Here is a 44,953-nt window from a genome sequence, read left to right as displayed (position 1 = left end):
ATGTCCTCACCGGCGAGGTTGTCGTCCTTCTCGCGCAGCAGCTTCTTGTCACGCGCGTAACGGTTCACCAGACCCGTCAGCGCCGCACGGAAGCCTTCCTCGTGCGTACCGCCCTCATGCGTGTGGATCGTGTTCGCGAAGGAGTACACACCCTCCGTGTACTGCGAGTTCCACTGCATCGCGATCTCGACCGAGAGCATCCGCTCCTTGTCCTCGGCCTCGACGTCGATGACCGTCGGGTGGATCAGCTCACCCTTGCGCGAGTTCAGGTACTTCACGAAGTCGACGATGCCGCCCTCGTAGTAGTACTTGACCGTCCGAGCCTGGGGCTCCTCGACCTCCTCGGCCGAGTCCGCGCCCATCGTCGCCTTCGCCGACTCGCGCTCGTCCGTGAGCGTCAGGGTCAGGCCCTTGTTGAGGAAGGCCATCTCCTGGAAGCGACGCGACAGCGTCTCGAAGGAGTACTCGGTCGTCTCGAAGATGTCCCCGTCGGCCCAGAAGGTGACCGAGGTGCCCGTCTGACCGGTCTCCTCGTTCTTCGCCAGGGCGGCGGTCGGAGCACCGAGCTTGTAGTCCTGCGTCCAGCGGTAACCGTCACGCCGGACCTCGACCGAGACCTTCGTCGACAGCGCGTTCACCACCGACACACCCACACCGTGCAGACCGCCGGAGACGGCGTAACCGCCACCGCCGAACTTTCCGCCCGCGTGCAGGACGGTCAGCACGACCTCGACGGCCGGCTTCCCCTCCGACGGCACGATGTCGACCGGGATGCCACGGCCGTTGTCGACGACCTTGACACCGCCGTCGGCGAGGATCGTCACGTCGATCGTGTCCGCGTGCCCGGCCAGCGCCTCGTCGACGGAGTTGTCGACCACCTCGTAGACGAGGTGGTGCAGACCGCGCTCACCCGTCGATCCGATGTACATGCCGGGCCGCTTGCGGACCGCGTCCAGACCCTCCAGGACCTGGATGTTGCTGCCGGTGTACGAAGACTCACCGGCTTCACCGGCTGTGGACTCGTTCTTCTCGTTGGGGTTGCCCGAATCGGCCACGAAGCGCCCTTTCTGGCACAGCACAGGCCGTACTCCGGGCCAGCAGGCATGCAAGCAGGAGCGGCTGCGTCGATCTGCGTTGTCAGCGTTTGTCAGCGAGATCCCGCCCGAAGGCGGGATTGGCTTCAGTCTACCGGTACCACGGACATGAATGGGGGTTTGCGGGTACCTGAGTCCGCATGTGCCGCCCTGAACCTCCACTCTCCGACTCCCCATATCCGGGCAGGGGCTCAAAGAGGCTCACACGGGCATCCAGCGCTTCGGCCTGTCAACCTCCCACTACCGTGAGGGACGCCACCCGCGGCACCGCCCGATCCGGGCTCGCCAACACCACCGGACTCCCCGGCTCCCTCCAGCCCGCCGAGGGCAAATCCAGGCACCCCCGAACATCCAGCCCCGCCCGCACATCCAGCCCCGCCGGCGTTTGAGGCGCGGGGTCCGGGGCGGAGCCCCGATCTTCGAGCCGCACGCAACCCAGCCGGCCAGGGGCAAGATCCAGCCCCGCCGGCGTTTGAGGCGCGAGGTCTGGGGCGGAGCCCCAGGTCCCGGCGCAGCCGGGCTTCCCCGCCGGGGGGCTACCCGTACGTGTCCCCTGGCCCCTTGCTACCCGGCGCCCGCCACGGCCCGTACCCCTTCGGCCGCCCACCCCCAGGCCCCCGCACGACGATCATCCGCACCGTCCCCTGCCCCAGTTCCGAGTTCAACCGCGCCACCAGCTGCGGCGCCAACAGCTTCAGCTGCGCCGCCCACGCCGAGGAATCGCACCGCACGACCAGCTCACGGTCCTCGTACCGCTCCGGTTCACAGTGCGCCGCGATCTCCGGGCCGACGATCTCCGGCCAGCGCTCCATCACGCCCGCCACCGCCATCGGCATCTCCCACCCGCGCTCCGTGCGCAGCCGGTCCAGCGCCGCCATCAACGGCATCGGATCCCGACCGTCCGCACGAGCCCCCGAGCGCAGCCCCGGACCCTGCTGCCGCTTCTTCCCGCCCGCCGCGTTCCCCCGCGCCCGCGCCTGCTCCCGCGCGGCGGCCAGCGCCTGCCGCGCCAGATCCACCCCGGAGGGCTCCGGCACCCTGCGCGGCTGCCCGCCCTTGCCCTGGTCGCCGTCCTGACCGCTCACAGCACCGCTCACAGCCGGGTCACCTCACCACCGGACACCCCGAACCGCGCCCCCACCAGCACACCCGGGACGTCATCGTCCACCGCCGCCGTCACCAGCACCTGCTCGCCCCCGGCCACCAGCTCCGCCAGCCGCTCCCGGCGCCGCGCGTCCAGCTCCGCGAACACGTCGTCCAGGATCAGCACCGGCTCCGCGCCCTCCGAGCGCAGCAGCTCGTACGAAGCCAGCCGCAGCGCCAGCGCGTACGACCACGACTCCCCGTGGCTCGCGTACCCCTTCGCCGGCAGCTCCCCCAGCCGCAGCAGCACGTCGTCCCGGTGCGGCCCCACCAGGGTCACCCCGCGCTCGATCTCCTGCTTGCGCACCTCGCCCAGCGCCGCCAGCAGCACCTCGTAGATCGCCTCACGGGTCCGCGCCGCACCACTGTCCACCGCCTCGCCCGCGGAGGACTTGTACGCCAACCCCAGCGGGCCACCACCGGGCGCGAGCTGCTCGTACGCCTTGTCCGCCAGCGGCAGCAGCGTCCCGATCAGATCCAGCCGCTGCGCCAGCAGCTCCGCACCCGCCCGCGCCAGATGCTGGTCCCACACATCGAGCGTGGACAGGTCCATCGACCGGCCACCGTGCCGGCGCGCCATCGCCGCCGACTTCAGCAGCGTGTTGCGCTGCTTGAGCACCCGCTCGTAGTCCGACCGGACACCCGCCATCCGCGGCGACCGCGCCGTCACGAGTTCGTCCAGGAACCGGCGGCGCTCCCCCGGATCACCCTTCACCAGCGCCAGGTCCTCCGGCGCGAACAGCACCGTCCGTACGATCCCCAGCACGTCCCGCGGCCTGACCTGCGAGGACCTGTTGATCCGGGCCCGGTTCGCCCGGCCCGGATTCAGCTCCAGCTCCACCAGCTGCTGCCGCTCGCCCTGGGTGACGGCGGCACGCACGATCGCCCGGTCCGCCCCCATCCGCACGAGCGGGGCGTCCGAGGAGACCCGGTGGCTGCCCAGCGTCGCCAGGTAGCCGATCGCCTCGACGAGGTTCGTCTTGCCCTGGCCGTTGGGACCCACGAAAGCCGTGACGCCCGGGTCGAGGGGAACCTCGGCCCGGGCGTACGAGCGGAAGTCGGCCAACGAGAGATGCGAAACATGCATACGGCGCCGACCTCCCCCGGCTTCCTGCTGCTCTGCTCTGTGGTGCTGTGGTGGAGCTACTTCTTCTCGACCGCGTGGCCGCCGAACTGGTTGCGCAGCGCGGCGATCATCTTCATCTGCGGGGAGTCGTCCTGCCGCGACGCGAACCTCGCGAACAGCGAGGCCGTGATCGCCGGCAGCGGCACGGCGTTGTCGATCGCCGCCTCCACCGTCCAGCGTCCCTCACCCGAGTCCTGCGCGAAGCCGCGGAGCTGCTCCAGGTGCTCGTCCTCGTCGAGGGCGTTCACGGCCAGGTCCAGCAGCCAGGAACGGATGACCGTCCCCTCCTGCCACGAGCGGAAGACCTCGCGGACGTCGGTGACCGAGTCCACCTTCTCGAGCAGCTCCCAGCCCTCGGCGTAGGCCTGCATCATGGCGTACTCGATGCCGTTGTGGACCATCTTCGCGAAGTGGCCCGCACCCACCTTGCCGGCGTGCACGGCGCCGAACTCGCCCTCGGGCTTGAGGGCGTCGAACACCGGCTGGACCACGGCGACGTGCTCCTTGTCGCCGCCGTACATCAGCGCGTAGCCGTTCTCCAGGCCCCACACACCACCGGAGACACCGCAGTCGACGAAGCCGATCCCCTTGGCCGCGAGCTCGGCGGCGTGCTTCTCGTCGTCGGTCCAGCGCGAGTTCCCGCCGTCGACCACGATGTCGCCCGGCGACAGCAGCTCGGCGAGCTCGTCGACGGTGGACTGGGTCGCCCCGCCTGCCGGGACCATGACCCACACCACGCGGGGGGCCTGCAGGCTGTCCACAAGTTCCCGCAGGCTGTGGACATCGGCGAGGTCCGGGTTGCGGTCGTATCCGATGACGGTGTGGCCTGCGCGGCGGATGCGCTCGCGCATGTTGCCGCCCATCTTGCCGAGACCGACGAGACCAAGCTCCATCAGGTGGTTCCTTAAGCGTTGTGGCCGTTTTTGCCGGGACCCCGCGGTTTCCCGGCGGGCGTCCCAGGCCCCGAGCCTACGCCCGCGGGCGCTGCCCGGCCCCACGGGGCGCGCACGGCCCCAAAAGGTCGGAAGAACGCGGTCAGGCCCGGTTTCGCGGTCCGCGAAACCGGGCCTGACCTGCGAAGAATCAGCCGGAGAGGCGTACGGGCATGATCAGGTACTTGTACGCCTCGTCGGCCTCGGCGTCGACCGCCGGGCGGCCGCTGAGCAGCGCCGGCTTGGTGGACGTGGTGAAGCTCAGCTGCGCGGCGGGCGAGTCGATCGCGCTCAGGCCGTCCAGCAGGAAGGTCGGGTTGAAGGCGATCGAGATGTCGTCGCCCTCCAGCTTGGCGTCCACGCGCTCCACAGCCTGTGCGTCGTCGCTGGAACCGGCTTCCAGGATCAGCACGCCCTGCTCGAAGCTCAGGCGGACCGGGGTGTTGCGCTCGGCGACGAGGGCCACGCGCTTGACGGCCTCGACGAACGGGGCGGTCTCGATCACGGCGATGGAGTTGAACTCCGTCGGGAACAGCGTGCGGTACTTCGGCAGGTCGCCTTCGAGGAGGCGGGTGGTGGTGCGGCGACCGGCGCCTTCGAAACCGATGAGGCCCTCGCCGGCGCCCGAGCCCGACAGCGCCAGGGTGACGGTGTCACCGCTGGTCAGGGACTTGGCGGTGTCGAGGAGCGTCTTCGCGGGCACCAGGGCCACGGCGGAGGCGTCCGGGTTCTCCGGCTTCCACAGGAACTCGCGGACCGCGAAGCGGTAGCGGTCGGTCGAGGCCAGGGTGACGCGGTCGCCCTCGATCTCGATGCGCACACCGGTCAGCACGGGCAGCGTGTCGTCACGGCCGGCGGCGATGGCGACCTGGGCGGCGGCGGAGGCGAAGACCTCACCGGGCACGGTGCCGGTCGCGGTCGGCATCTGGGGCAGCGCCGGGTATTCCTCCACAGGCAGGGTGTGGAGTGTGAATCGAGAGGAGCCGCAGACCACGGTCGCCCGTACACCGTCTGTGGAAATCTCCACCGGCCGGTTGGGGAGGGCGCGGCAGATGTCGGCGAGCAGCCGGCCCGAGACCAGGACGGTGCCGTCCTCCTCGACGTCGGCCTCGACGGAGACCCGGGCCGAGACCTCGTAGTCGAAGCCGGAGAGGGACAGGGTGCCCTCCTCGGCCTTCAGCAGCAGGCCCGCGAGAACGGGCACCGGCGGCCGGGCCGGGAGGCTACGAGCGGCCCACGCCACTGCCTCCGCGAGTACGTCGCGCTCCACCCGGATCTTCACCGGAACCGCCTCCTGCTGTTGCTCGCTCGTCTGCCGGCCTTCGTCGTCGGCTCGTCGATGCCTCGACCGATGCCGGGGACCAGTCTGACGTACGGCGCCGACAGTCGTTGCTGCCGGCGGTCAAGTCGGGAGCGAGGTGTCGGGGAGGGCTCCCCACCGAGTTGTGCACAGGACCTGCTTGAAAACCGAAACCGGGCTAACTCTCTATGGGGGTAGTAGTAGGGCCTGTGGAAACGGTGGATAACACCGTCCTCGCAGGTCAGCCCTCGTTTTTTATCCCCACACCCTGTGGGTGGCACCGGTGGACAACACGGTGTCTCTGTGGAGAACGAAAACTTCTGCACAGGCTGTCCCCAGGGACCCCCGACTACTCCACAGGTGTGTCCCCAGCTTTCCCCCGGTACTCCACAACCCAAACGTCCACCTCGGTGTGACGGCTTTCACTCCGGGCGGTGAGAGGGGGTGGCGCGTTGCCGAACAGTGGACAACGGTGTGGAGAAGACATCGGATCCTGTGCACAGGATCCGCAATCCTGTGGGCCGCCGGTGGACAACACCGTGGACAGTCCTGTGGACAAAATCCTTGTCCACAGCCTGTGGATGATGCTTGCGCACAATTCCACAGGGTTCTGACCTGCCCTGATGAGGCCTCAATCGGCACCCCTGTGGACAGATTGTGGGTGATGGAACCCGTCCCCAGGGTGTGGACGGAAGAAAGTCACCGAATCTGTGGATGAGTTGCCCTCCAGGGGGCGTATTCGAACAGACCAGGGGCGCGCGGACGAAGAAGGGCGCCCCCGATGTGGTCCGGGAGCGCCCTCTTGATGCGTTTGGAACGGCTCGGCTCAGGCGTTCTTGATGCGGTTGGTGAGCTCGGTGACCTGGTTGTAGATGGAGCGGCGCTCCGCCATCAGGGCGCGGATCTTGCGGTCCGCGTGCATGACGGTGGTGTGGTCGCGGCCGCCGAACTGTGCCCCGATCTTGGGCAGTGAGAGGTCGGTGAGCTCCCGGCACAGGTACATGGCGATCTGCCGGGCGGTGACCAGGACCCGGCTGCGCGAGGAACCGCACAGGTCGTCCACGGTCAGCCCGAAGTAGTCGGCGGTGGCCGCCATGATGTCGGTGGCGGTGATCTCGGGCGCGCTGTCCTCGCCGCCCGGGATCAGGTTCTTCAGGACGTCCTCGGTCAGGCCCAGGTCGACCGGCTGCCGGTTCAGGCTGGCGAAGGCCGTGACCCGGATCAACGCCCCCTCCAGCTCGCGGATGTTGCGCGAGATGCGGGAGGCGATGAACTCCAGTACCTCCGGCGGGGCGTTGAGCTGTTCCTGTACGGCCTTCTTGCGCAGGATCGCGATGCGGGTCTCCAGCTCGGGCGGCTGGACGTCGGTGATCAGGCCCCACTCGAAGCGGTTGCGGAGCCGGTCCTCCAGGGTGACGAGCTGCTTGGGCGGCCGGTCGGAGGAGAGGACGATCTGCTTGTTGGCGTTGTGGAGCGTGTTGAAGGTGTGGAAGAACTCCTCCTGCGTCGACTCCTTGCTCGCGAGGAACTGGATGTCGTCGACGAGCAGGATGTCCATCTCGCGGTAACGCTTGCGGAAGGCGTCGCCCTTGCCGTCGCGGATGGAGTTGATGAACTCGTTGGTGAACTCCTCCGAGCTCACGTAGCGCACGCGGGTGCCCGGGTAGAGGCTCCGCGCGTAGTGCCCGATGGCGTGCAGCAGGTGCGTCTTGCCGAGGCCCGACTCCCCGTAGATGAAGAGGGGGTTGTACGCCTTCGCGGGCGCCTCGGCGACGGCGACCGCGGCGGCGTGCGCGAAGCGGTTGGAGGCGCCGATGACGAAGGTGTCGAACAGGTACTTGGGGTTCAGCCGGGCGGTCGGCTCGAGCGGGCCCGAGGTGGAGCCGCCGGACGGAGCGGGCGGCGCCGCGGGGCGGCCGGGGGCCTGGCGCGGAGCGGGCTGCTCGTACTGCTGTTGCTCGTACTGCTGCTGCTCGTACGACGGCTGCTCGTACTTCTGGGGCTCGTACTTCTGCGACTCGTACTTCGACTGCTCGTACGGGGACTGCTCGTACTGCTGTTGCTGCGGTTCGTAGGAGCCCTGGTCGTACGCGGGCGGTTCGGGCTGCTGGAGGTAGCCCGGCTGCGGGGTGGCGTACGGGTCGCGCTCGGGGAAGCCGCCGAGGCGCGGCTGCTGCCAGCCGTAGTCGTCCTGCTGGCCGCCGCGGGGCCAGGCGCCGGGCTCGGGGCGCGGCTGCTGGTACTCGGGGTACGCGGGGCGGGCGGTCGGGAGCTGGTCGTCACCGTTGCCGGGGCCGCCGCCGGGGCGCTGGCCGCCGTAGGGCTCGTACGGGCCGGGCTGCTGGGCGGGCGGGGCGGAGGGCGCGGGCTCGCCGGCGGAGTCGTCCACGGTGATGGCGATCCGGATGGGGCGGCCGCACTCGCGGCTGAGCGCGTCGCTGATCAGTGGGGCGAGGCGGCCTTCGAGTACGCGCTTTCCCCATTCGTTGGGGACGGCGAGGAGTGCGGTGTCGGCGACGAGTGCCAGGGGCTGGCACCGTTCCACCCACTGCTTGTCCTTGGGTTCGATGCCCGGCTGTCCCTCCCCGAGGAGCTTCTCGAGCACCCTTGGCCACACTGCGGCAAGATCGGCAGGTACGTCAGCCACAGAGCACGCTCTCTCACAGGGGTCCCACGAATGTGTGGTTCTTTGGGACGGTCGGGACAAAAAATCCGGGATCAGGCAACGGTAGTCAGGCCTACGGGTACGGTTCAAGTCGTTGTCCACAGCCTGTGCACAGTGTGGGGCCTCGTCGGCTCGGTTTGACCGGATGGCGTAGCCGCGCGTACCGTAACGAGGTCGAGTTGTCGATGGCTGCTGCCGCCTGCCTACCGATGGGCGAAGGTCACTGATTGTGATCATTTAGCGGTGCCACTCGGGCGAACACGCGAGTTTCCTCGTGGGCGCACGGTGACAGCCAGGCGATGTCCCGCCACAACGATTCATTCTCTGGAGCCCCCGAGTGAGCAAGCGCACCTTCCAGCCGAACAACCGCCGTCGTGCCAAGACCCACGGCTTCCGTCTCCGGATGCGTACCCGTGCCGGTCGCGCGATCCTGGCGAACCGTCGCAGCAAGGGCCGCGCCGCCCTTTCCGCGTAAATACGCGGAAGCGGTGACGTCGTGCTGTCTCCCGAGAATCGGCTGAGGCGGCGCGAGGACTTCGCGAGCGCGGTACGTCGAGGGCGTCGGGCTGGTCGCCCGCTCCTCGTCGTCCACCTACGTACAAGCGGTGCAACGGACCCGCACGAGCCGGGGGAGATCGATCCCTCGACGCGTGCGGGTTTCGTCGTCAGCAAGGCTGTCGGCAATGCCGTCATACGTAACCGGGTGAAGCGCCGTCTGCGCCATCTGGTCCGCGAGCGGCTGTCTCAGCTGCCCGCCGGTAGCCTGGTGGTGGTACGAGCATTGCCCGGAGCGGGTGATGCCGGCCCTGACGAACTCGCCCGGGACCTGGACGCCGCTCTGGTGCGGCTTCTGGGAGGCGTGGCTCGATGAAGTACCCGCTGCTCGCTTTGATCAAGCTGTACCAGTGGACGATCAGTCCGCTGCTCGGGCCGGTGTGCCGTTACTACCCCTCGTGCTCGCACTACGGGTACACGGCCATCGACCGGCATGGTGCGGTGAAGGGGACGGTTCTGACCGCCTGGCGGATCCTGCGGTGCAATCCGTGGTCCCCGGGTGGTGTGGATCACGTCCCACCTCGTAAACGCCCGCGTTGGCACGAGCAGCTGCGCAGTGCGTTGCGTAGATCTCGCAATGCTCAAGGAGCCTGATTAGTGGACACGATTGCCAGTCTGTTCAGCTTTATCACCACACCCGTTTCGTGGATCATCGTCCAGTTCCACAAGCTGTACGGGGCGATCTTCGGTGCGGACAGTGGGTGGGCCTGGGGCCTGTCCATCGTGTCCCTGGTGATCTTGATCCGTATCTGTCTGATCCCGCTCTTCGTGAAGCAGATCAAGGCGACGCGGGGCATGCAGGCGCTCCAGCCGAAGATGAAGGTGATCCAGGAGCGCTACAAGAACGACAAGCAGCGTCAGTCCGAAGAGATGATGAAGCTGTACAAGGAGACGGGTACCAACCCGCTCGCCTCGTGCCTTCCCATCCTGGCGCAGTCCCCGTTCTTCTTCGCGCTCTACCACGTGCTCGCGAGCATCGCCAACGGCAAGACCATCGGCGTCATCAACGAGTCGCTGCTGGAGAGTGCCCGTCAGGCGCACATCTTCGGAGCGCCGCTGGCGGCCAAGTTCACGGACAGCGCCGAGAAGGTCGCGAGCCTGAACGCCTCGATCACCGATGTGCGCATCGTGACCGCCATCATGATCGTCCTGATGTCGCTGTCGCAGTTCTACACCCAGCGTCAGCTGATGCAGAAGAACGTCGACCTGTCGGTCAAGACGCCGTTCATGCAGCAGCAGAAGATGCTGATGTACATCTTCCCGGTGATCTTCGCGGTCATGGGTATCAACTTCCCGGTCGGTGTCCTCGTCTACTGGCTGACCACGAACCTGTGGACCATGGGTCAGCAGATGTACGTGATCAACCAGAACCCGACGCCGGGCAGCAAGGCGCAGGACCAGTATCTGACCCGTCTGCTGAAGAGCATCAGCTCGCACGGTGTCGTCAAGGGCCGCAGCAAGAAGAAGATCGTCGCGGACATCGTCGCCAAGGGCCCGGACCGCAACGACAACGAGCGCAAGTTCATCACGGCCCTGACCAAGCAGGGGATGGCCGCCCAGGCGGACGGCTCCGTGATCAAGAGTTCCGAGGCCACGGCGGATTCGGACGCGGCGAGCGGCGGTGTCGCGAAGCGGCAGCAGCCGAAGCGGCAGTCGAAGTCGCAGCGTCAGTCGCCCACCAAGCCCTCTCCCAAGAAGTAAGAAGGAGTCCCTCCCGTGACGGAAGGCACCACCACCGCCGCTGAGGGTGGCGACACCCTGACCCGCCTCGAGCAGGAGGGTGAGATCGCGGCCGACTACCTTGAGGGTCTGCTGGACATCGCCGACCTGGACGGTGACATCGACATGGACGTCGAGGCCGACCGGGCCGCGGTGTCGATCGTCAGTGACTCCGCCGGCCGCGACCTGCAGAAGCTCGTGGGCCGTGACGGTGAGGTTCTGGAGGCTCTGCAGGAGCTGACTCGCCTTGCCGTGCACCGGGAGACCGGGGACCGGAGCCGGCTGATGCTGGACATCGCCGGGTTCCGTGCGAAGAAGCGCGAGGAGCTGGCGGCGCTGGGCGCCAAGGCGGCTGCGGACGTGAAGGCGTCCGGTGAGCCGCTGAAGCTCGCTCCGATGACGCCGTTCGAGCGGAAGGTCGTCCACGATGCCGTGGCGGCCGCGGGTCTGCGCAGCGAGTCCGAGGGTGAGGAGCCGCAGCGCTTCGTCGTTGTGCTTCCGGCCTGATCGGTAGTGAGAGTGTTCGGCCCCGTCTGTGTCGCAGGCGGGGCCGATGTTTGTCAGCCTGGCATGTGAGAAACCATGCGGTACGGAAGGACGGTCCCCGTGACGGAGGCAGCTGAGCTTCCCCCGGCGCCTGAAGAGGCGCGTGCGGTGTTCGGTGAATTTTTCCCGGAAGCTGTGCGGTATGCGGAGCTGCTGGCGGACGCGGGAGTCAAGCGGGGCCTGATCGGGCCGCGTGAGGTGCCGCGGCTGTGGGAGCGGCACCTGCTGAACTGCGCTGTGCTGTCGGAGGTGGTGCCTCAGGGCGTCACCGTGTGCGACGTGGGTTCGGGGGCGGGTCTGCCCGGTATCCCGCTGGCTCTGGTGCGCCGGGATCTGAAGATCACGCTGCTCGAGCCGCTGCTGCGTCGGACGACCTTCCTCCAGGAGGCGGTGGAGCTGCTGGGCCTGGACCATGTCACGGTGGTGCGCGGGCGGGCCGAGGAGGTTCTCGGCAAGCTGCAGCCGGTGCACGTGGTGACGGCTCGTGCGGTGGCCCCACTGGACCGGTTGGCCGGCTGGGGTGTGCCCCTGCTGCGTCCGTACGGGGAGATGCTGGCACTGAAGGGTGATACCGCCGAGGAGGAGCTGGTGAGCGCGAAGACCGCGCTGACTAAGCTCGGTGTGGTGAAGACCTCGGTGCTTCATGTGGGTGAGGGTGTGGTGGATCCCTTGTCCACGGTGGTGCGGGTCGAGGTCGGGGAGAGCCCCGGCGGGGTGAGGTTTGCGGCCAAGCGGGCTAAGGCGGCTCGGGTGAGTCGTACGCGTCGGCGCCGCTGATCGCTTGGTTTGTGGGGTCCTGGGCGGTGATTTCGGCTGCGTTGGGCCCTATAGGTATGGATTTCGGAGTGTCGTAGCGGCCTGAAGACTCCGTCCGGGCATCGTGTTTCACGTGAAACGTCGCTCTCTGCTGCACGGAATCATCAGCCGCGGTCGTGCGGCTGCGTCCCCCCGCCACAAGAAGGACGCGAGGGGGACGGAGTTGTCCACATCGGTGGATTCATCCACAGGAGTAAGGGCCCCGCTGGTTCGCGACCCGGGTGACATGGCAGGCTCTGTTCATCGCGAGCCTGATGTCGAGGAGAGTGACACCGTGCGGTCCGACGCCAACCTCGCGGGGCCGATGGCCGATCCGGTCCCCGGTCCCCGCTCTGAATCGCCGGGCGAGGATGTTTCACGTGAAACATTGCCTCCGCCCCTTGTAGACAACGACACCCCGATCGGCCGAGCCGCCCAGCTGGCGGTCGAGGCGCTGGGGCGTGCCGGTGAGGGGCTTCCCCGGCCGGAGCAGACCCGGGTCATCGTGGTGGCCAACCAGAAGGGCGGCGTGGGCAAGACCACGACGACCGTGAACCTGGCGGCCTCGCTGGCCCTGCACGGGGCGCGGGTGCTGGTGGTCGACCTCGATCCGCAGGGCAATGCCTCCACGGCGTTGGGTATCGACCATCACGCGGACGTGCCGTCGATCTATGACGTGCTCGTGGACAGCCGGCCCCTGCTGGAGGTCGTGCAGCCGGTGGTGGACGTGGAGGGCCTCTTCTGTGCTCCGGCCACGATCGACCTGGCGGGTGCGGAGATCGAGCTGGTGTCGCTGGTCGCGCGGGAGAGCCGGCTGCAGCGGGCTCTCCAGGCGTACGAGCAGCCGCTGGACTACATCCTGATCGACTGCCCGCCTTCGCTGGGGCTGCTGACGGTGAACGCGCTGGTGGCCGGCGCGGAGGTGCTGATCCCGATCCAGTGTGAGTACTACGCGCTGGAGGGGCTGGGGCAGCTGCTGCGGAACGTGGATCTGGTGCGGGCGCATCTGAACCCGACTCTGCACGTGTCGACGATCCTGCTGACGATGTACGACGGCAGGACCAGGTTGGCTTCGCAGGTGGCGGAGGAGGTTCGCACGCACTTCGGCAAGGAGGTGCTGCGGACGAGCATCCCGCGGTCTGTGCGTATCTCGGAGGCGCCGAGCTACGGGCAGACGGTGCTCACCTATGATCCGGGTTCCAGTGGTTCCCTCTCCTATCTGGAGGCGGCGCGGGAGATCGCGTATCGCGGGGTCGGAATGCAGTACGACGCCCAGCAAGCCCATCTGGGCGCGGGCATGAACAGCACGCAGAGTGCGGCGGAGGGGATCCAGTGAGCGAGCGACGTAGAGGCCTGGGCCGGGGGCTCGGTGCGCTGATCCCCGCGGCTCCGCAGGAGCAGACGCCGCCGGTGATCGGTGCCGGGTCGACTTCTCCGTCGGCGGTGCCGGTGCTGACTTCGGATCGGGGGGTCGCGGCGGCGAAGCTGGCTTCGCTGGCGCAGGCCGATGTTTCACGTGAAACATTCGTCGCTGCCACGCCGGTGATCGAGCCGGCGGCTGCGCCCGAGGCGAATGTGGTGGCGGGAGCGATGTTCGCGGAGCTTCCGATGGACGCGATCACGCCGAATCCGCGGCAGCCTCGTGAGGTGTTCGACGAGGATGCGCTGGCCGAGCTGGTGACCTCCATCCAGGAGGTGGGTCTGCTTCAGCCAGTGGTGGTGCGGCAGTCGACGCCGGGTCGCTACGAGCTGATCATGGGTGAGCGGCGCTGGCGGGCGTGCCGCGAGGCCGGGTTGGCGAGCATTCCGGCGATCATTCGGGCGACGGACGATGAGAAGCTGCTGCTGGACGCGCTGCTGGAGAACCTGCACCGGGCTCAGCTGAACCCGTTGGAGGAGGCGGCCGCGTACGACCAGCTGCTGCAGGACTTCAACTGCACGCACGACCAGCTGGCGGACCGGATCGGGCGTTCGCGTCCTCAGGTGTCGAACACGCTGCGGCTGCTCAAGCTGTCGCCGTCGGTGCAGCGCCGGGTGGCGGCGGGTGTGTTGTCGGCCGGGCACGCGCGGGCGCTGCTGTCGGTGGAGGATTCCGAGGAGCAGGACCGGCTGGCGCACCGGATCGTGGCCGAGGGGCTGTCCGTGCGTGCGGTCGAGGAGATCGTGACGCTGATGGCATCGGAGCCTTCGAGCACGGTGAAGCCGAAGGGTCCGCGTGCGGGTGCCCGGGTTTCGCCGGCGCTGAATGAGCTGGCGACGCGTCTGTCGGACCGGTTCGAGACGCGGGTGAAGGTGGACCTGGGTCAGAAGAAGGGAAAGATCACCGTCGAGTTCGCGTCGATGGAGGATCTGGAGCGGATTCTGGGGACGTTGGCGCCGGGCGAGGGCCGGGTGCTGGAGCAGGGTCTTTCCGGGGAGCAGTAACCGCACTTTTCTCTTGCTGCCCCCTGCTTCTTCGAGATGTCCGCACTCGAAGAAGCAGGGGGCAGTGCTTACGATGTGGTCATGGGTCGTCGGCTGGTACCGCTCACGCTGGACAACCTCCAGGATCTGCCCAGGCGTTGCAGGAGCTGCGTGTTCTGGGAGCTGGATCCCGTCACCGGTGAGGCCGCCGTGAAGGCGGGCACCCCGGAGCTGGAGAAGGAGGCGTGGATCTCCGCCGTCCTGCTGGACTGGGGTTCCTGCGGCCGGGTGGTCTACGTGGACGAGGTCCCGGTGGGGTTCGTGCTGTACGCGCCGCCCGCCTATGTACCGAGAGCGGCCTCTTTTCCGACGAGCCCGGTGTCCCCGGACGCGGTGCAGCTGATCACGGCCTGGATCATGCCGGGGTATCAGGGGCAGGGCCTGGGGCGGGTGATGGTTCAGACGGTCGCGAAGGATCTGCTGCGGCGGGGCTTCAAGGCGATCGAGGCGTTCGGCGACGCGAGGTGGGAACGGCCCGCCTGCCTGCTCCCGGCTGACCATCTGCTGTCGGTGGGCTTCAAGACCGTTCGTCCGCACCCCTCTCATCCCCGGCTGCGGCTGGAACTGCGCACGACGTTGTCCTGGAAGGAAGACGTCGAAATGGCGTTGGACCGCCTGTTGGGCGGGGCCAGGGCGCGGAAGGAACCGGCGCTGCGCCCGCTGTGAGCCTCGGGTACGAGAACGGGGCCGCCCCTGGAGGGGCGGCCCCGTTTCACGTGAAACATGGATGCCGTCAGGCGGTCTTGACCTCGACGAAGTCGGAGAGGTCACGCAGGATGGCGGCCTTCGGCTTGGCGCCGACGATGGTCTTGGCGACCTCGCCGCCCTGGTAGACGTTCAGCGTCGGGATGGACATGACGCCGTACTTGGCGGCGGTGGCCGGGTTCTCGTCGATGTTGAGCTTGACGATCTCGATCTGGTCGCCGTACTCGGCGGCGATCGCCTCCAGGGACGGCGCGATCTGGCGGCACGGACCGCACCAGGCGGCCCAGAAGTCCACCAGTACGGGCTTGTCGCTCCTGAGGACCTCGGCGTCGAAGTCAGCGTCGGTCACGTTCTTGAGGGTGCCGGCCACAGCGGCCTCCTTCTTCTTCCTGCGGGGTGTGGGGTGGGGCTGTTGAGAGGTCAGACGGTCGCGTGGGCCTTCTCGGTGTCCGCGAGGGCGGCGAGGAAGCGCTCGGCGTCGAGGGCGGCGGAGCAGCCGGTGCCCGCGGCGGTGATGGCCTGACGGTAGGTGTGGTCCACGACGTCGCCGGCGCCGAAGACGCCCGTGACGTTGGTCCGGGTGGACGGCGCGTCGACCTTGAGGTAGCCCTCTTCGTCGAGCTCCAGCTGGTCCTTGAACAGCTCGGTGCGCGGGTCGTGGCCGACGGCGATGAAGAGGCCGGTCACGGGAAGCTCGTTGGTCTCACCGGTCTTGGTGTTGCGCAGGGTGAGGCCGGAGAGCTTCTGCTCGCCGTGGATCTCGGCGACCTCGCTGTCCCAGGCGAACTTGATCTTCGGGTCGGCGAAGGCGCGGTCCTGCATGGCCTTCGAGGCGCGCAGGCTGTCGCGGCGGTGGACGATCGTGACGGACTTGGCGAACCGGGAGAGGAAGGTCGCTTCCTCGATGGCGGTGTCGCCGCCGCCGACGACGGCGATGTCGTGGTCCTTGAAGAAGAACCCGTCACAGGTGGCGCACCAGGAGACGCCGCGGCCGGAGAGGGCGTCCTCGTTCGGCAGGCCGAGCTTGCGGTGCTGGGAGCCGGTGGTGACGATGACGGCCTTGGCGCGGTGCACGGTGCCGGCGGTGTCGGTGACGGTCTTGATGTCACCGGTGAGGTCCACGGCGACGACGTCGTCCGGGACCAGCTCGGCGCCGAAGCGCTCGGCCTGGCCGCGCATGTTGTCCATGAGGTCCGGGCCCATGATCCCGTCCTGGAAGCCGGGGAAGTTCTCCACCTCGGTGGTGTTCATCAGCGCGCCACCGGCGGTGACGGCGCCTTCGAAGACCAGCGGCTTGAGCGAAGCGCGTGCGGTGTACAGGGCGGCGGTGTAACCGGCCGGCCCGGAGCCGATGATGATCACGTTTCGTACGTCGCTCACGGGTTTCTTCCTCGTCTCTGCGGACTGCCTGCTGCCTACCGGGGGCCGGTGCGGACTCTCACCCCACCCAACGGATCCTACGGCGCATGCATTCCCTACCTGTCCACCGCCGACCTGAATGGGTCAGCTTCGGGGGTAGGTGTCCGTCAGCAGGAGCTTTCCGGTGGCCGAACCGCTGGTCTCGCAGGCGGTGTCGACGAGGTAGGCGTCGACGTTCGCGGGGTCGCCCGGGTGCGGCAGGACGAGGAGGTAGACCGGGGTGCCCTGGTAGCTGCCGCGTTCGGCGGCGAGCGGGGTGTCGGGGCGGCCGGTGGCGTGTTGGACGCAGGCGGGCACGGGGGGAGGCGCCTGCCGGTCGCCGGGGGCGACCCCTGCGGCGGGAGGGGTGTTCTCCAGCCCGTAGGTGTTGTTCTGCTCCCCCGGGGCGGTCTTGGCGCCCTGCTCCGGCAGGAGGAGGAGGCGGTGGACGCTGTCCTGGAGGCCCTGTGCCGTGTACGTGCCGGCGGAGGCCCCGGTGTCGGAGCTGGAGGTGCCGGTGCGGGCGGCGGTGTCCTGGGGCGGGTGGCTGGAGATCTCGCCGAAGAGGAAGATCCCGAGGGCGCAGGCCGCGGCGGAGGCCAGTCCCGTGAGTACGGCGATCCGGCGGCGGGCGCGGCGCCGCCCGGGGCCGGTTGGGCCGGTCGGGTGACCGGAGGGTCGGTGGGCGCCGGATGTTTCACGTGAAACATCGGAGTCGGTGGCGCGGGGACGGGGTTGCGGTGTGGCGTCGCTGCCCGTGTCGTCGCTGCCCGTGTCGTGGCTGTGCTCGTCGTCGACCTGGGGCGTGGTGGCGTTGAGGAGTGCCTCTGCGGCGAGGGCGGCGTCGATGCGGCCTGCGATGTCGACGGGCATCCGGCTTGGTCCGGGAAGGGTGCCGAGGAGGGCGCGGATCTCGTCGAGGGAGGCGCGGACGTCGGCGCACAGCGCGCAGTCGTCGAGGTGGCTGCGGACTTCGGCGGTGCGGGACGGGGAGAGGAGTCCTTCGGTGAGGTCGGAGATCTCCGAGACGTCCGGGTGCCGGATCGTGCCGGTCGTGCCGGTTGTGGGGCTCACGGTCGTCCACCTCCGCCCTTCACTGGGTCTGCGTCTGGGTTGGGATGCCGGGGTTCTGTCGCTGGTGGGACGGCAGTCCCCGGCGTCCGGTTCCTTCCCCGCTCGGCGGCGGTGTTATCCCCGGCATTCGTGCGCAGATGAGTGAGCATCGGGACGAGTTTCGCGCGGCCGCGTGCGCACCGGCTCTTCACGGTGCCGGTGGGCACGTCGAGGAGGCCGGCGGCTTCGGCGACGGAGTATCCCTGCATGTCGACGAGGACGAGTGCGGCCCGTTGTTCGGCCGGGAGGGTGCTGAGAGCGGCCAGGAGCTGGCGGTGGAGGTCCTGGCGCTCCGCGGGGGCCTCGGCGGACTCGTGGGGCTCCAGGAGGCGCTCCAGGCGGTCCGTGTCGTCGAGGGGCGCGGTTCTGCGGGAGGCGGCCTTGCGGGCGCGGTCGAGGCAGGCGTTGACGGTGATGCGGTGGAGCCAGGTGGTGACGGCGGACTCGCCGCGGAAGGTGTGGGCGGCCCGATAGGCGGAGACCAGGGCGTCCTGTACGGCGTCGGCGGCTTCCTCGCGGTCGCCGAGGGTGCGCAGGGCCACGGCCCACAGCCGGTCCCGGTGCCTGCGGACGAGCTCTCCGAAGGCGTCGGGATCTCCCGCGGCGTGCAGCGCCAGGAGTTCCTGGTCGCTGCTGCCGCCGGGTGTCGTGTCCTGCAACGGTGAGACCCTCCCCGGTTGTGCGGTCAGCCCGAGAACTTCACGTCCGTGACGGCCTGCTTGTAGCCCGGGTCGCTGAAGTCGTCGAGTGGGGCGTGGGGCATGGCGGTGATCCACAGGAGCACGTACCGCGTCTTGACCGGCTTGTCGGCGGTCAGCTGAAGGGCGGTCTCCGAGGTGGTGGCCCCGGCGATCTTCTTCATGGAGGCGACGGAGCCCTTGGGGGTTTTGGAGTCGGCGGCGTACAAGGTGAGCGTGGTGTGGTTGCCGGCGTACTTCAGCCCTATCGAGGCCGCGCTGACCTCGTGCTCGGCGCCGAGATCGTAGACGATGCCGACGCCGTCCTTGATCGTCAGCTCGGGGCCTTCGAAGAAGCTCTTGGTGCGCCAGTACGTGGCGGCGTCCCCGTCGTACGTGTTGGAGACGCCGTCGGAGTTCTGTGCCTTGCCGTCGGGGAAGTACTCCTGGGCTCCGTTGATCTTGAGCTCGACGGGGTCCTTCTTCTCCGGGGTGCCGTCGGCGCCGGGCGACTTGTGGCCGGTGTCGCCGCTGCCCTGGTTGCCGCGGTCCAGGAGGGTGTCCGCGAGCTGCCAGCTGCCCAGGCCGAGGGCGGCGATGAGCAGTGCGGCGACGCCCCACTTCAGGGCGCGGCCGGTACGGCTCTGCAGCGGCGGCGGCGGAGGTGCGACGGCCAGGCTCTGCGCGGTGGCGACGCCCGTGGGCCCGGGCCGGCCGTAGTTGCCCTGCTGGTAGGTGGTGTGCTGGTACTCAAGCGGGGCGGAGAAGGCGGGCTCCGGGGGCCGGATGCGGGGCATCGCGGCGACGGCCTTGGCCAGCTCCTCGGGGGTGGTGCAGGCGGGTTCCTGACGGGAGGCCGTGGCCCCGTCGTTGGCGAGTGCGCGCATGGCGAGCTCGCCCAGACCCCGGTGGACACCGGCGCGGACCTGGTCGGGGGCGATCAGGCCGACGCCCTTGGGCAGGCCGGTGAGGCCGTAGGCGTCGTTCTCGTACGGCCAGCGCTGGGTGAGGGCGGCGTACAGGAGGGCACCGATGGCCTCGGTGTCGGCACGCTGCGGGGTCTCGCTGGTGATGCCGCGCAGGGCGGCGTTCACGGCGAGGCCGCGGATGCGGTACTGGCCGGAGGAGGTGCGCAGTATCGCGCTGGGCGTCAGGCGCAGGTGGGCGAGGCCCTCGCGGTGCGCGGCGGTCATGGCCTGGGAGATCTGGTGGACGAGCTGGTAGGCCTCGTGGGGTTCCAGGGGGCCCGCGGCGAGGATCGCGGTGAGTTCGGTCGCGTCGGGGAGCCACTCGTGGACGACGTAGACGAGGTCGTTCTCCTCCACGGCGTCGAGGACCTGGACGAACCGGGGGTCGCCGAGCAGTGCGGAGGAGCGGGCGGCGGCCAGGACGGATCGGGCCCGGGGGTGGTCGGCGGGAAGCAGGTGGACCCCCACGGCCCGGCGCAGCTTCTCGTCCATCGCACGCCAGCTGCTGAATCCGTCCACACGGGTGACGCACTCTTCGAGGCGGTAGCGCCTGGCGAGCTTGTGGCCGCTGTGGAGTTCCGGTGCGGCCGCGGGGGCCGCGTTGGTGCGTTCGCCGTCCTTTTCGGGCATGGGTCCGTCCGCGGCTTGTCCGTTCTGGGTGTCCACCCCGTCGGCCGTGGCCTGTGCCGCCTGAGCGGCGAGCGGCTCGTCGCCGCTGTTGTCGGCCACGTCGACGGCAGCCGTGCTACGTTCCGCCACCGTCGTTCCCGCCTCCCCATCCGTTGCGCGCTGTCGGCCAGTCTGCGAAGCCAAGCCAATTGTGCCCACAGTCCGACGCTATGCACGACACGCGAAGGGGGGTGACGGTTGTGCGCATCAGCGCCCCAAACGCCCGCGGACCATTCCGACCATCGCGTTGAGTTCTTCGATCCGCATCCGCTTGGCGGCGAGGAGGAAGACGGCGGCCAGCGCGATCCCGCCTGCGGTGAGGGCTGCGGCGGAGCCGCCGACCCCACTGCCGAGCGCCCGGGTGACCCCGTAGGCGACGGCTCCGGCCACTGCGGCGGCGGGGACACAGGCGCCGGTCAGGCGGGCGTACGTGCGGGCGACGTGGGCGCCGTCGAGGTCGCCGCCGAGGCGGGTCTTCAGGCGGCGCCAGGCGACACCGACGCCCACGGCGTAGCCGAGGCCGTAGGCGGCGGCCATGCCGACGACGGCCCAGCGCGAGGGGAGCACGAAGAAGGAGGCCGTGGAGCCCGCCGCGTTGACGGCGGCGACGATGACGGTGTTGTAGAAGGGCGTCCGGGTGTCCTCGTAGGCGTAGAAGCCGCGCAGGACGACGTACTGGACGGAGTAGGGGATCAGCCCGAGACCGAAGGCCATCAGGACGTAGCCGATGTTCTGGGCGCCGGCGCCCGAGCCCGCGTAGAGCAGGGTGGCCATGGGAACGCCGAGGGCGAGGAACGCGAAGGCGCAGGGGACGATCGCCACGGCCGAGGTGCGCAGCCCGTAGGAGATGTCGTCGCGGACAGCGGCGGCGTCCCCGTCGTGGGCGGAGCGGGAGATGCGGGGCAGGACGGCCGTCATGACGGAGACGGTGATGATCGCCTGCGGCATCTGCCACAGCAGGAGCGCGTAGTTGTAGGCGGTGATGCCGGTGCCGGGGTGGCCCTGCTTCTCGGCGACGGATCCGGCCCAGGTGGCGAGCTGGGTGACGACCACGAGGCCGATCTGGTTGGCGAGGACGAAGAAGAACGTCCACTTGGCCAGACGGGCGGCCTTGCCGAGGCCGTGGCCCTTCCAGTCGAAGCGCAGCCGCGGGGAGAAGCCGGCGTCGCGCAGGTAGGGAAGCATCGCGAGGGCTTGGACGGTGAGGCCCAGCAGGGTGCCCAGGCCCAGCAGGCGGACGCCCTCGGGGGTGACGGTGGCGGCGTTGACGCCGGAGGTGGTGAAGCCTCCGAAGGCCCAGATGAACGCGCCGAAGGTGGCGATGACGACGATGTTGTTGAGGACCGGGGTCCACATCATGGCGCCGAAGCGGCCGCGGGCGTTGAGGATCTGACCGAGGACCACGTGGACGCCCATGAAGAACATGGTGGGCAGGCAGTAGCGGGCGAAGGCGACCGCGACGTCCATCTGTTGGGGGTCGGAGGCGATCTTCGGCGACATCATCGTGATGAACACGGGTGCGGCCAGGACGCAGATGGTGGTGATGGCGGCCAGCAGGACCACGACGAGGGTCAGCAGCCGGTTGGCGTAGGCCTCTCCTCCGTCGCTGTCGTTCTTCATGGCCCGGACCAGCTGCGGGATGAAGACGGCGTTGAGGGCTCCGCCGCCGACCAGCACGTAGATCATCGTGGGCAGGGTGTTGGCGATCTGGTACGTGTCGTTGAAGGTGCCGACGCCGATGGCACCGGCGATGACCAGGGTCCGCAGGAAGCCGGTGATGCGCGAGACGATCGTGCCGGCGGCCATGAGCGCGCTGGACCTGAGGAGTCCGGCGGCCCGGCCGGCGGGCTTGGCGGGCGCCGGGGCGGCGACGGGCGCGTCCTCGGCCGGCGTGCGGGGGGCCGCCTCCTGGTCGCGGTAGAGGTGCGCGAAGGCGTCGGGCTCGGGCTGCTCGTCCGCGGCCTTCGTCACGAGGGAGTCCACGCCGACGAACTGGGTGGTGGTGGCGCGGTCGCCGTACGGCAGGTGGCGGGAGGGGCCGTCCGGCTCGGGCGGCGGGGTCTGGGCCCACACGCGGGGGTCGGGCGCGTACGAGGGAGCGGTCGGCGCCGCGTACAGCGGGCCGGGCTCCTGGAAGGTGCCGGGGGGCGGCGGGGGGTGCGCGGCGCGGTCGTAGAGGACCTCGGCGACGGGGTCCTGGGCGGACAGGTCCTGCGCCCGGTACGGGTCGTTGTCGTAGGCGTCCTGGACATACGGGTCGTGATCCGGCGCGGGCGCGGGCGCGGGAACCTGCCCGGGCACCGGAGTGCCCGGGGCAGTGCCCTGGGAGGGCGCGGGCCCGCCAGTGCCCTGCGCGCGGTCACCGTCGTACGGCGCGTTCATCGAAACCCCACCTCATCGTCCCCAGGCCGACCGGCCACGGCATCGCTCAACGGTCCACTGTCTCACCCGTGCCGGACCCGTCGGTGCTTTGCGGTCCGGTGTCCGGGGACTCGTCACTCTGCTGCGTGCTCTCCTCGGCGGCCGCGCGGGCCGCCACGCGCTTGCGGCTGGCGTACATCTTGATGCCCGCCAGGACGAGGAGGAGCACACCGCCGGCGATGACGAGCATCACGGTGGGGGTGACCTCGGTGGCCTCGACGGTGAACTTGCGCGGCTCGCCGTAGGGGACGCCGTCCTTGGTGAACAGCTGCGCGGTGACCTCGACGGGGCCGCTCGCGGTGGCGTTGGCGGGGAACTTCACGGTCTGGGTGTGGTCGCCCTGGACGGTGATCTGCTGCTCGGCATGCCCGCTCTTGCCGAACATCAGGCGGGTCGGGTTGGCCGACTGCACCCGCAGGACCAGGTCGTGAACGTCCTGGACGAGGCTGTTTTGGACACTGACCGGGATGGTGGCGCTGTGTCCCGAGAGGGTGGCGTCGGACTTGGGGACGACCTTGACCTTCTGGGTGAGACCGATCAGGTACTCCTGCACCTGGTCCCGGTAGAGACGGGCCTCATCGGGGCGGCCGCGCCAGGAGGTGGACATCTCCCGGTTGGTCGTGTTGCCGAAGGGGATCTCCACGCGGTCGGGCGCGGCGAGGATGACCTTGAAGTGGTCGAGGGTGTTCTGGGTGGTACGGATCTTCTCGAAGGCCGATACCGGCAGTTCCTGCTTGGCCAGAGCCTCGGGGTACTGTCCGGCGCCCGGCACCTGGGTGGTGGCCCCGGGGTCGGGCTTGGCCGCGGCGGCGGCCTCGAGGTCTGCGGGCTGGGTCCAGCGTCCGGCCTGGAGGCCGCGCAGGGCGGCGGCCATCGTCTGCACCTGGCTGACGGTGGGCATGCGCTGCGGGGCGACGACGAAGGTGCGCTGCTCCCCCGTCTTCTGCAGGTTGAGGGCGAGGCTGTCGGCGAGGAAGCGCTGCACGGCGAGGGTGGAGTTCGCGGCGCTGAGCATGTCGCCCTGGAAGGCGGTGGAGAGTTCGGCGTCCGCGACGACGGCGGTGGTGCCCGCTCCGATGGGCCGGGCGGCGGAGGGCGTGTAGCCGAGGGCTCCGCTCTCCTGGAGGCTGTCGCTGCGGGTGAGGACGTTGTGGGCGCCGGCCGAGGTGGCGACATTGACGATCGAGGGGTCGATGGCGCCGTCCACGGGCCAGGAGAAGTCGGTGGACGCGGGGACGTGCAGGACCGTCTCGACGGCCTGCTTCGCCTTGTCGGTGGCGGGTCGCAGCTGACCCAGGCTTCCCGAGACGTCCTTGCCGCGGTGGGCGAGGGAGGCGAGGTCCGGGTCGGCGAAGGGCAGGGCGATGACCTTCTTGCCTTGGACCGTGGCCTCGAGCGCGTTCAGCCACTGTTCGGCGACGGCCTTGTTCTTGCCCTGGACCGGCTTGCCGCCCGGGACGCGGACCCGGTAGCCCTTGGTCATCGCGTCGACGGTGTTGAGCAGGTCGGGGTCGATGACCCAGGTGACCGGGAGTTCGTTGCCGAGCGAGACCATCTGGCCGAGGCGGCCGGTGGGCTTGAGCTCTTCGGCGAGGGAATCGTCGAGGAAGACGGGGGTCTGGAGCTCGTCCGAGCCGGTCTCGGCGGTCAGGTGGGTGGTGGAGATCAACGGCCAGACGTAGGCGAGCTGGGCGCGCTTGGCCGCGGCTTCCGGCTGCCAGGGCAGGAAGGTCCGCTTGATGCCGAGGACCTGCTCGGACGGGCGGCTGTCGGTCACCCCGGACAGGGAGACGCCGAGCTGGTAGACGCCGTCCTTGTCCAGCTCCAGCTTGTTGACCGGGACGGTGAGGGTGAACTGCCGGCCGACCTTCGAGGGCAGTGCGTCGATCTTCACGGCGTAGGCCGGGTCGATCTCGCCGGGGTCGTTGCCCGCCCGGAAACCGGTGCGCTCCGCGGCCTCGTCGATGGACGAGCGGTCCGCGAGAGGGGGTCCGACCCGCAGGCCCACGTGCGCGTCGGTGATCGTCTCGGAGCCGTTGTTGACCACGACGCCCTCGATGGTGAGGGTGTCGCCCTTGACCGGGGCCGTGGGGGCCATCGACATGAGCTGGACGTCGACCGCGGAGCCCTGGGCCGCCTCGGCCTTCGTGGCGGGAGAGTAGACCAGAGCGGCGAGCACGGGGGTCCCGGCGAGCAGGATCATCGTGCGCCGCAGCCAGCGGCGCCGGACAGGAGCGGGGGACGCCCCCTGGATGTCTGCCGCCTCGGCCACGCGCTAGCCCGTTCCTCGAAGTGTCAGTGGTCGTCGTCTGTGCGTCCACGCATGGTAACGAGGCCCGCTGTGCGCGAGTGCCGCGCCTTGCTCCACATGATCGGCTCAGCCCCGGGCCACCGGTGTACCGGGGTCGCCGTGAAACGGGGAAGCCCCCGGCGGGCCGGGCACGTACCCTTTTCTGTTGTGCCGAACGCCAACGAAGACAACCCCAGTGCCCTGAGTCAGGTGCAGCGCCGCGCGGTCAGTGAACTGCTGCGGGTCGCCCCTGTCGCCGACGAGCTCGGCCGCCGATTCCAGGAGGCGGGCTTCCGCCTCGCCCTGGTCGGCGGGTCCGTCCGCGACGCGCTGCTCGGGCGTCTCGGCAACGACCTCGACTTCACCACCGACGCCCGCCCCGAGGCCGTACTGAAGATCGTCCGGCCGTGGGCCGACTCGGTGTGGGACGTGGGCATCGCGTTCGGCACGGTCGGGGCGCAGCGGGACGGCTTCCAGATCGAGGTGACGACGTACCGTTCGGAGGCGTACGACCGCACCTCGCGCAAGCCCGAGGTCTCCTACGGCGACTCGATCGAGGAGGATCTGGTCCGGCGTGACTTCACGGTCAACGCCATGGCGCTGGCCCTGCCGGAGCAGGAGTTCATCGACCCGCACGGCGGCCTGGAGGATCTGGCCGCCGGCGTCCTGCGCACCCCCGGCACGCCGGAGGACTCGTTCTCCGACGACCCGCTGCGGATGCTGCGGGCGGCGCGGTTCGCCGCGCAGCTGGATTTCGAGGTCGCCCCGGAGGTCGTGGCGGCGATGAAGGCGATGTCCGACCGGATCGAGATCGTCTCGGCGGAGCGGGTGCAGGGAGAGCTGAACAAGCTGATCCTGTCCTCCAACCCGCGCAAGGGCCTGGGCCTGCTCGTGGACACCGGGCTGGCCGACCGGGTGCTGCCCGAGCTGCCCGCGCTGCGGCTGGAGAGCGACGAGCACCACCGGCACAAGGACGTCTACGACCACTCGCTGATCGTGCTGGAGCAGGCGATCGCGCTGGAGGAGGACGGCCCGGACCTGGTGCTGCGGCTCGCGGCGCTGCTGCACGACATCGGCAAGCCCCGTACCCGCCGCTTCGAGAGCGACGGCCGGGTCTCCTTCCACCACCACGAAGTGGTGGGCGCGAAGATGACCAAGAAGCGGCTGACCGCTCTGAAGTACTCCAACGACATGGTCAAGGACGTGTCCCGGCTGGTCGAGCTGCACCTGCGCTTCCACGGCTACGGAGACGGGGAGTGGACCGACTCCGCGGTGCGGCGCTACGTCCGTGACGCCGGCCCGCTGCTGGAGCGCCTGCACAAGCTGACCCGGTCCGACTGCACCACGCGCAACAAGCGCAAGGCCAACGCGCTCTCCCGTACCTATGACGGGCTGGAGGAGCGGATCGCCCAGCTGAAGGAGCAGGAGGAGCTGGACGCGATCAGGCCCGATCTGGACGGCAACGAGATCATGCGGGTGCTGGACGTCGGTCCTGGTCCGCTGATCGGGAAGGCCTACGCGTTCCTGCTGGAGCTGCGGCTGGAGAACGGCCCGATGGAGCGCGAGGCGGCGGTCGCCGCGCTCAAGGAGTGGTGGGCCGCACAGGCCTGACGGGGAGGCGGCGATGTTTCACGTGAAACATCGCCGCCTCCACACGATGTTTCACGTGAAACGTCGTGCCCGGTGGCTCAGCAGCGCCGCGGTGGCCGCGTAGAGGGCGGCCACCGCGAGGATCAGGACCGCGGACCGTCCGTCGGCGGGCAGCATCAACGAGGACACCGCCGCCGCACCGACGAAGGCGACGTTGAAGAGCACGTCGTACACGGAGAAGACGCGACCTCGATAGTCGTCGTCGACCCGCGACTGGATGACCGTGTCGGTCGCGATCTTGGCCCCCTGGGTCGCGAGGCCGAGGACGAACGCGGCGACCAGCATCGGCCCGAAGGCGAAGGGCAGGCCGAGGGCCGGGACCAGGACCGCGGAGGCCGCGGAGCAGGCGGTGATCCAGCCGAGGGTGCCCAGCCGGCCCACCAGCCAGGGGGTCAGGACGGCGGCCGCGAAGAATCCGGCCGCGGAGGCTCCGACGGCCATGGCCAGCAGGCCCAGCCCGTCGGCCTCGTTGTCCGACCAGGAGTAGCGGCAGAGCATCAGCAGCGTGACGGTCAACGCTCCGTAGCAGAACCGCATCATGGTCATCGCGGTGAGCGCCATGGCGGCATCCCTGCGAGAGGCGAGGTGCCGCAGACCTTCGACCATGCCCCGGACGGTGAGGGCGACCCCCTCGGTGATGGACGGATGGGTCACACCCGGGAGGTGGTCGGGCCCCAGGAGGCCGATGGCCAGGCGCAGGGAGACCAGCGCCGAGCACAGGTAGAACGCGGCGGCGACCAGGACCACGATGGCGTTCGAATCGGAGGCCAGCAGCCGGACGAGGAAGGCCAGTCCCCCGCCGGCGGTCGCGGCGAGGGTTCCCGCGGTCGGGGAGAGAGCGTTCGCGGTGACCAGCTGGTCGGGGGCGACGACGTGGGGCAGGGAGGCGGCCAGTCCGGCGAGGACGAAGCGGTTGACCGCGGTCACGGACAGCGCCGAGGCGTAGAACAGCCAGTCGGGGACGTGCGCCACGATCAGCATCCCGGTGACACAGGCGAGGAAGGCCCGCAGCAGGTTGCCGTACAGGAAGACCTGGCGGCGCCGCCAGCGGTCGAGCAGCACCCCGGCGAAGGGTCCGATCACCGAGTACGGCAGCAGCAGTACCGCCATGGCCGAGGCGATGGCCGCCGGTGAGGTCTGCTTCTCCGGGGAGAAGACCACGTACGTGGCGAGCGCGACCTGATAGACGCCGTCCGCGGCCTGGGAGAGCAGCCGTACGGCGAGCAGGTTGCGAAAGTCCCTCAGGCGCAGGAGTACGCGCAGATCACGTACGACAGGCATGAGGGCAAGGGTCACATACGCGGAGGGTCCCCGGGCACATTGCCCGGGGACCCTCCGCGAAGAACTGCCGAAGTCCAGGTGTCCGGAAGGACCCTTGGGGGTTCGACTAGCGCTCGACCTCGCCCTTGATGAACTTCTCGACGTTCGCGTAGGCCTCGTCGTCGAAGTACTGCACCGGCGGGGACTTCATGAAGTAGCTGGACGCCGACAGGATCGGGCCGCCGATGCCGCGGTCCTTGGCGATCTTCGCGGCGCGCAGGGCGTCGATGATGACACCGGCGGAGTTCGGGGAGTCCCACACCTCGAGCTTGTACTCGAGGTTCAGCGGGACGTCGCCGAAGGCGCGGCCTTCGAGGCGGACGTAGGCCCACTTGCGGTCGTCGAGCCATGCGACGTAGTCGGACGGGCCGATGTGGACGTTCTTCTCGCCGAGCTCACGGTCGGGGATCTGCGAGGTGACGGCCTGCGTCTTGGAGATCTTCTTCGACTCCAGGCGGTCGCGCTCCAGCATGTTCTTGAAGTCCATGTTGCCGCCGACGTTGAGCTGCATGGTGCGCTCGAGTCGGACACCGCGGTCCTCGAACAGCTTCGCCATCACGCGGTGCGTGATGGTGGCGCCGACCTGCGACTTGATGTCGTCGCCGACGATCGGGACACCGGCCTCGGTGAACTTGTCGGCCCACTCCTTGGTGCCGGCGATGAAGACCGGGAGGGCGTTGACGAAGGCGACCTTGGCGTCGATGGCGCACTGGGCGTAGAACTTCGCCGCGTCCTCGGAACCGACGGGCAGGTAGCAGATCAGGACGTCGACCTCACGGTCCTTGAGGACCTGGACCACGTCGACCGGAGCCTCGGCGGACTCCTCGATGGTCATGCGGTAGTACTTGCCCAGGCCGTCGTAGGTGTGGCCGCGCTGCACGGTCACGCCCGCGTTCGGGACGTCGCAGATCTTGATGGTGTTGTTCTCGCTGGCGCCGATGGCGTCCGAAAGGTCGAGGCCGACCTTCTTCGCGTCGACGTCGAACGCGGCGACGAACTCGATGTCACGCACGTGGTAGTCGCCGAACTGGACGTGCATCAGACCGGGGACCTTGGCCGCCGGGTCGGCGTCCTTGTAGTACTCGACGCCCTGCACCAGCGAGGCGGCGCAGTTGCCCACGCCGACGATGGCTACGCGAACCGAACCCATTCCGGTTGCTCCCTGTTTGTTCTCGGACGAGGTCTGCGAGATGCAGGCCTCATTTTTCAGTTTCGTCGGACGGACCGGGTCGTCTCTGATCCCGTCCCGCCCGCTCACTCTCGATGAGCTCGTTCAGCCAGCGCACTTCGCGCTCCACGGACTCCATGCCGTGTCGCTGCAGCTCAAGCGTGTAGTCGTCGAGGCGCTCCCGGGTGCGCGCCAGTGAGGCGCGCATCTTCTCCAGGCGCTCCTCCAGCCGACTGCGGCGGCCCTCCAGTACCCGCATGCGCACGTCTCGTTCGGTTTGGCCGAAGAAGGCGAAGCGGGCGGCGAAGGACTCGTCCTCCCAGGTATCGGGGCCCGTGTGGGAGAGGAGCTCCTCGAAGTGCTCCTTACCCGCGGCCGTCAACCGGTAGACGATCTTGGCGCGGCGCCCTGCGAGTGAAGCGGCGAGAGCGTCTTCCGGAGCGTTGCCCGGTTCTTCGATCAACCAGCCGTTGGCGACCAGCGTCTTGAGGCAGGGATAGAGCGTCCCGTAGCTGAAGGCCCTGAACACCCCAAGCGAGGTGTTGAGCCGCTTGCGCAGCTCGTAGCCGTGCATGGGGGATTCGCGGAGCAGGCCGAGGACGGCGAATTCGAGGATGCCTGAGCGCCTGCTCATCCGCCTGCCTCTCCTCCGACTCTGTGTCTTTATACCGAGCTGATGTATCGGCTCGATACATCCAGACGATAGAACGGGTCTGGTCAGTCGACAAGTGGCGACGTGGTGACCGGCATCACATCACCAATTCGTACGAGGCGAGTTGCCTGTTTTGGGGTGAACTTCGGCACTGGTCGGGTTTTGAGCGTGCGTAGTCTGTGCGCCAGGACACCGGGGGAACCGGAATTCACCTGCCGCTTCCAGGCCACTCGCCTGCCCGAGGAGTAGTCGTTCGATGAGCGAGCACCGCCGCAAACCGTCGCAGCCCCAAGGTGGTGGGCGGGCCGCGGCCCGCCGGGCCGCCCAGCAGCGCCCCGGCAGGGGCGCCGGGACCGGACGTGACGTCCCCACGCCGTCACCCAGCGGTCCCTATACGGAACCCTCCGCGCACGGCGGCAGAGCGGCGGGGCGCCGGGCCGCACAGAGAGGATCCGGGGGCCGCGGCAGGAGCGCCGGGACCGCCGCTCGCGGCAGCGGCCGCCCCGACAAGCGGCTGATCAACTACCCGCGGTCGGACCGCGAGGGCTGGAAGCGCTTCCTGCCGTCCTGGAAGCTCGTCAGCGGTACCGCCCTGGGCTTCTTCGCGATCATCATCGCCGGTGCGGGCATCGGGATCGCCATGGTGAACGAGCCCGACCCGAACAAGGCGGCCAAGGCGCAGAACAACGTCTTCAACTGGGCCGACGGCACCCAGATGGTGGCGACCGGCGGTTCGATGAACCGGCAGATCGTGCCGATCTCCAGCATTCCGCGGTCGATGAGGGACGCGGTGATCGCCGCGGAGAACGAGTCCTTCGAGACGGACAAGGGCGTCGACCCGATGGGCATCGCCCGCGCCGTGTGGAACATGGCCACGGGCGGATCCACCCAGGGCGGTTCGACCATCACCCAGCAGTACGTGAAGAACACCTACCTGGACTCCGAGCAGACGCTCAAGCGCAAGGTCACCGAGCTGTTCATCGCGATAAAGCTGGGCACCACGGTGGAGAAGGACACGGTCCTCGCCGGCTACCTCAACACCGCCTACTACGGACGGGACGCCTACGGCATCCAGGCCGCCGCCCGTGCCTACTTCGGCAAGGACAGCAAGGATCTGAACCCGGCGGAGTGCGCCTTCCTGGCCTCCGTGCTCAAGGGCCCCAACCTTTACAACCCGGACGGCGGCATCGGCGCCGCGGCCACCCCCCAGCTCAACGAGGAGCGTGCCCGCAAGCGCTGGGCCTGGGTCCTGGACCGCGAGGTCGAGGTGGGCCGGATGGACAAGGCCGAGCGGGCGAAGTACACCGACAAGGAGTTCCCCGCCCGCGTCGAGTCCGAGCAGGCCCGCGGTATGACCGGCCAGATCGGCTATCTGGTCGACACGGCCAAGGCTTACGTGATGAAGACCAAGGGCATCACCGCCGAGCAGATGGCCCTGGGCGGCTACGAGATCACGACGACCTTCAAGAAGGAGAAGGTCGACGCGCTGTCCAAGGCCGTGGAGGACACCCGCAACGGGCTCATCGACGAGAAGAAGCGCCCCGACACCGACACCTTCGTACAGTTCGGCGCGGCCTCAGTGGACGCGAAGACCGGGGCGCTCGTGGCCCTGTACGGCGGTCCGGGCTGGGACCACAAGTACTTCAGCAACAACGCCAACACCACCGGTGTCCCGGTCGGCTCGACCTGGAAGCCGTACGTGCTCGCGGCGGCCATGCAGTACGGCACCCAGAACTCCAACGGCCGGGGCATCACGGCCGACAGCAAGTACCAGGCCAACGACCTCACCGTGATCAACAACCGTGAGGGCAGGCCGCTGCGCGGCAAGGACGGCACCCCGTTCAAGCAGAAGAACGAGAGCCCCACCGCCTACGGGTACGTGACCCTCAACGAGGCGATGGAGAAGTCCATCAACGTCCCCTTCGCCCAACTCGTCTTCGACGTCGGCCACGACAAGGTCCGCAAGGTGGCCGAGGCCACGGGCCTGCGCCCGGAGTCCATGACCCCGGACAACGACGCCTCCTTCGCGCTCGGTACCTCCACCCCCAGCGCCATCCGCATGGCCGACTCGTACGCCACGTTCGCCGCCTCCGGCACGCACCACGAGCCGTTCTCCGTGACCAAGGTCGAAAAGGACGGCGAGGCGCTGCCCGGCTTCGAACCGACCAAGGCCGAGCGGGCCATGGACAACGCCATCGCGGACAACATCACCAAGGTGCTGAAGAACGTCGTCCAGAACGGCACCGCCACCAAGGTCAAGAAGCTGGGCCGGCCCGCCGCGGGCAAGACCGGTACCACCGACGAGAACAAGTCGGCGTGGTTCGTCGGCTACACCCCCGAGCTGTCCACCTCCGTCGTCCTCTTCCGCAGCGACCCCAACTCGGCCGACAAGGCGCTGCAGTCCATGAAGGGCGTGGGTGACATCCCGTCCATCCACGGTGGTGACATCCCGGCCGAGATCTGGACCGAGTACATGAAGGAGGCGGTCAAGGGCACCCCGGTGACGGACTTCCCCGAGGCCGAGAAGATCGGCGTCACCGCGGACGCCTCCGGAGCGCCCTCCCCCACCCCGTCGGCCCCGCCGTCGCCGACGCCGTCCCCGTCGATGCAGCCGTCGAACACGCCCTCGGGCCGCCCCTCCTCCTCCAAGAGCGGCAAGCCCTGCAAGCCGTGGGAGCTGTACTGCGAGCCGGACCCCACGCCCACCGGCTCGACCTCGGGCGGGCTCATCGGCGGCGCCGACGGTGGACCCAGCGGATCGCCGACATCGACCGGCACCGGCAAACCGGGCCGCCCGGGCGGTAGCACAACGGGAACGCTCACAGCGCCCGAGTGACGGGCCCCGCCCGTCCCGGCACGTGAACCGAGGAAGGCCGTCGCACCCGGTGCGACGGCCTTCCCCCATGTCCGGCCCGGTACGGCAGGATGACCCCCATGACGAAGGTGCACGAGGACCGTCCCGTACTGCCCACCCAGCAGGACGAGGTCGCCGCAGCCGGGAGTGAGTTCATCGGCGGCCCGCTCGGCCGCTACGCACGGCTCGGCGGGCACTGGCTGGGGCCGGTCCGCGTCGTGGTGCTGCTCGCCATCGGCATGTTCGCGCTCGGCATGGTGCAGAAGCTGCCCTGCTACGACTGGGCGTGGTTCCAGGGGGCGAGCTCGCAGTACACCCACGCCTGCTACTCCGACATTCCGCACCTCTTCGCGGCACGCGGCTTCGCCGACAACCTGACGCCCTACTTCGACCGGCTGCCCGGCGACATGGAGTACCTGGAGTATCCGGTGCTCACCGGACTGTTCATGGAGGTCGCCTCCTGGTTGACCCCGGGCACCGGATCCATCCAGCACCGCGAGCAGATGTACTGGATGGTCAACGCGGGCATGCTCATGGCCTGCGCCGCCGTCATCGCCGTGTGCGTGGCCCGCACCCACCGCCGCCGCCCCTGGGACGCGCTGCTCTTCGCCCTGGCGCCGGCCTTCGCCCTCACCGCGACGATCAACTGGGACCTGCTGGCCATCGCCCTGACCGCCGCCGGGATGCTCATGTGGTCCCGCGGGCGGGCGGTCCTCTTCGGCGTCTTCATCGGCCTGGCCACCGCCGCCAAGCTCTACCCCGTCCTGCTGCTCGGGGTGCTCTTCGTGCTCTGCTGGCGAGCAGGGAAGTGGCGCGACTTCGGCGCCGCGGCCCTCGGCGCGGCCGGCGCCTGGCTCGTGGTGAACCTGCCGGTCATGATCTTCGCCCGGGAAGGCTGGTCGAAGTTCTACACCTTCAGCCAGGAGCGGCCGATCGACTTCGGCTCCGTGTGGCTGCTGATCTCCCAGCGCTCCGGCAACCCCCTGGACGGCGCCAACACCTACGCGACCGGGCTGACGCTCCTGATGTGCGCGGCCATCGGACTGCTGGCGCTGACCGCCCCCAGGCGCCCCCGCTTCGCCCAGCTGGCCTTCCTCGTCGTCGCCGCCTTCATCCTGGCCAACAAGGTCTACTCGCCGCAGTACGTGCTCTGGCTCATCCCGCTCGCCGCGCTGGCCCGGCCCCGCTGGCGGGACTTCCTGATCTGGCAGGCAGGCGAGGTCGTCTACTTCCTCGGGATCTGGTTCTACCTCGCCTACACCACCAGCGGGGACAAGCATCAGGGTCTGCCGGTGGAGGGCTACCAGCTGGCGATCACCGCCCACCTGCTGGCCACCCTGTACCTGTGCGCGGTCGTGGTCCGCGACATCCTGATGCCCGAGCGCGACGTCGTACGCCGGGACGGCGTGGACGACCCCTCGGGTGGTGTCCTGGACGGGGCCGAGGACGTGTTCGTGCTGTCGGACGCGGCGAGGGCGCCGCGGTACGCGGCGCCCTCGGAGGGACAGCGGGTCGACTGGGGCACGGGCCCCAAGGACTGACCGGGACGGGCCGGGGCCATCGGGCCGCGGCCCGGCTCAGGCGTCGAGCACCCGGTCGAACTGCGTGGTGGTGTGGCGCAGGTGCGCCACGAGCTCGTCGCCGACCTTCGGCTCGGTCGTGTCGGAGGGCACGAACAGGATCGACACCTGCATGTGCGGAGGCTCCGCGAACCAGCGCTGCTTGCCCGCCCACACGAAGGGCGACAGGTTCCGGTTGACCGTGGCCAGGCCGGCCCGTGCGACGCCCTTGGCCCGCGGCATGACGCCGTGCAGCGCCTTGGGGGCCTCCAGGCCCACTCCGTGCGAGGTACCGCCGGCGACCACGACCAGCCAGCCGTCGGAGGCGGCCTTCTGCTGGCGGTAGCCGAAGCGGTCGCCCTTGGCGACGCGGGTGACGTCCAGCACCGAACCCCGGTACTCGGTCGCCTCGTGGTCGCCCAGCCACAGCCGGGTGCCGATACGGGCCCGGAAGCGGGTCTGCGGGAACTGCTGCTGCAACCGCGCCAGTTCCTCGGCCCGCAGGTGGCTGACGAACATGGTGTGCAGCGGCAGCCGGGCCGCGCGCAGCCGGTCCATCCAGCCGATGACCTCCTCGACGGCGTCCGAGCCGTCCGGGCGGTCCAGCGGCAGGTGCAGGGCGAAGCCCTCCAGCCGGACGTCCTCGATCGCGGAGTGCAGCTGGCCCAGGTCCTGTTCGGAGATGCCGTGGCGGCGCATCGAGCTCATGCACTCGATGACCACCCGGGCGCCGACCAGGCCGCGGACCCCGTCCAGCGAGGACACCGAGCGGATGACCCGGTCCGGCAGCGGCACCGGCTCCTCGCCCCGCCGGAACGGGGTCAGGACCAGCAGGTCGCCGCCGAACCAGTCCTTGATGCTCGCGGCCTCGTAGGTGGTGCCGACGGCGAGGATGTCGGCGCCCATCCGGGTCGCCTCCTCGCACAGCCGCTCGTGACCGAAGCCGTAGCCGTTGCCCTTGCAGACCGGGACCATTCCGGGGAACTGGTCCTGGACCTGCTTCTGGTGCGCACGCCAGCGCGCGGTGTCGACGTAGAGCGTGAGCGCCATGCCCGTCCGGAGCCTCTCGTGTGTGGTGGGGTTGGAGTCAGCGGCGCGACATGTAGATGTCGAGCGCCTTGTGCAGCACCTTGTTGAGCGGGAAGTCCCACTCGCCGACGTACTCGACGGCCTCGCCGCCCGTGCCGACCTTGAACTGGATCAGTCCGAACAGGTGGTCGTTCTCGTCCAGCGTGTCAGAAATGCCGCGCAGGTCGTAGACGCCGGCGCCGAGTGCGTACGAGTCGCGCAGCATGCGCCACTGCATCGCGTTCGACGGCCGGACCTCGCGCTTGTGGTTGGCGGAGGCGCCGTACGAGTACCAGACGTGCTGGCCGACGGTGAGCATCGTGGCGGCGGCCAGCGGCTCCCCCTCGTGCTTGGCGATGTACAGGCGCATCCGGTTGGGGTCCTCGGAGTTGAGGGCCGTCCACTGGCGCTGGAAGTAGCTGAGCGGGCGCGGGCGGAACTTGTCGCGCTCGGCCGTGATCTCGTACAGGTGCTGCCAGGTCGGCAGGTCGTCGTAGCCGCCCTGGACGACCTCGACGCCGGCCTTCTCGGCCTTCTTGATGTTGCGGCGCCACAGCTGGTTGAAGCCCTTGAGGACGTCGTCCAGCGAGCGGTTGGCCAGCGGCACTTGGAAGACGTAGCGCGGCTGGACGTCGCCGAAGCCGGCGCCGCCGTCCTCGGCCTGCTGCCAGCCCATGCGGCGCAGCTTGTCGGAGACCTCGAAGGCGCGGGGCTCGATGTGCGTGGCCTCGACGTCGCGCAGCCGCTTGACCTCGGGGTCCTGGATGCCGGCCTTGATGGCGGTCGAGTTCCAGCGGCGGATGACGACGGGCGGGCCCATCTTCACGGTGAAGGCGCCCTGCTGCTTGAGGTGCGCCAGCATCGGCTGGAGCCACTCCTCCAGGTTCGGGGCGTACCAGTTGATGACCGGGCCCTCGGGCAGGTAGGCGAGGTACCGCTTCACCTTGGGCAGCTGGCGGTACAACACGAGCGCGGCACCGACGAGTTCACCGGACTTGTCGAACCAGCCGAGGTTCTCCGAGCGCCACTCGTTCTTGACGTCGGCCCATGCCGGGACCTGGCAGTGGCTAGCCGAAGGCAGGCTCTGGAGATAGGCCAGATGCTGCTCTCGGCTGATGGTGCTCAGGGACAGGCTCATGCGGGGTGTCTCCTCCGGCGGCTTCGCTGGCTATGGCGCGAAGCCTACTGCGACGGGGGCGCCACCCATCTGGGGGACGGGCCGGGACCCGGGCCGGTGTGCGGCCGGTGCCCCGTCGCGGAGGTTCCCCGGTCAGCCCAGCCAGCCGCCGAAGAGGCCGCCGTGCGCCATGCCGAGGAAGAAGCCGATGGCGGCGGCGCCAAGGCCGATGACCATTGCGAAGCGCTCGCGTGTCGTGACGGAGACGAACTGTCCGTACGCGCCGGTCAGGATCCCGATCAGCCCGGTCCACGAGCTGAGCAGGTGCAGGTTGTGGAAGAAGGCCGTGACGAACGCCACGGCTCCGAGGACCAGAGTGACCGCGAGCAGGGTGTCCTGCAGCGGATGGGGCTTGCCGTCGGTCGCGAGCAGGGAGATCTGGGACTGCGGTCGCATTGCCTGTGCCATCGGAAGGCACCTCCTGGCTGAAGCAGAGCGGTGCTGGGGCCCGCCTCCGGCAGGGGCCGGGGGCATAGCACCGAGCACACCCGATGGATACAGATTGTGTCCCCCCGGCGCCGGATTTCAACCGGAAGGAGTCGAGCAGGTAGTCTGTACAGCTGCGCGGTGTCTGCTCTCGGACACCGTGCGCACGCATCACGACCCTCCTGCCACGGAACGACCGTGGCCGCTGAGTCCAAAGGAGGTGGGTTCCACATGCGTCACTACGAAGTGATGGTCATCCTCGACCCCGATCTCGAGGAGCGCGCTGTCTCCCCGCTGATCGAGAACTTCCTCTCCGTCGTCCGTGAGGGCAACGGAAAGGTCGAGAAGGTCGACACCTGGGGCCGTCGTCGTCTCGCTTACGAGATCAAGAAGAAGCCCGAGGGCATCTACTCGGTCATCGACCTTCAGGCCGAGCCTGCGGTCGTCAAGGAGCTCGACCGACAGCTGAACCTGAACGAGTCGGTTCTCCGGACCAAGGTCCTTCGCCCCGAGACCCACTGAACTTCGGTTCAGCGGTAATCGGGATCGAGTAGCACAGCAGCCCAGCAGCAATCCCCGCCGAGAGGTTCATCCATGGCAGGCGAGACCGTCATCACGGTCGTCGGCAATCTCGTCGACGACCCCGAGCTGCGCTTCACCCCCTCGGGTGCGGCGGTCGCGAAGTTCCGTGTCGCGTCCACCCCCCGCACCTTCGACCGTCAGACCAATGAGTGGAAGGACGGCGAGAGCCTGTTCCTGACCTGCTCGGTGTGGCGGCAGGCGGCTGAGAACGTCGCCGAGTCCCTCACGCGAGGCATGCGCGTCATCGTGCAGGGCCGGCTGAGGCAGCGGTCGTACGAGGACCGTGAGGGTGTCAAGCGCACGGTCTACGAGCTGGACGTCGAGGAAGTCGGCCCCAGCCTGAAGAACGCCACGGCCAAGGTCGCCAAGACCACCGGTCGCGGTGGCCAGGGTGGATACGGCGGCGGCGGTCAGCAGCAGGGTGGCGGCGGTGGCAACTGGGGCGGAGCCCCCGGTGGCGGCGCGCCGCAGGGCGGCGGAGCTCCCTCCGACGACCCGTGGGCGTCCAGCGCGCCGGCCGGTGGCCAGCAGCAGGGCGGCGGCGGGGGTGGCTGGGGCGGAAGCTCCGGCAACTCCGGCGGTGGCTACTCGGACGAGCCGCCCTTCTAGGGCAGCTCGCAACCCCACTTCTTGATCACACAGGAGAGACACAATGGCGAAGCCGCCTGTGCGCAAGCCTAAGAAGAAGGTCTGCGCGTTCTGCAAGGACAAGACCGCATACGTGGACTACAAGGACACGAACATGCTGCGGAAGTTCATTTCCGACCGCGGCAAGATCCGTGCCCGCCGCGTTACCGGCAACTGCACGCAGCACCAGCGTGACGTCGCCACGGCCGTCAAGAACAGCCGTGAGATGGCGCTGCTGCCCTACACGTCCACCGCGCGATAAGGAAAGGGTGACCGACTAATGAAGATCATCCTGACCCACGAGGTCACTGGCCTCGGCACCGCCGGCGATGTCGTCGACGTCAAGGACGGTTACGCTCGCAACTACCTGGTCCCGCGTGGTTTCGCGATCCGCTGGACCAAGGGTGGCGAGAAGGACGTGGCGCAGATCCGCCGCGCCCGCAAGATCCACGAGATCGCGACCATCGAGCAGGCCAACGAGGTCAAGGCCAAGCTCGAGGGCGTGAAGGTCCGTCTGGCCACCCGCGCGGGTGACGCCGGTCGTCTCTTCGGTTCCGTGACCCCGGCCGACATCGCCACGGCGATCGAGGCTTCGGGCGGCCCGAAGGTCGACAAGCGCCGCGTCGAGCTGGGCTCCCCGATCAAGACCCTCGGTTCGTACCAGGTCTCCGTGCGTCTGCACGCCGACGTGGCCGCGAACGTGGGCATCGAGGTCGTCGCCGCCTAAGGGCCGCGAAACGAAGGGCCGCACCCCTCGGGGTGCGGCCCTTCGTCGTTGTTTCACGTGAAACATCGGTCAGCGAGTGGCCCCCGCGACCAGCCAGCGGCCCGAGCGGGCTCGCAGCTGGAGGGTGGCCATGCGGACCAGCATCATCAGCGTCATGGCCCACCACAGGGCCGTCAGGCCGCCGCCCAGGGTCGGGACGAGCAGGGCGGCGGGGGTGAACACGGCGAGCGTCAGCAGCATGGCCCAGGCCAGGTAGCGGCCATCTCCCGCGCCCATCAGAACGCCGTCGAGGACGAAGACCACGCCGCAGACGGGCTGGGAGACGGCCACGACCAGCAGGGCGGGCAGTATGGCGCTTTCCACGGCCGGATCGCTGGTGAACAGCGGGATCAGCAGCGGGCGGGCCAGGACCACCAGCAGGCCGAGCACGATGCCCGCGCCTATCCCCCACTGCACCATGCGTCGGCAGACCGCCTTGGCGCCCTCGGTGTCGCTCGCGCCCAGGTAGCGGCCGATGATCGCCTGTCCGGCGATGGCGATGGCGTCCAGTGCGAACGCGAGCAGGCTCCACAGGGAGAGCAGGATCTGGTGGGCGGCGATGTCGGCGTCGCCGAGCCGGGCGGCCACCGCGGTCGCGATCATCAGGATGGCGCGCAGGGACAGCGTGCGGACCAGCAGCGGTGCCCCGGCCTGTGCGCAGGCCCGGATGCCCGCCGCGTCGGGGCGCAGGGAGGCGCCGTGCCGGCGGGCCCCGCGTACGACCACGACGAGGTAGGCGGCGGCCATGGCGCACTGGGCGATGACGGTGCCCCAGGCGGAGCCGGCGATGCCGAGCCCGGCGCCGTAGACGAGGGCGACGTTCAGGCCCGCGTTGAGGGTGAAGCCGCCGATGGCGACGTAGAGCGGGGTGCGGGTGTCCTGGAGGCCGCGGATGACGCCGGTGGCGGCGAGGACCACGAGCATGGCCGGGATGCCGAAGGAGGAGATCCGCAGGTAGGTCACCGCGTACGGGGCGACGGTGTCGGAAGCACCGAAGAGGGAGATGAGCGAAGGGGCCGCGGGCAGGACCACGGCGATGACGGCGACGCCGAGCAGGAGGGCGAGCCAGATGCCGTCCATGCCCTGTCGGATCGCGGCCGGGAGATCGCCGGCGCCGACCCGGCGGGCGACGGCCGCGGTGGTGGCGTAGGCGAGGAAGACGAAGACGCTCACCGCGGTGGTGAGCAGAGCGGCGGCGATGCCGAGGCCGGCCAGCTGGGGTGTGCCGAGGTGCCCCACGATGGCGCTGTCGGCCAGCACGAAGAGGGGTTCGGCGACGAGTGCGCCGAAGGCGGGGACGGCGAGCGCGAAGATCTCCCGGTCGTGCCGTCTCGGCGCAGCCTTCGGTGCTGCGGGGGCCTGTGTCATGCGCTCAATCTAATCTTCCACAGGTAATGGATGCAAGAGTCTTTGAGTCCTTACCTTGGCGTCGATCAGGGCCTTCCTTCCGCCTCATTGGTGGTCATCTCGAGACAGTGGCCAAGATTTTTCTCCCGGGAGCCCGGCTGGAGGAGAATCTGCAGGTCAACTGGGGTGCCGGGGTGGGGCGGGTGATTTTGTCCACAGCGTCGTCCCCCGGTCCGTGCACAGCTTCCGGGGACTTACCCACAGCATTGACGCCGTCGTCCACATCTCATCCACACAGCCTGTGGATAACAAGATTGGCGGACGCCGCTCGCGGCCCTACCGTGGTGCGTTGCCCGACTCGCCGACAGCCGATTCGGGTGCCCCAAATGTCAGAGCCGTGACGTAGAAAGAGTGGCACGGCGAGGTCCGCTTTGCGGACGGGAGGAGGCGGCCCGGTGAGCATGCCCGAGCCCATGGACGACCCCTGGGCCGACAGCGGTCCGGGTGACCGTCTGCCCGCCCGTTCGCGCCGTAACACCGAAGGCCGCGGCCGCGGGGACGAACAGCACGAGCGCGGCCGCGAAGGCGGATCCTGGGACGGCGGCGGCAGCGGCGGCGGTGGTGGCGGCTTCGAGCGCGTCCCCCCGCAGGACCTCGACGCCGAGCAGTCTGTGCTCGGCGGCATGCTGCTGTCGAAGGACGCCATCGCCGATGTCGTCGAGGTCATCAAGGGCCACGACTTCTACCGGCCCTCCCACGAGACGATCTACCAGGCCATCCTCGACCTGTACGCCAAGGGCGAGCCGGCCGACCCGATCACGGTCGGCGCCGAGCTGACCCGGCGGGGCGAGATCAGCAAGGTGGGCGGGGCCTCGTACCTGCACACGCTGGTGCAGTCCGTGCCGACGGCGGCGAACGCCGAGTACTACGCGGAGATCGTCCACGAGAGAGCCGTCCTGCGGCGCCTGGTCGCCGCCGGTACGAAGATCACGCAGATGGGCTACGCGGCCGACGGCGACGTCGACGAGATCGTCAACAGCGCCCAGGCCGAGATCTACGCCGTCACCGAGCAGCGGACCTCCGAGGACTACCTGCCGCTGGGCGACATCATGGAGGGCGCGCTCGACGAGATCGAGGCGATCGGGTCCCGCAGCGGCCAGATGTCCGGTGTCCCGACCGGCTTCACGGACCTCGACTCGCTCACCAACGGCCTGCACCCCGGCCAGATGATCGTCATCGCGGCCCGTCCCGCCATGGGTAAGTCCACGCTCGCGCTGGACTTCGCCCGTGCCTGTTCCATCAAGGCCAACCTGCCCAGCGTGATCTTCTCCCTCGAAATGGGGCGCAACGAGATCGCGATGCGCCTGCTCTCGGCCGAGGCGCGGGTGGCCCTGCACCACATGCGCTCGGGAACGATGACGGACGACGACTGGACCAGGCTGGCCCGCCGGATGCCGGACGTCTCCGCCGCGCCGCTGTACATCGACGACTCCCCCAACCTGTCGATGATGGAGATCCGGGCCAAGTGCCGTCGGCTCAAGCAGCGCAACGACCTCTCGCTCGTGGTCATCGACTACCTCCAGCTGATGCAGTCGGGCGGTTCGCGCCGTCCCGAGAGCCGTCAGCAGGAGGTCTCGGACATGTCCCGAAACCTCAAGCTGCTGGCGAAGGAGCTGGAGGTCCCGGTGATCGCGCTGTCCCAGCTGAACCGTGGTCCCGAGCAGCGCACCGACAAGAAGCCGATGGTCTCCGACCTGCGTGAGTCGGGCTCCATCGAGCAGGACGCCGACATGGTGATCCTGCTGCACCGCGAGGACGCGTACGAGAAGGAGTCCCCGCGCGCGGGCGAGGCGGACCTGATCGTGGCGAAGCACCGTAACGGCCCCACGGCCACCATCACCGTGGCCTTCCAGGGCCATTATTCGCGGTTCGTGGACATGGCCAACACGTAGCATCCGATCATGGATGATCTTTCCGAGGACCTGGAACTGCTTCCCACCACCCGGCGCGCACTGAGGCGCCGGCTCGCCGTCGCGCAGAGCGAGGGGCGGGCGCCGTCCGTCGTGGCGGCCGTAGTGCGGGACGGCGAAGTGGTCTGGGAGGGTTCCCGGACCTGTGTCGAGGGGCACGGTCCGGACGGGGACGTCCAATACCGGATCGGGTCGATCAGCAAGACCTTCACCGCCGTACTGGTGCTGCGCCTGCGTGACGAGGGGCTGCTGACCCTCGCGGACCGGCTGGAGCAGCACTTGCCGGGTACCGGGGCCGGCGAGGTGACCATCGCCCAACTGCTGTCGCACACAGGTGGACTGGCCGCGGAGACGCCCGGCCCGTGGTGGGAGCGCACGCCCGGTGACACACGGCCGGAGCTGGCCGACGTACTCGGTGCGGAGCCGTTCAAGCACAGGCCCGGACGCCGGTTCCACTACTCCAACCCCGGTTACACGTTGCTGGGTTCGCTCGTCGAGGCGCTGCGCGGGAAGCCGTGGGAAGAGGTACTGCGGGCCGAGGTGCTGGAGCCGCTGGGGCTGAGCCGTACCAGTGGGCGACCGCAGGCCCCGCACGCGGGTGGCTGGGCGGTGCATCCCTGGGCGGACGTGATGATGCCGGAGCCGCTCGAGGACCTGGGACTGATGGCTCCGGCCGGTCAGTTGTGGTCCACGGCCAGGGATTTGGCGCGGTTCGCGGACTTCCTGCTGCGCGGTGACGCGCGGGTGTTGGGCGCGGAGTCCGTACGGGAGATGCGTACGTCGGCCGCGCCCCCGGAGCCGGGCGCCGATCTCGGCTACGGATTGGGCGTGCAGCTGGCGGCCGACGGCGCGCGTCGGCTGGTGGGCCACAGCGGATCGCTGCCCGGGTTCGTCGCGGGGCTGTGGCTGAGCGAGGCGGACGACGTGGCGGCGGTGGTGCTCGCGAACTGCACCTCGGGGGTGCCGGCCTCGACGGTGGCCGCGGACCTCGTGGGGATCGTCGCGGAGGCCGAGCCGCGGATCCCGGAGCCGTGGCGGCCGTTCCTGGAGGCCGATCAGGTGGCGCTGGAGCTGTGCGGTCCCTGGTACTGGGGGACTTCCGCGCAGGTGGTGCGGCTGAAGGCGGACGGATCGCTGGAGCTGGCGCCGGTGGGCGGGGCCGGTCGTGGGGCGCGGTTCCGGGCGGAGGCGGACGGCAGCTGGACGGGTCTGTCGGGCTATTACGCGGGTGAGACGCTGCGGGCGGTGCGCCGTGAGGACGGCTCGGTGAGCCATCTCGATCTGGCGTCCTTCGTGTTCACCCGGGAGCCGTACGACGCCGAGGCCCCGGTGCCCGGTGGGGTGGATCCGCAGGGTTGGCGGGGCATCGGCTGACGGCTCGGTTCCGTCGAGGTCGGATCAGGCGACGAGTTCGCGCTCCAGTGGAGTGCGGAAGCGCGGGGTGATGCGGGCCTCCCCCACCCACGCGGCGAGCCGGGCGGCCTCGGCGGTGATCGCCTCCTCGGCGGCCCGGCCGGGGCGGGTGAGCAGTCGCCAGACGATCTCGCCGTCGGCGCGCTGGGCCCCGCCGCCGACGACCTCCCCGTTCCACCACACGGTGGGGCCGATGTTGCCGGCGTAGTCGAACAGGGCGCTCTTGTGGGCGGGGTCGAGGTGGAAGCCACGGTCGGCCCAGCCCATGCCGGTGGGGTCGAGGCCGGGCAGGAGCGCGGCCCAGGGCTCGGTGGCCGGTTCGGGCGCGGTGTCGCCGGGACCGACGAGGGCGGTGGTGCCGTCGTCGAGGCGGACCTGCTCGGGGCCCACGGCGGCGAGGGCCTTGCGGGCGTCGGTGAGGGTCCAGCCGGTCCACCACTTGAGGTCGGTCTCGGTGGCCGGGCCGTAGGCGCGGAGCCAGCGCCGGGTGATCTCGGCGCGGGCCTCGGCGGGGGGTACGGCGGGCCACGGCTCGCTGTGGACCCAGCGGTACTGGCTGGAGGTCCAGGATCCGCGCGGGCGGTCGCGGCGGATCCGGCCATCGGCGGCCAGTAGGCGGATGACCCGGGTGGCGACACCCGTCTCGGTCTCGTACTTCTTGCCGCGACCGATGGTGATCTTCTGGCGCAGGGCGGGCACGGCCGCGGACAGCTGACTGCCGGTGGAGGGGCCGCGGGTGTCGAGTGCGTCGAGGGCGGCGGCTTCCGCCCCGGCCAGCCAGCCGGCGTCGAGGCCCTGCCCGTCCTCGTCGAGGTGCTTGAGGAGGGCGCGGCGCTCCTTCGCGGCGATCCCGCGGGCGGTGGAGGAGTCGACGTACGGGGCGAGTTCGGCGGAGACGGCGAAGAGCGTGTTGCGCATGCTGAGCAGCCGCACGAGGCTGACGTCCTCGTAGAGCGCCCGCTCGATCGTGTCGGGGCCGCTCTCGGTCAGCCGGGCGCGGGCGGAGAGGAAGACGGTCGAGGCGTCGGTGGCGTGCAGGGCGACGACGGCGTCGGCCGCCTGCGGCACCGTGGCGGCGCGGGCCGAGGGGGCGAGGCGGTGGCGTCGGCCGAGCCGGTCGCGGCGCTCGGCAGTGGTGACGAGGGGGAGGCTTGGGCTCATCCTCCCGATCGTAGGCCGGGCCGCGGACAGCGCGGCCCGGCCAGCCGATGCGCCCTGTCAGAGCTGCAGTTTGAACCCGACGTGGGAGGCGGCGAAGCCGAGCCGCTCGTAGAAGCGGTGGGCGTCGGTCCGGGTCGCGTCCGAGGTCAGCTGCACGAGGTCGCAGTTCTCGGCGCGGGACTTCTCGATGGCCCACTCGATGAAGCGGGTGCCGAGGCCGCTGCCGCGCTCGTCGGCGTGGACGCGGACGCCTTCGATGATGGAGCGGGTGGATCCCTTGCGGGAGAGGCCGGGCACGATCGTCAGCTGGAGGGTGCCGACGACCCGGTCCGCGCGGACCGCTACGACCAAGTGCTGGTTCGGATCGTCGGCCAGGCGCTTCAGGGCCGTGCGGTACGGGGCGAGGTCGTCCGGGGATTCGCGGGTGGCGCCGAGTGGGTCGTCCGCGAGCATGGCGACGATGGCGGGCAGATCTGCCTCGCGGGCGGGGCGGATGGACAGGCCGGAGAGGTCGGTCGGGTTCGGGGTGTCGGTCATGGTGGTGTCCCTAATTCCTTCCTAGCAGTTCCGGATCAGAAGGTTTGTCCGTCCGGGCTGTTCGAGTACGGGGTCTGTCATGCCTCTGATGTCCCGG

The 44,953-nt window shown here is 69.4% G+C and carries 39 protein-coding genes and 1 pseudogene; 18 read left to right on the top strand and 22 right to left on the bottom strand.

The window, feature by feature from the left end; all coding sequences use genetic code 11:
* The 6 genes and pseudogenes from ACFV9H_RS30910 to dnaA form a co-directional block, all read right to left on the bottom strand.
* The coding region (locus ACFV9H_RS30910) for an ATP-binding protein (protein ID WP_385404649.1) at positions 1–1,079 on the bottom strand (1,079 nt) is incomplete at its 3' end.
* 551 nt (positions 1,080–1,630) lie between these two features.
* Positions 1,631–2,191 carry a DUF721 domain-containing protein gene (locus tag ACFV9H_RS30905; RefSeq protein WP_385404646.1) on the bottom strand — a complete coding sequence of 187 codons (561 nt, stop codon included), beginning with the start codon at positions 2,189–2,191 and terminating at the stop codon, positions 1,631–1,633.
* The gene (gene recF / locus ACFV9H_RS30900) at positions 2,188–3,324 is read right to left on the bottom strand and encodes a DNA replication/repair protein RecF (RefSeq protein ID WP_385404644.1); all 1,137 of its coding nucleotides are present in this window, start codon (positions 3,322–3,324) and stop codon (positions 2,188–2,190) included. The genes ACFV9H_RS30905 and recF overlap by 4 nt, the downstream gene beginning before the upstream one ends.
* A gap of 56 nt (positions 3,325–3,380) precedes the next feature.
* Positions 3,381–4,268 (bottom strand): annotated as a pseudogene (gene gnd / locus ACFV9H_RS30895) (phosphogluconate dehydrogenase (NAD(+)-dependent, decarboxylating)); the annotation flags it as partial.
* Positions 4,269–4,446: 178 nt separating this feature from the next.
* Complete coding sequence (gene dnaN, locus ACFV9H_RS30890) at positions 4,447–5,577, bottom strand: DNA polymerase III subunit beta (RefSeq protein WP_030153167.1); 1,131 nt, start codon at positions 5,575–5,577, stop codon at positions 4,447–4,449.
* Positions 5,578–6,421: 844 nt separating this feature from the next.
* Positions 6,422–8,497, bottom strand: a complete 2,076-nt coding sequence (dnaA, locus tag ACFV9H_RS30885) for a chromosomal replication initiator protein DnaA (protein WP_385404641.1) — start codon at positions 8,495–8,497, stop codon at positions 6,422–6,424.
* Positions 8,498–8,597: 100 nt separating this feature from the next.
* On the opposite strand from dnaA, the gene rpmH reads away from it, so the two are divergent.
* The 9 genes from rpmH (at position 8,598) to ACFV9H_RS30840 (ending at position 15,004) form a co-directional block, all read left to right on the top strand.
* Positions 8,598–8,735, top strand: a complete 138-nt coding sequence (rpmH, locus tag ACFV9H_RS30880; RefSeq protein WP_018547628.1) for a 50S ribosomal protein L34 — start codon at positions 8,598–8,600, stop codon at positions 8,733–8,735.
* Between the two features lie 21 nt (positions 8,736–8,756).
* Positions 8,757–9,131, top strand: coding sequence for a ribonuclease P protein component (gene rnpA, locus ACFV9H_RS30875; protein ID WP_328926602.1), 375 nt, complete (start codon positions 8,757–8,759; stop codon positions 9,129–9,131).
* A complete protein-coding gene (yidD, locus tag ACFV9H_RS30870; RefSeq protein ID WP_075970728.1) occupies positions 9,128–9,409 on the top strand; it encodes a membrane protein insertion efficiency factor YidD in 282 nt (93 codons plus the stop codon). Before rnpA ends, yidD begins: the two co-directional genes overlap by 4 nt.
* A gap of 3 nt (positions 9,410–9,412) precedes the next feature.
* The gene (gene yidC / locus ACFV9H_RS30865; protein WP_385404639.1) at positions 9,413–10,516 is read left to right on the top strand and encodes a membrane protein insertase YidC; all 1,104 of its coding nucleotides are present in this window, start codon (positions 9,413–9,415) and stop codon (positions 10,514–10,516) included.
* Between the two features lie 15 nt (positions 10,517–10,531).
* Entirely contained in the window at positions 10,532–11,041 is a 510-nt protein-coding gene (locus ACFV9H_RS30860) for a protein jag (RefSeq protein WP_385404637.1), read from the top strand.
* Positions 11,042–11,140: 99 nt separating this feature from the next.
* Positions 11,141–11,857, top strand: coding sequence for a 16S rRNA (guanine(527)-N(7))-methyltransferase RsmG (rsmG, locus tag ACFV9H_RS30855; RefSeq protein ID WP_385404635.1), 717 nt, complete (start codon positions 11,141–11,143; stop codon positions 11,855–11,857).
* 265 nt (positions 11,858–12,122) lie between these two features.
* The gene (locus ACFV9H_RS30850) at positions 12,123–13,211 is read left to right on the top strand and encodes a ParA family protein (RefSeq protein ID WP_385404633.1); all 1,089 of its coding nucleotides are present in this window, start codon (positions 12,123–12,125) and stop codon (positions 13,209–13,211) included.
* Entirely contained in the window at positions 13,208–14,299 is a 1,092-nt protein-coding gene (locus ACFV9H_RS30845) for a ParB/RepB/Spo0J family partition protein (protein ID WP_385404631.1), read from the top strand. Before ACFV9H_RS30850 ends, ACFV9H_RS30845 begins: the two co-directional genes overlap by 4 nt.
* 81 nt (positions 14,300–14,380) lie before the next feature.
* Positions 14,381–15,004 (top strand): GNAT family N-acetyltransferase, encoded by a 624-nt coding sequence (locus ACFV9H_RS30840; RefSeq protein ID WP_385404628.1) that lies wholly within the window; start codon positions 14,381–14,383, stop codon positions 15,002–15,004.
* A 67-nt stretch (positions 15,005–15,071) separates the two neighbouring features.
* On the opposite strand, the gene trxA is transcribed toward ACFV9H_RS30840, so the two are convergent.
* The 7 genes from trxA to ACFV9H_RS30805 all read right to left on the bottom strand — a co-directional run bounded on the left by trxA (position 15,072) and on the right by ACFV9H_RS30805 (position 24,561).
* Positions 15,072–15,413 carry a thioredoxin gene (trxA, locus tag ACFV9H_RS30835; protein ID WP_030025741.1) on the bottom strand — a complete coding sequence of 114 codons (342 nt, stop codon included), beginning with the start codon at positions 15,411–15,413 and terminating at the stop codon, positions 15,072–15,074.
* Between the two features lie 50 nt (positions 15,414–15,463).
* Positions 15,464–16,423 (bottom strand): thioredoxin-disulfide reductase, encoded by a 960-nt coding sequence (trxB, locus tag ACFV9H_RS30830; protein ID WP_385404626.1) that lies wholly within the window; start codon positions 16,421–16,423, stop codon positions 15,464–15,466.
* A gap of 123 nt (positions 16,424–16,546) precedes the next feature.
* Entirely contained in the window at positions 16,547–17,515 is a 969-nt protein-coding gene (locus tag ACFV9H_RS30825; RefSeq protein ID WP_385404624.1) for a hypothetical protein, read from the bottom strand.
* Positions 17,512–18,213 (bottom strand): RNA polymerase sigma factor SigM, encoded by a 702-nt coding sequence (sigM, locus tag ACFV9H_RS30820; protein ID WP_385404622.1) that lies wholly within the window; start codon positions 18,211–18,213, stop codon positions 17,512–17,514. The genes ACFV9H_RS30825 and sigM overlap by 4 nt, the downstream gene beginning before the upstream one ends.
* 26 nt (positions 18,214–18,239) lie before the next feature.
* A complete protein-coding gene (locus tag ACFV9H_RS30815; RefSeq protein ID WP_385404619.1) occupies positions 18,240–19,958 on the bottom strand; it encodes a protein kinase family protein in 1,719 nt (572 codons plus the stop codon).
* A gap of 117 nt (positions 19,959–20,075) precedes the next feature.
* On the bottom strand, positions 20,076–22,250 hold the full coding sequence (gene murJ / locus ACFV9H_RS30810; protein ID WP_385404617.1) for a murein biosynthesis integral membrane protein MurJ: 2,175 nt from the start codon (positions 22,248–22,250) through the stop codon (positions 20,076–20,078).
* A 46-nt stretch (positions 22,251–22,296) separates the two neighbouring features.
* Positions 22,297–24,561, bottom strand: coding sequence for a DUF6049 family protein (locus ACFV9H_RS30805; RefSeq protein ID WP_385404614.1), 2,265 nt, complete (start codon positions 24,559–24,561; stop codon positions 22,297–22,299).
* Between the two features lie 186 nt (positions 24,562–24,747).
* On the opposite strand from ACFV9H_RS30805, the gene ACFV9H_RS30800 reads away from it, so the two are divergent.
* Positions 24,748–26,190 carry a CCA tRNA nucleotidyltransferase gene (locus ACFV9H_RS30800; protein WP_385404612.1) on the top strand — a complete coding sequence of 481 codons (1,443 nt, stop codon included), beginning with the start codon at positions 24,748–24,750 and terminating at the stop codon, positions 26,188–26,190.
* Positions 26,191–26,241: 51 nt separating this feature from the next.
* Here the strand turns inward: ACFV9H_RS30800 and ACFV9H_RS30795 are convergent, their stop codons facing one another.
* The 3 genes from ACFV9H_RS30795 to ACFV9H_RS30785 all read right to left on the bottom strand — a co-directional run bounded on the left by ACFV9H_RS30795 (position 26,242) and on the right by ACFV9H_RS30785 (position 29,351).
* Positions 26,242–27,510 (bottom strand): MFS transporter, encoded by a 1,269-nt coding sequence (locus tag ACFV9H_RS30795; RefSeq protein ID WP_385404610.1) that lies wholly within the window; start codon positions 27,508–27,510, stop codon positions 26,242–26,244.
* Positions 27,511–27,616: 106 nt separating this feature from the next.
* Positions 27,617–28,699, bottom strand: coding sequence for an inositol-3-phosphate synthase (locus ACFV9H_RS30790; RefSeq protein ID WP_385404607.1), 1,083 nt, complete (start codon positions 28,697–28,699; stop codon positions 27,617–27,619).
* Positions 28,700–28,748: 49 nt separating this feature from the next.
* Complete coding sequence (locus ACFV9H_RS30785) at positions 28,749–29,351, bottom strand: helix-turn-helix transcriptional regulator (protein ID WP_385404605.1); 603 nt, start codon at positions 29,349–29,351, stop codon at positions 28,749–28,751.
* 274 nt (positions 29,352–29,625) lie between these two features.
* Between ACFV9H_RS30785 and ACFV9H_RS30780 the strand changes: the two genes are divergently transcribed.
* Together ACFV9H_RS30780 and ACFV9H_RS30775 are read left to right on the top strand one after the other, a co-directional pair.
* Positions 29,626–32,205, top strand: coding sequence for a transglycosylase domain-containing protein (locus tag ACFV9H_RS30780; protein WP_385404603.1), 2,580 nt, complete (start codon positions 29,626–29,628; stop codon positions 32,203–32,205).
* A 98-nt stretch (positions 32,206–32,303) separates the two neighbouring features.
* Entirely contained in the window at positions 32,304–33,764 is a 1,461-nt protein-coding gene (locus ACFV9H_RS30775; RefSeq protein WP_385404600.1) for a glycosyltransferase family 87 protein, read from the top strand.
* 36 nt (positions 33,765–33,800) lie between these two features.
* On the opposite strand, the gene ACFV9H_RS30770 is transcribed toward ACFV9H_RS30775, so the two are convergent.
* From ACFV9H_RS30770 to ACFV9H_RS30760, 3 genes are all read right to left on the bottom strand, one after another.
* Entirely contained in the window at positions 33,801–34,832 is a 1,032-nt protein-coding gene (locus tag ACFV9H_RS30770; protein ID WP_385404597.1) for an alanine racemase, read from the bottom strand.
* Positions 34,833–34,869: 37 nt separating this feature from the next.
* A complete protein-coding gene (locus ACFV9H_RS30765) occupies positions 34,870–35,988 on the bottom strand; it encodes a lipid II:glycine glycyltransferase FemX (RefSeq protein ID WP_385404595.1) in 1,119 nt (372 codons plus the stop codon).
* A gap of 132 nt (positions 35,989–36,120) precedes the next feature.
* Complete coding sequence (locus ACFV9H_RS30760) at positions 36,121–36,435, bottom strand: hypothetical protein (RefSeq protein ID WP_385404593.1); 315 nt, start codon at positions 36,433–36,435, stop codon at positions 36,121–36,123.
* Between the two features lie 249 nt (positions 36,436–36,684).
* Between ACFV9H_RS30760 and rpsF the strand changes: the two genes are divergently transcribed.
* The 4 genes from rpsF to rplI all read left to right on the top strand — a co-directional run bounded on the left by rpsF (position 36,685) and on the right by rplI (position 38,389).
* Positions 36,685–36,975 carry a 30S ribosomal protein S6 gene (rpsF, locus tag ACFV9H_RS30755; protein ID WP_015034882.1) on the top strand — a complete coding sequence of 97 codons (291 nt, stop codon included), beginning with the start codon at positions 36,685–36,687 and terminating at the stop codon, positions 36,973–36,975.
* A 72-nt stretch (positions 36,976–37,047) separates the two neighbouring features.
* Positions 37,048–37,644 (top strand): single-stranded DNA-binding protein, encoded by a 597-nt coding sequence (locus ACFV9H_RS30750; RefSeq protein WP_385404591.1) that lies wholly within the window; start codon positions 37,048–37,050, stop codon positions 37,642–37,644.
* Between the two features lie 43 nt (positions 37,645–37,687).
* Positions 37,688–37,924: a 30S ribosomal protein S18 gene (gene rpsR / locus ACFV9H_RS30745; protein ID WP_005315025.1), complete on the top strand. Its 237-nt coding sequence runs from the start codon at positions 37,688–37,690 to the stop codon at positions 37,922–37,924.
* An 18-nt stretch (positions 37,925–37,942) separates the two neighbouring features.
* The gene (rplI, locus tag ACFV9H_RS30740) at positions 37,943–38,389 is read left to right on the top strand and encodes a 50S ribosomal protein L9 (RefSeq protein WP_365164337.1); all 447 of its coding nucleotides are present in this window, start codon (positions 37,943–37,945) and stop codon (positions 38,387–38,389) included.
* A gap of 69 nt (positions 38,390–38,458) precedes the next feature.
* Here the strand turns inward: rplI and ACFV9H_RS30735 are convergent, their stop codons facing one another.
* Positions 38,459–39,796, bottom strand: a complete 1,338-nt coding sequence (locus ACFV9H_RS30735) for an MATE family efflux transporter (protein ID WP_385404589.1) — start codon at positions 39,794–39,796, stop codon at positions 38,459–38,461.
* Between the two features lie 452 nt (positions 39,797–40,248).
* Here ACFV9H_RS30735 and dnaB point away from each other — a divergent pair, with 452 nt between their 5' ends.
* Together dnaB and ACFV9H_RS30725 are read left to right on the top strand one after the other, a co-directional pair.
* Complete coding sequence (dnaB, locus tag ACFV9H_RS30730; protein WP_385404650.1) at positions 40,249–41,727, top strand: replicative DNA helicase; 1,479 nt, start codon at positions 40,249–40,251, stop codon at positions 41,725–41,727.
* A 9-nt stretch (positions 41,728–41,736) separates the two neighbouring features.
* Entirely contained in the window at positions 41,737–43,119 is a 1,383-nt protein-coding gene (locus tag ACFV9H_RS30725) for a serine hydrolase domain-containing protein (protein ID WP_385404587.1), read from the top strand.
* Positions 43,120–43,143: 24 nt separating this feature from the next.
* On the opposite strand, the gene ACFV9H_RS30720 is transcribed toward ACFV9H_RS30725, so the two are convergent.
* Together ACFV9H_RS30720 and ACFV9H_RS30715 are read right to left on the bottom strand one after the other, a co-directional pair.
* Positions 43,144–44,319, bottom strand: a complete 1,176-nt coding sequence (locus tag ACFV9H_RS30720; RefSeq protein WP_385404585.1) for a winged helix DNA-binding domain-containing protein — start codon at positions 44,317–44,319, stop codon at positions 43,144–43,146.
* A gap of 57 nt (positions 44,320–44,376) precedes the next feature.
* Positions 44,377–44,856, bottom strand: a complete 480-nt coding sequence (locus ACFV9H_RS30715; RefSeq protein ID WP_385404583.1) for a GNAT family N-acetyltransferase — start codon at positions 44,854–44,856, stop codon at positions 44,377–44,379.
* Between the last annotated feature and the right edge of the window lie 97 nt (positions 44,857–44,953).

This window comes from Streptomyces sp. NPDC059874, from assembly GCF_042731135.1.
In the GTDB taxonomy this organism is placed as follows: Bacteria; Actinomycetota; Actinomycetes; order Streptomycetales; family Streptomycetaceae; genus Streptomyces.
The sequence above is the reverse complement of the archived record's forward strand: the minus strand, read 5'-3'. Positions and strand labels throughout refer to the sequence as shown.

What these genes read in the sequence shown, in the direction of transcription:
- recF (WP_385404644.1), bottom strand. Translation starts at nt 3,324, where the DNA reads ATGCATGTTTCGCATCTCTCGTTGGCCGACTTCCGCTCGTACGCCCGG.
- dnaA (WP_385404641.1), bottom strand. Translation starts at nt 8,497, where the DNA reads ATGATCACAATCAGTGACCTTCGCCCATCGGTAGGCAGGCGGCAGCAG.
- yidD (WP_075970728.1), top strand. Translation starts at nt 9,128, where the DNA reads ATGAAGTACCCGCTGCTCGCTTTGATCAAGCTGTACCAGTGGACGATC.
- ACFV9H_RS30850 (WP_385404633.1), top strand. Translation starts at nt 12,123, where the DNA reads ATGGCAGGCTCTGTTCATCGCGAGCCTGATGTCGAGGAGAGTGACACC.
- ACFV9H_RS30840 (WP_385404628.1), top strand. Translation starts at nt 14,381, where the DNA reads ATGGGTCGTCGGCTGGTACCGCTCACGCTGGACAACCTCCAGGATCTG.
- murJ (WP_385404617.1), bottom strand. Translation starts at nt 22,250, where the DNA reads ATGAACGCGCCGTACGACGGTGACCGCGCGCAGGGCACTGGCGGGCCC.
- ACFV9H_RS30795 (WP_385404610.1), bottom strand. Translation starts at nt 27,510, where the DNA reads ATGCCTGTCGTACGTGATCTGCGCGTACTCCTGCGCCTGAGGGACTTT.
- ACFV9H_RS30790 (WP_385404607.1), bottom strand. Translation starts at nt 28,699, where the DNA reads ATGGGTTCGGTTCGCGTAGCCATCGTCGGCGTGGGCAACTGCGCCGCC.
- ACFV9H_RS30785 (WP_385404605.1), bottom strand. Translation starts at nt 29,351, where the DNA reads ATGAGCAGGCGCTCAGGCATCCTCGAATTCGCCGTCCTCGGCCTGCTC.
- ACFV9H_RS30780 (WP_385404603.1), top strand. Translation starts at nt 29,626, where the DNA reads ATGAGCGAGCACCGCCGCAAACCGTCGCAGCCCCAAGGTGGTGGGCGG.
- ACFV9H_RS30775 (WP_385404600.1), top strand. Translation starts at nt 32,304, where the DNA reads ATGACGAAGGTGCACGAGGACCGTCCCGTACTGCCCACCCAGCAGGAC.
- ACFV9H_RS30770 (WP_385404597.1), bottom strand. Translation starts at nt 34,832, where the DNA reads ATGGCGCTCACGCTCTACGTCGACACCGCGCGCTGGCGTGCGCACCAG.
- ACFV9H_RS30765 (WP_385404595.1), bottom strand. Translation starts at nt 35,988, where the DNA reads ATGAGCCTGTCCCTGAGCACCATCAGCCGAGAGCAGCATCTGGCCTAT.
- ACFV9H_RS30760 (WP_385404593.1), bottom strand. Translation starts at nt 36,435, where the DNA reads ATGGCACAGGCAATGCGACCGCAGTCCCAGATCTCCCTGCTCGCGACC.
- rpsF (WP_015034882.1), top strand. Translation starts at nt 36,685, where the DNA reads ATGCGTCACTACGAAGTGATGGTCATCCTCGACCCCGATCTCGAGGAG.
- ACFV9H_RS30750 (WP_385404591.1), top strand. Translation starts at nt 37,048, where the DNA reads ATGGCAGGCGAGACCGTCATCACGGTCGTCGGCAATCTCGTCGACGAC.
- rpsR (WP_005315025.1), top strand. Translation starts at nt 37,688, where the DNA reads ATGGCGAAGCCGCCTGTGCGCAAGCCTAAGAAGAAGGTCTGCGCGTTC.
- rplI (WP_365164337.1), top strand. Translation starts at nt 37,943, where the DNA reads ATGAAGATCATCCTGACCCACGAGGTCACTGGCCTCGGCACCGCCGGC.
- ACFV9H_RS30735 (WP_385404589.1), bottom strand. Translation starts at nt 39,796, where the DNA reads ATGACACAGGCCCCCGCAGCACCGAAGGCTGCGCCGAGACGGCACGAC.
- dnaB (WP_385404650.1), top strand. Translation starts at nt 40,249, where the DNA reads ATGGACGACCCCTGGGCCGACAGCGGTCCGGGTGACCGTCTGCCCGCC.
- ACFV9H_RS30725 (WP_385404587.1), top strand. Translation starts at nt 41,737, where the DNA reads ATGGATGATCTTTCCGAGGACCTGGAACTGCTTCCCACCACCCGGCGC.
- ACFV9H_RS30720 (WP_385404585.1), bottom strand. Translation starts at nt 44,319, where the DNA reads ATGAGCCCAAGCCTCCCCCTCGTCACCACTGCCGAGCGCCGCGACCGG.
- ACFV9H_RS30715 (WP_385404583.1), bottom strand. Translation starts at nt 44,856, where the DNA reads ATGACCGACACCCCGAACCCGACCGACCTCTCCGGCCTGTCCATCCGC.